47 protein-coding genes, 4 rRNA genes and 1 pseudogene (2 of these 52 only partly in view) are annotated in these 57,671 nt (G+C 70.3%); 21 read left to right on the top strand and 31 right to left on the bottom strand.

Annotated features, from left to right (window positions below; all coding sequences use genetic code 11):
* Positions 1 to 237, bottom strand: partial view of a chaplin family protein gene (locus HNR23_RS20920; RefSeq protein ID WP_449406845.1) — the 5' end (the start) only. The gene continues 912 nt to the left of window position 1, outside the view; only the first 237 of its 1,149 coding nucleotides appear in the window; the start codon lies at positions 235 to 237; its stop codon lies off the left edge, out of view.
* A gap of 900 nt (positions 238 to 1,137) precedes the next feature.
* On the opposite strand from HNR23_RS20920, the gene HNR23_RS20925 reads away from it, so the two are divergent.
* Entirely contained in the window at positions 1,138 to 2,268 is a 1,131-nt protein-coding gene (locus HNR23_RS20925; RefSeq protein WP_184077989.1) for a CapA family protein, read from the top strand.
* A gap of 35 nt (positions 2,269 to 2,303) precedes the next feature.
* Here HNR23_RS20925 and add read toward each other — a convergent pair whose 3' ends face one another.
* Together add and HNR23_RS20935 are read right to left on the bottom strand one after the other, a co-directional pair.
* Positions 2,304 to 3,335, bottom strand: a complete 1,032-nt coding sequence (gene add / locus HNR23_RS20930; protein ID WP_184077991.1) for an adenosine deaminase — start codon at positions 3,333 to 3,335, stop codon at positions 2,304 to 2,306.
* A 135-nt stretch (positions 3,336 to 3,470) separates the two neighbouring features.
* Positions 3,471 to 4,943, bottom strand: coding sequence for an aldehyde dehydrogenase (NADP(+)) (locus HNR23_RS20935; protein ID WP_184077993.1), 1,473 nt, complete (start codon positions 4,941 to 4,943; stop codon positions 3,471 to 3,473).
* Positions 4,944 to 5,390: 447 nt separating this feature from the next.
* Between HNR23_RS20935 and HNR23_RS20940 the strand changes: the two genes are divergently transcribed.
* The 3 genes from HNR23_RS20940 (at position 5,391) to HNR23_RS20950 (ending at position 8,025) form a co-directional block, all read left to right on the top strand.
* Entirely contained in the window at positions 5,391 to 5,957 is a 567-nt protein-coding gene (locus tag HNR23_RS20940) for a TetR/AcrR family transcriptional regulator (RefSeq protein WP_184080661.1), read from the top strand.
* A 101-nt stretch (positions 5,958 to 6,058) separates the two neighbouring features.
* Positions 6,059 to 6,937 carry an alpha/beta fold hydrolase gene (locus HNR23_RS20945; RefSeq protein WP_184077995.1) on the top strand — a complete coding sequence of 293 codons (879 nt, stop codon included), beginning with the start codon at positions 6,059 to 6,061 and terminating at the stop codon, positions 6,935 to 6,937.
* Between the two features lie 467 nt (positions 6,938 to 7,404).
* A complete protein-coding gene (locus HNR23_RS20950; protein ID WP_184077997.1) occupies positions 7,405 to 8,025 on the top strand; it encodes an HD domain-containing protein in 621 nt (206 codons plus the stop codon).
* A 103-nt stretch (positions 8,026 to 8,128) separates the two neighbouring features.
* Here HNR23_RS20950 and HNR23_RS20955 read toward each other — a convergent pair whose 3' ends face one another.
* The 3 genes from HNR23_RS20955 to HNR23_RS20965 all read right to left on the bottom strand — a co-directional run bounded on the left by HNR23_RS20955 (position 8,129) and on the right by HNR23_RS20965 (position 11,273).
* Positions 8,129 to 8,887 (bottom strand): sulfite exporter TauE/SafE family protein, encoded by a 759-nt coding sequence (locus HNR23_RS20955; protein ID WP_184077999.1) that lies wholly within the window; start codon positions 8,885 to 8,887, stop codon positions 8,129 to 8,131.
* Positions 8,888 to 9,247: 360 nt separating this feature from the next.
* On the bottom strand, positions 9,248 to 10,222 hold the full coding sequence (locus tag HNR23_RS20960; RefSeq protein ID WP_184078001.1) for an SPFH domain-containing protein: 975 nt from the start codon (positions 10,220 to 10,222) through the stop codon (positions 9,248 to 9,250).
* Between the two features lie 265 nt (positions 10,223 to 10,487).
* Positions 10,488 to 11,273, bottom strand: a complete 786-nt coding sequence (locus HNR23_RS20965) for an ABC transporter ATP-binding protein (protein ID WP_184078004.1) — start codon at positions 11,271 to 11,273, stop codon at positions 10,488 to 10,490.
* 199 nt (positions 11,274 to 11,472) lie between these two features.
* Between HNR23_RS20965 and HNR23_RS20970 the strand changes: the two genes are divergently transcribed.
* The 4 genes from HNR23_RS20970 to serB all read left to right on the top strand — a co-directional run bounded on the left by HNR23_RS20970 (position 11,473) and on the right by serB (position 15,211).
* Positions 11,473 to 12,312 carry a hypothetical protein gene (locus HNR23_RS20970; protein WP_184078006.1) on the top strand — a complete coding sequence of 280 codons (840 nt, stop codon included), beginning with the start codon at positions 11,473 to 11,475 and terminating at the stop codon, positions 12,310 to 12,312.
* Positions 12,313 to 12,533: 221 nt separating this feature from the next.
* Entirely contained in the window at positions 12,534 to 13,145 is a 612-nt protein-coding gene (locus HNR23_RS20975) for a DUF1707 SHOCT-like domain-containing protein (protein ID WP_184078008.1), read from the top strand.
* Between the two features lie 64 nt (positions 13,146 to 13,209).
* The gene (locus HNR23_RS20980; RefSeq protein ID WP_184078010.1) at positions 13,210 to 13,851 is read left to right on the top strand and encodes a DUF1707 SHOCT-like domain-containing protein; all 642 of its coding nucleotides are present in this window, start codon (positions 13,210 to 13,212) and stop codon (positions 13,849 to 13,851) included.
* 112 nt (positions 13,852 to 13,963) lie between these two features.
* Entirely contained in the window at positions 13,964 to 15,211 is a 1,248-nt protein-coding gene (serB, locus tag HNR23_RS20985) for a phosphoserine phosphatase SerB (protein WP_184078012.1), read from the top strand.
* Positions 15,212 to 15,384: 173 nt separating this feature from the next.
* Here the strand turns inward: serB and rrf (HNR23_RS20990) are convergent.
* A 5S ribosomal RNA gene (rrf, locus tag HNR23_RS20990) occupies positions 15,385 to 15,503 on the bottom strand.
* 319 nt (positions 15,504 to 15,822) lie between these two features.
* Between rrf (HNR23_RS20990) and HNR23_RS20995 the strand changes: the two genes are divergently transcribed.
* Entirely contained in the window at positions 15,823 to 17,127 is a 1,305-nt protein-coding gene (locus HNR23_RS20995) for a DUF418 domain-containing protein (protein WP_246421818.1), read from the top strand.
* Positions 17,128 to 17,348: 221 nt separating this feature from the next.
* On the opposite strand, the gene HNR23_RS21000 is transcribed toward HNR23_RS20995, so the two are convergent.
* From HNR23_RS21000 to acs, 10 genes are all read right to left on the bottom strand, one after another.
* Entirely contained in the window at positions 17,349 to 18,017 is a 669-nt protein-coding gene (locus HNR23_RS21000) for a methyltransferase domain-containing protein (RefSeq protein ID WP_184078014.1), read from the bottom strand.
* 290 nt (positions 18,018 to 18,307) lie between these two features.
* Positions 18,308 to 18,423, bottom strand: a 5S ribosomal RNA gene (gene rrf / locus HNR23_RS21005).
* Positions 18,424 to 18,583: 160 nt separating this feature from the next.
* Positions 18,584 to 21,687, bottom strand: a 23S ribosomal RNA gene (locus tag HNR23_RS21010).
* A 398-nt stretch (positions 21,688 to 22,085) separates the two neighbouring features.
* Positions 22,086 to 23,620 (bottom strand): 16S ribosomal RNA (locus HNR23_RS21015).
* The 16S, 23S and 5S rRNA genes sit together here, the layout of an rRNA operon.
* A 629-nt stretch (positions 23,621 to 24,249) precedes the next feature.
* Positions 24,250 to 24,726: a SixA phosphatase family protein gene (locus tag HNR23_RS21020; RefSeq protein ID WP_184078016.1), complete on the bottom strand. Its 477-nt coding sequence runs from the start codon at positions 24,724 to 24,726 to the stop codon at positions 24,250 to 24,252.
* 346 nt (positions 24,727 to 25,072) lie between these two features.
* On the bottom strand, positions 25,073 to 27,463 hold the full coding sequence (locus HNR23_RS21025; protein WP_246421819.1) for a sodium-translocating pyrophosphatase: 2,391 nt from the start codon (positions 27,461 to 27,463) through the stop codon (positions 25,073 to 25,075).
* Positions 27,464 to 28,035: 572 nt separating this feature from the next.
* Entirely contained in the window at positions 28,036 to 28,662 is a 627-nt protein-coding gene (locus tag HNR23_RS21030) for a DUF309 domain-containing protein (RefSeq protein ID WP_184078020.1), read from the bottom strand.
* A gap of 68 nt (positions 28,663 to 28,730) precedes the next feature.
* Entirely contained in the window at positions 28,731 to 29,642 is a 912-nt protein-coding gene (locus tag HNR23_RS21035; RefSeq protein WP_184078022.1) for an alpha/beta fold hydrolase, read from the bottom strand.
* 37 nt (positions 29,643 to 29,679) lie between these two features.
* Positions 29,680 to 30,114, bottom strand: coding sequence for a phage holin family protein (locus HNR23_RS21040; RefSeq protein ID WP_184078024.1), 435 nt, complete (start codon positions 30,112 to 30,114; stop codon positions 29,680 to 29,682).
* 200 nt (positions 30,115 to 30,314) lie between these two features.
* Positions 30,315 to 32,291: an acetate--CoA ligase gene (gene acs, locus HNR23_RS21045; protein WP_184078025.1), complete on the bottom strand. Its 1,977-nt coding sequence runs from the start codon at positions 32,289 to 32,291 to the stop codon at positions 30,315 to 30,317.
* 136 nt (positions 32,292 to 32,427) lie between these two features.
* Between acs and HNR23_RS21050 the strand changes: the two genes are divergently transcribed.
* The 5 genes from HNR23_RS21050 to HNR23_RS21070 all read left to right on the top strand — a co-directional run bounded on the left by HNR23_RS21050 (position 32,428) and on the right by HNR23_RS21070 (position 38,441).
* A complete protein-coding gene (locus HNR23_RS21050) occupies positions 32,428 to 33,264 on the top strand; it encodes a Fic family protein (protein WP_184078026.1) in 837 nt (278 codons plus the stop codon).
* 914 nt (positions 33,265 to 34,178) lie between these two features.
* Positions 34,179 to 35,312 (top strand): septum site-determining protein Ssd, encoded by a 1,134-nt coding sequence (ssd, locus tag HNR23_RS21055; RefSeq protein ID WP_184078027.1) that lies wholly within the window; start codon positions 34,179 to 34,181, stop codon positions 35,310 to 35,312.
* A complete protein-coding gene (locus HNR23_RS21060; protein WP_184078028.1) occupies positions 35,309 to 36,544 on the top strand; it encodes a TadA family conjugal transfer-associated ATPase in 1,236 nt (411 codons plus the stop codon). Before ssd ends, HNR23_RS21060 begins: the two co-directional genes overlap by 4 nt.
* A 275-nt stretch (positions 36,545 to 36,819) precedes the next feature.
* Positions 36,820 to 37,671, top strand: a complete 852-nt coding sequence (locus tag HNR23_RS21065; protein ID WP_184078029.1) for a type II secretion system F family protein — start codon at positions 36,820 to 36,822, stop codon at positions 37,669 to 37,671.
* The gene (locus HNR23_RS21070) at positions 37,668 to 38,441 is read left to right on the top strand and encodes a type II secretion system F family protein (protein WP_343070646.1); all 774 of its coding nucleotides are present in this window, start codon (positions 37,668 to 37,670) and stop codon (positions 38,439 to 38,441) included. The genes HNR23_RS21065 and HNR23_RS21070 overlap by 4 nt, the downstream gene beginning before the upstream one ends.
* A gap of 26 nt (positions 38,442 to 38,467) precedes the next feature.
* Here the strand turns inward: HNR23_RS21070 and HNR23_RS21075 are convergent, their stop codons facing one another.
* The 4 genes from HNR23_RS21075 to HNR23_RS21090 form a co-directional block, all read right to left on the bottom strand.
* Positions 38,468 to 38,830 carry an Rv3654c family TadE-like protein gene (locus HNR23_RS21075; protein WP_184078030.1) on the bottom strand — a complete coding sequence of 121 codons (363 nt, stop codon included), beginning with the start codon at positions 38,828 to 38,830 and terminating at the stop codon, positions 38,468 to 38,470.
* A gap of 278 nt (positions 38,831 to 39,108) precedes the next feature.
* The gene (locus HNR23_RS21080) at positions 39,109 to 39,477 is read right to left on the bottom strand and encodes a TadE family type IV pilus minor pilin (RefSeq protein ID WP_221308192.1); all 369 of its coding nucleotides are present in this window, start codon (positions 39,475 to 39,477) and stop codon (positions 39,109 to 39,111) included.
* The gene (locus HNR23_RS21085) at positions 39,455 to 39,706 is read right to left on the bottom strand and encodes a DUF4244 domain-containing protein (protein ID WP_394353793.1); all 252 of its coding nucleotides are present in this window, start codon (positions 39,704 to 39,706) and stop codon (positions 39,455 to 39,457) included. Before HNR23_RS21085 ends, HNR23_RS21080 begins: the two co-directional genes overlap by 23 nt.
* A 132-nt stretch (positions 39,707 to 39,838) precedes the next feature.
* Positions 39,839 to 42,145 (bottom strand): DEAD/DEAH box helicase, encoded by a 2,307-nt coding sequence (locus HNR23_RS21090; RefSeq protein ID WP_394353794.1) that lies wholly within the window; start codon positions 42,143 to 42,145, stop codon positions 39,839 to 39,841.
* A 236-nt stretch (positions 42,146 to 42,381) separates the two neighbouring features.
* On the opposite strand from HNR23_RS21090, the gene HNR23_RS21095 reads away from it, so the two are divergent.
* A complete protein-coding gene (locus HNR23_RS21095) occupies positions 42,382 to 42,729 on the top strand; it encodes an anti-sigma factor antagonist (RefSeq protein ID WP_184078032.1) in 348 nt (115 codons plus the stop codon).
* 24 nt (positions 42,730 to 42,753) lie between these two features.
* On the top strand, positions 42,754 to 43,311 hold the full coding sequence (locus HNR23_RS21100) for an ATP-binding protein (RefSeq protein WP_184078033.1): 558 nt from the start codon (positions 42,754 to 42,756) through the stop codon (positions 43,309 to 43,311).
* A gap of 123 nt (positions 43,312 to 43,434) precedes the next feature.
* Here the strand turns inward: HNR23_RS21100 and HNR23_RS21105 are convergent, their stop codons facing one another.
* From HNR23_RS21105 to nth, 4 genes are all read right to left on the bottom strand, one after another.
* Positions 43,435 to 43,893, bottom strand: coding sequence for an ASCH domain-containing protein (locus HNR23_RS21105; RefSeq protein ID WP_184078034.1), 459 nt, complete (start codon positions 43,891 to 43,893; stop codon positions 43,435 to 43,437).
* Between the two features lie 171 nt (positions 43,894 to 44,064).
* The gene (locus HNR23_RS21110) at positions 44,065 to 45,243 is read right to left on the bottom strand and encodes a MarP family serine protease (protein ID WP_184080671.1); all 1,179 of its coding nucleotides are present in this window, start codon (positions 45,241 to 45,243) and stop codon (positions 44,065 to 44,067) included.
* A gap of 16 nt (positions 45,244 to 45,259) precedes the next feature.
* The gene (locus HNR23_RS21115) at positions 45,260 to 45,940 is read right to left on the bottom strand and encodes an NUDIX hydrolase (protein WP_184078035.1); all 681 of its coding nucleotides are present in this window, start codon (positions 45,938 to 45,940) and stop codon (positions 45,260 to 45,262) included.
* Complete coding sequence (gene nth, locus HNR23_RS21120) at positions 45,937 to 46,698, bottom strand: endonuclease III (protein ID WP_343070647.1); 762 nt, start codon at positions 46,696 to 46,698, stop codon at positions 45,937 to 45,939. The genes HNR23_RS21115 and nth overlap by 4 nt, the downstream gene beginning before the upstream one ends.
* Before the next feature lie 289 nt (positions 46,699 to 46,987).
* On the opposite strand from nth, the gene HNR23_RS21125 reads away from it, so the two are divergent.
* Positions 46,988 to 47,674, top strand: coding sequence for a Crp/Fnr family transcriptional regulator (locus tag HNR23_RS21125; RefSeq protein WP_343070648.1), 687 nt, complete (start codon positions 46,988 to 46,990; stop codon positions 47,672 to 47,674).
* A gap of 98 nt (positions 47,675 to 47,772) precedes the next feature.
* Here the strand turns inward: HNR23_RS21125 and HNR23_RS21130 are convergent, their stop codons facing one another.
* The 4 genes from HNR23_RS21130 to HNR23_RS21145 all read right to left on the bottom strand — a co-directional run bounded on the left by HNR23_RS21130 (position 47,773) and on the right by HNR23_RS21145 (position 50,395).
* Positions 47,773 to 48,582 carry an MBL fold metallo-hydrolase gene (locus HNR23_RS21130; protein WP_184078037.1) on the bottom strand — a complete coding sequence of 270 codons (810 nt, stop codon included), beginning with the start codon at positions 48,580 to 48,582 and terminating at the stop codon, positions 47,773 to 47,775.
* A gap of 116 nt (positions 48,583 to 48,698) precedes the next feature.
* On the bottom strand, positions 48,699 to 49,544 hold the full coding sequence (locus tag HNR23_RS21135; RefSeq protein ID WP_184078038.1) for an NUDIX hydrolase: 846 nt from the start codon (positions 49,542 to 49,544) through the stop codon (positions 48,699 to 48,701).
* 216 nt (positions 49,545 to 49,760) lie between these two features.
* A complete protein-coding gene (locus HNR23_RS21140; protein ID WP_184078039.1) occupies positions 49,761 to 50,222 on the bottom strand; it encodes a RidA family protein in 462 nt (153 codons plus the stop codon).
* Complete coding sequence (locus HNR23_RS21145) at positions 50,222 to 50,395, bottom strand: DUF4177 domain-containing protein (RefSeq protein ID WP_184078040.1); 174 nt, start codon at positions 50,393 to 50,395, stop codon at positions 50,222 to 50,224. Before HNR23_RS21145 ends, HNR23_RS21140 begins: the two co-directional genes overlap by 1 nt.
* A 71-nt stretch (positions 50,396 to 50,466) precedes the next feature.
* Between HNR23_RS21145 and HNR23_RS21150 the strand changes: the two genes are divergently transcribed.
* Entirely contained in the window at positions 50,467 to 51,495 is a 1,029-nt protein-coding gene (locus HNR23_RS21150) for an ArsA-related P-loop ATPase (protein ID WP_184078041.1), read from the top strand.
* A gap of 438 nt (positions 51,496 to 51,933) precedes the next feature.
* On the top strand, positions 51,934 to 53,112 hold the full coding sequence (locus tag HNR23_RS21155) for an ArsA family ATPase (protein ID WP_184078042.1): 1,179 nt from the start codon (positions 51,934 to 51,936) through the stop codon (positions 53,110 to 53,112).
* 242 nt (positions 53,113 to 53,354) lie between these two features.
* Here HNR23_RS21155 and HNR23_RS26990 read toward each other — a convergent pair.
* Positions 53,355 to 53,639, bottom strand: a pseudogene (locus HNR23_RS26990) (WhiB family transcriptional regulator); the annotation flags it as partial.
* 476 nt (positions 53,640 to 54,115) lie between these two features.
* On the opposite strand from HNR23_RS26990, the gene HNR23_RS21165 reads away from it, so the two are divergent.
* Positions 54,116 to 56,530: a penicillin-binding protein gene (locus HNR23_RS21165; protein WP_184078046.1), complete on the top strand. Its 2,415-nt coding sequence runs from the start codon at positions 54,116 to 54,118 to the stop codon at positions 56,528 to 56,530.
* A 144-nt stretch (positions 56,531 to 56,674) separates the two neighbouring features.
* Here the strand turns inward: HNR23_RS21165 and HNR23_RS21170 are convergent, their stop codons facing one another.
* On the bottom strand, positions 56,675 to 57,130 hold the full coding sequence (locus HNR23_RS21170; RefSeq protein WP_184078048.1) for a GatB/YqeY domain-containing protein: 456 nt from the start codon (positions 57,128 to 57,130) through the stop codon (positions 56,675 to 56,677).
* 166 nt (positions 57,131 to 57,296) lie between these two features.
* On the opposite strand from HNR23_RS21170, the gene HNR23_RS21175 reads away from it, so the two are divergent.
* Positions 57,297 to 57,671, top strand: partial view of a metallophosphoesterase gene (locus HNR23_RS21175; protein WP_184078050.1) — the 5' portion only. It continues 534 nt past the right edge of the window; the window shows 375 of its 909 coding nt (coding positions 1-375); it begins with the start codon at positions 57,297 to 57,299; its stop codon lies off the right edge, out of view.

Consider the following 57,671-nt stretch of genomic DNA (forward strand, 5'->3'; position numbering starts at 1 on the left):
AGAGGACTGGTAGAGGTACTTGGCGACCTCCTTGCACTTGGCCTTGGAGACACCGAGGGCCGCGACGGAGTTCCCGCAGATCTGGGCCTCGATGTCCACCGGGACGCTGACCTGGTTGCCGCTGCCCACACCACCGGAGCCACTGGTCGTGTTGGCGGAGGCGGCGACGGGGGAGGCGAGGACGAGCCCGGCCGTGAGCAGGGTCGCGTAGGCGGTGGTGGAGAGCTTCTTACGCATCATGTTCAGGCATGACCTTTCGCAGACGCATTCGCAAGACGTGCATGGGTGACCCTGGCGCCACCGGAGAGCGGGTAGCAGTGGCCGCAGGTCCCGCTGAGATGCGGGGGGGATTTCTGCCCTGTGCCTTGGGTGGCGGCTATAGCCAGCCGAACCCCACACCTGGAGGGAAAGGCGGCGGGACGTTTCCCGAGCCGCCGATGTCCATAACCTAGCAGCTTTTCGAGGATCCGCGACCATTTCGCCGATTAATTCCCGGAAGAGCGAGAACTGTCCGCATTGCTCGCTTTGCTCTCTGTGATGAATGCTGGTCAAACGATCGATTTTTTTGGCCTCGGCGACGAATCGATCGCAAGAAACCCACGGAGGCCATCGAGCAAATCCGACATCTGATCTTCAAACAGACAATTCGAACAGCCTTGAAGGCGGAAACGAATACGCACAGCAACCACTGGCCGGGAAGACGAACATATTGCCCCATATCCGCATTCGTCACTATTTCGGCGATAACGTTGCGCACCGGGTTCCGGACACAAGGAGGCCCCAGGGGGCGGGTCCGTGGATCCGCAGCCGGGGCAGCTCGGCGCGCTCACATCCGCGCGCCGCGCCCGCGCCGACGGTGCGCGGTGGTGTGCGGCCCGACCGGGTAGCGGTCGTCGGCGTCGCCCCGGGGCGCCCCCGCGGACACGGATGGCCGGATCCGGACACCGTCCAGGTCAACTCCGCCGCGGAGCCCGCGCATCATCCCCTATGAGCCGTCCACCTGCCCGGGAGCCCCCATTGACCCCGAGAGTCCGCACGCCCGGCCCCGCCTTCCGCCGCACCCGCCCCGGTACCTCCGCCCGCCGCTCGGTCGGCCCCCCGCCCCCTGGCCGCGGCCCCCGGCGGCACCCGGTCGCGATGCGGACGGGATCGCTCCTGGCCGCCATCGCCGTCGCCACCGCCTGCACCACCGGTTCCGGGGACGTCCGGCAAGCGGCCGACACCGCCACGCCCGCCTCCGGCCAGGAACAGTCGACGCGATCCCCGACCGACCCCTTCACCATCGCCTTCGGCGGCGATGTCATGTTCGAGGGCATACTGCGCGCGCGACTCGACGATGACCCCGGCACCGCACTCGGCCCCATCGCCGACACCCTGTCCGCCGCCGACCTGGCCATGGTGAACCTGGAGACCGCCGTCACCCACGGCGGCACCCCCGTCCCCGGCAAGCAGTTCGTGTTCCGCGCACCGCCCGCGGCCTTCGAGGCGCTGGACGCCGCCGGTATCGACGTCGTGTCGATCGCCAACAACCACGGCATGGACTACGGGGAGGAGGGGCTGCTCGACACGCTCCGCTACGCGGAGGAGGCCGACTTCCCGGTGGTCGGGGCCGGCAGGGACATCGACGCGGCCTACGCCCCTCACATCACCGAGGTCAACGGCAGCACCGTCGCGATCATCGGCGCCACCGACGTGCTGGACGAAGAGCTCATCCCCACCTGGACGGCCGGCGAGGGACGTCCCGGGCTCGCATCGGCCAAGTACGAGATGCGCGAGACGCTGATCGCGGCGGTACGCTCCGCCTCCGAGGACACCGGAGCCGACACCGTCGTCGTCTTCCTGCACTGGGGCCTGGAGGGGTCGCACTGCCCCCTGCCACATGCCCCCGACCTCGCGCGCGACCTCATCGGCGCCGGAGCCGATGTCGTGGTCGGGGCACACGCGCACGTGCTCGCACCGGGCGGCTACTTGGGGGACGCCTATGTGCACTACGGTCTGGGCAACTTCGCGTTCTACAACTTCAGCGGGCCCACGGCGGAGAGCGGCGTGCTCACCCTGACCCTGCACGACGGCGCGGTCCTCGATGACGAGTGGCTGCCCGCCCGCATCGAGGGCGGGGTGCCGATCCCCTACGAAGGCGACTCCGCCGACCGCGCCCGCGCCGAGTGGGAGCGCCTTCGCACCGGCTGCGCCACCGACCTCGCGGCCGTCCCCTCCGACCCGGCGGCCGGGGCTCCCGGGGAGGGGTCCGCACGACCGACGCGCTGAGACCCGGGGCGCCCCGGGAGATCGGGCGTTCGCCGCTACATGGGGGCCGGACAGGCGTCGATCTCGCCGATCAGCTCGCGTTTGGCGGACTCCTCAAGGTAGGAGGCCGCCACGCCGTTGCGGGCCAGCTCGGCGAGCTCCGCCGTGCCCAGGCCCAGGGTGTGGGCCGTACGGTACTCGTTGAGCAGGTCGGTGCCGAACATCGGCGGGTCGTCGGAGTTGAGGGTGACCAGCAGGCCGGCCTCCATCATCCGCGGGAGCGGATGTTCGCCGATGGCCTCCACGGCCCGCGTCCGCAGGTTGGAGGTGGGAGAGACGTCGACGGGGATCCGATCGTCGCGAAGCCGCGCGACCAGGCGATCGTCCTGCAAGCTGTCGATACCGTGCCCGATGCGCTCGGCACGCAACAGGTCCAGCGCCTCCCGCACCCGTTCCGCGCCGCCGTTCTCCCCGGCGTGCGGCAGGCTGTGCAGCCCGGCGGCGCGCGCCCGCCCGAACAGGTCGGCGAACGGGGCCCGCGAGACCTCGATCCCGCCGACGCCGAACCCGATGACGCTGTCCGGCCCGTCCCGCAGCACCGCCTCCAGGGTCTCGGCCCCGGCCTCCACCCCGTAGTCCCCGGGGAAGTCGGGAATCCAGCGCAGCCGGATCCCGTGCTCACGCTCGGCCTCGCGGCGGGCGTGCTCGATGCCGTCGAACACCACCCGGGCCGGGATCCCGCGCATGAGGTGGCCGTACAGGCTGACGTGCAGCTCGGCGTAGCGCACATTCTGCGCCGCCAGGGTGGCCGCCACGTCGGCGGTCAGCAGCGCGAAGTCCTCCTCATCGCGCAGGGCCGCGACCGATGCCAGGTAGACGTCGATGAAGTGCGGGAAGTCGCGGAACTCGTACCAGTCGCGGATCTCCTCCGGGGTCCCGGGGATCCCCTCCACCCGATGCCGGGCGGCGAGCTCGATGAGCGTCGCGGGCCGCATCGAGCCTTCGAGGTGGACGTGGAGTTCGACCTTCGGCAGATCGCGGATGAAGGCCTCGATACCGGAGGCTGCGGCGGTAGGGGAGCGGTCCATGCCGCGACGCTACTCGGAGCCGAACCGCTCCTCCAAACACGAACCGGTCTTCTTACACCGGTTTGTCAGTATCGGTGCGCGCGGCAGCGGGCCTGGGCCCGCCGCATGCCGGGGACCCGGCGCCCGCTCCGCAGGTCAGCCCGCCTCCGGCCGACCGTTGACCCGGCGCGGGATGCCCAGCGGGTTCCCGTCGCGCAGCGCCTCGGGCAGCAGGGGGTCGGGGACGGACTGGTAGCTCACCGGGCGCAGGAATCTGCGGATGGCCGTGGCACCCACCGACGTGTGCAGCACCGATGTGGTCGCCGGGTAGGGGCCGCCATGCGTCATCGCGTGCGTCACCGACACCCCCGTGGGCCACTCGTTCCACAGCACCCGCCCGGCCCGCCCGCTCAGGAGCTCCAGCAGCCGCGGTGCGACGGCATCGCCCTCTTCGGCGTGAAGGGCCGACGTCAACTGGCCCTGCAGCAGCCCGGCCACCTCCGCCAGCCGGTCCTCCTCCCCGTAGCCGACGACCAGGGATGCCGGGCCGAAGCACTCCTCCAGGAGCACACCGGGATGCCGCAGCAGCGACTCGACTCCGGTGCGCAGCAGCGTAGGGGTCCATCCCGCCGGGGTGCGCACACCGCGCACCAGGACCTCGACCGCCGGGTGGTCGGCCAGTTCCCCGAGGCGGTGCTCGAACCCCTCCGCCACCCGCTCGTTGAGCAGAGGCGCCTGGGCCAGGTCGGCGACGGCGTGGGTGAGCGGCCCCAGGTCGCACTCCTCCGGCACCAGCAGCACGCCGGGCTTGGTGCAGAACTGCCCCGCGCCCAGTGTGAAGGAGCCGATGTAGCCGCTGAGGATCTCCGGCCCGCGCGCCTTCATGGCGGCGCGGGTGACGAAGACGGGGTTGACGCTGCCGAGCTCACCGTAGAACGGGATCGGCTCCGGACGGGAGGCCGCCAGATCGTGCAGGGCGCGGCCGCCCGGGATCGACCCGGTGAACCCGACGGCTCGGGTCGCCGGATGCAGTACCGCGCGCTGCCCGGTCTCCATCCCGTATACGACCGCGAAGACCCCCGCGGGCGCCCGGACGCCGGCGAGCGCCTCGGCGACCACCCGGCCGGTGAGCCGGGCCAGGTGCGGGTGGCCCGGGTGGGCCTTGACGACGACCGGGCAGCCGGCGGCGAGCGCGGAGGCGGTGTCGCCCCCGGCGGTGCTGAACGCGAACGGGAAGTTGCTCGCGCCGAAGACGACCACCGGCCCCAGGGGGACCAGCATCCGGCGCACGTCCGGGCGCGGCCCCATGCCCCACCCGGGGTCCGCGACGTCGATGGCGGCCTCCAGGTAGGTGCCCTCCTCGACCAGATCGGCGAAGAACCTCAGCTGGAATGTGGTGCGGCCGAGCTCGGACCGGCAGCGCGCCTCGGGCAGGTGGCTTTCGGCCATCGCCACCGGGACGAGCTCGTCGGCGGCGGCGTCGAGCGCGTCGGCCACGGCGCGCAGCATCACCGCGCGCCGTGCGGGCCGCAGTCCGCCCATCGCGGGGGCGGCCGCAGCCGCGGCCGCCATGACGTCGTCCAGCTCGGCCGGGCCGGTGTCGGGAATGGGGGTGGCGGTCTCGGTCATCGGTCGCCTCCGGATCGTGGACTGGGTCTGCTCCCGCTCCTACCCAACCGCCCTTCGCCGCCTGACGGAAGGGCGGATTCCCACCCTGTGGACAAGCGTCCGCCCCGACATGTCCGACTATTCCGTGCCGGAAACCGTTGGTGACCGCGACGGCCACCAGCGTGGCCAATCCCGGGCCGGATCAGGCCGGAACCGGCCATATCCCCGGTCAGAGTGAAGTCGGAACCGTAAAAGCGCGATATTACGGGGAACCATTCAGATCCGGAAAGGCATCATAGAGACGTGATGACTACTTCCCGCAGTTCCACATCCAGGCCACGGGAGGCCACGGATACCGGCAATGGCGCCGGAGCCCAACTCGGACCCACCTCATGGCCGCTGCTCGACAACGCGGGCCAGGCCCTGTCCCAAGCCCCCCTCCGCCGCCTCCCCGCCCAGCAGCGCAGCATGGTCCGGGTCCAGCGCATGCTGGACGCCTGCGCCGAGCTACTCGACGAGGTCGGCTACGACGAGCTCTCCACCACCCGCATCGCCGAACGCGCCAACGTCGCCATCGGGTCGGTCTACCAGTTCTTTCCGGACAAGAAGGCCATCACCCAGGCGCTCGGCCTGCGCTACCTGGACATGTTCAGCTCCCGGGTGACCGACCGACTCGCCCAGGGCGGCTTCTCCCACTGGTCCGAGGCCGTCGACGTGATCATCGACGAGTACCTCGACATGCACCGCAACGTGCCGGGCTTCCGCAGCCTGCACTTCGGCGACGCGGTGGACATCCGCCTGTTCGACCCGAACAACGACAACAACCAGGTGATCGCCGCCCGCCTTCGCGACCTGCTGATCTCCATCGCCGGGGCGGAGGAGAGCACGGAACTCGACCGCGCCATCACCGTGGCCGTCGAGTCCGCGGACGCGGTCCTCAAACTCGCCTTCCGCTGCGATCCCGAGGGCGACCGGCATCTCATCGACGAGACCAAACTGCTCCTGCGCAGCTACCTCGGCCGACATTTCGCCTGAATTAGGCTGCAAGTTGCCCGCCGCCCACGGATGACGCTCGCAATCCGCGACCGCCGCCGACGAAACCGGTGGACGGCGTTCGAACATGGGAGGATCCCCCAGTGGTAGCCGAAAGCACGCTCACCCGCCCGACGACCGGCACCGCGGCCGGTGTTCCCTTCGTGGCGATGCCTCCGGTCGTCGCCGCGAACGACGGCCCGGCTCCCATGATCGTCTCACTCCACGCGTTCGAGCCACCGCGCAGCGAAACCGCGCTGGCGGGCACACTCCCGATGGCCTCGCTGCCGGCATGGCGCTTCCACCTCGGCCTGCCGATGTTCGGCGCCCGCCTGCCCGAGGGCGGCATCGCCGAGGTCAACCGGCGCGGACAGACCGACTACCTGATCCAGCTCTACGGCCCGGTCGTCGAGCAGGCCGCGGCCGAACTCGCCCGTGTCGTCGCCGAGCTGCGGTCGCGCTTCGGTGTGCAGGACGGCCCCATCGGCCTGGCGGGGGTCGGCGCAGGAGGGGCGGCCGCCCTGCTCGCCCTCGCCGAGAGCGACCTCCCCATCGGCGCGATCGGCCTGGTCAACCCGATCATCGAACCGGGCCTGGTCCTCGGTGCCCGGGAGCGGCGGCTCGGCGTCGCCTACGAGTGGACCGAAGAGTCCCGCGACGTGGCCTCCTGGCTCGACTTCACCTCCCGCGTGGACGACCTCGCCCAGCGGCGCCCGCAGCCACCGCTGCTGATCGTCAACGGCGGCATGGACGAGGTCGTCCCACCGGAACGCGGCCAGGCCCTGCACGACGCCGTCGCTCCGCACTACCCGCCGGGGAGCCTGCGCCACATCGTGATTCCGGACCTTGCTCACACCATGGGCCCCGAGCCCGGCCTGGAGCCCGGTCCACCCGCGCCCGGCAACGTGCTGGCCGATCGCGCCCTCACCGAGTGGTTCCACCAGCACCTCCATGCCGATGCCGAGGCCACGCTGAGACTCTGACCGCGGCCCTCGACCCCTGAGGGAACGACGCCCGCAAGGCCCGACCGACCGAGCGATCGGGCGGGAAATAGCGGGGGCGCGGATGATTCGCACGCCGAAGCTCGATACGGTTCTACCCACCAGGCGAGGATCGCGGCGCGCCGGGTCCACTGTCCGCCGAGCGGCGCCGCTCGGCGCTCTCCCCCGATGCCGCGGCGCATCGGCACCGGCGGCAGCGGATCGGTCGGCCGCTTCGGAGCACACCGCCACGGGGACGCCGACGGACACGGGCAGGGAGCTGGACGGGACGATGGCAGCGACACCGGCCGCGCTCTCGCGCAGCCGCGCGTTCATCCCCCGCTCCCCACCGCCACTCCTCTCGGACGCTCCGGGGTCAACGGCTCCCCGTTCCATGGGATCATCCGTGTGGCGGCCGGGCATCCCCCTGGTTCTCGGTGATCATGCAGCGCGCTAGGAGGGCGACTTACGTGACAGAACCGGCACCGGTGTTTGCCAGCGGGGTCGATCACGAACGGCTCACGGCCCAGCTCCGGTTCATCCTGGAGACCGACAAGCTCAAGCGGATCCTCCGCCGGAACATGCTCGTCGACGGCTCTCGGCGGGAGAACGCCGCGGAACACTCCTGGCACCTCGCCCTGACCGCACGGGTCTTCGCCGAGTACGCTCCGGAGGGCACCGACATCGACCGCGTGGTCGAGATGCTGGTCCTGCACGACATCGTCGAGATCGACGCCGGGGACACGTTCATCTACGACGCCCGGGAGTCCGTCTCCCAGCCTGAGCGGGAACGCGCCGCCGCCGACAGGATCTTCGCCCTGCTCCCCGAGGACCAGGCGGAACACGCCCGCACCCGGTGGGAGGAGTTCGAGGAGCGCAAGACGCCCGAGGCACGCTTCGCGCGGGCGATCGACGGTCTCGCCCCCCTGCTCGCCAACTGGCACACCGAGGGCGGAACCTGGGTCCGCTACGGGATCACCGCGGCCCAGGTCCGCGAGCGGGTGAAGACCATCGCCGAGGGCTCCGAGGCGCTGGGCTCCTACGCCCTCGCCCTCACCGAGGACGCCGCCCGCCGCGGCTACCTACGCTGACCTGTCCCGCGTGTGGCGCTAAGGCGTGTGTGACGGATCATTCCCGGCTCGCGGCCGTCCGGGGCGGCCGCTCACTTACCGGAAAGCATCCGCCGAACACGCCCTAGAGGCGGCCCAGCACCAGCTGCACCATCGCGCTGAGCCCCACGGCCACGATGATCATCCGCAGCGCGAACGGGCGGAGCAGGCGGCCGAACCGGGCGCCTGCGTAGCCCCCGATGACCGACCCGGCCGCGATCAGGGCCACCACCGGCCACACCGGGGACGCGAAGACGATGAAGAAAACGGCGGCCGTCGTGTTCACGGCGAAGGTCAGCGCGTTCTTCAGGGCGTTGACCCGCTGCAGGTCCTCCTCCAAGGAGAGACCGAGGATACTGATCAGGACGATGCCCTGCGCGGCGGCGAAATAGCCCCCGTAGACTCCGGCGCCGTACACCCCCACCGGAAGCAGCGGTCCGCCCTCGGGGCGGGCCGCCCGGCGCCGCCGCATCCACGCACCGAGTCGGGGCTGCGCCATGATCAGCACGCAGGCCAGGCCGATGAGCACCGGCACGACGTACTCGAAGACGTCGGGGGGCAGGCTGATCAGCAGGATCCCGCCGGTGATCGCACCGAGACAGGACATGGCCCCGAGCCGGATCACCCTGCGGCCCTGACCGGCCAGTTCGCGCCGGTAGCCGATCGCTCCGGTGAGGGAGCCGGGCGCCAGGCCGATGCTGTTGGAGATCGTGGCGGTCACCGGCGGGTAGCCCAACGCGAGCAGCACCGGGAAGGTGAACAGCGTTCCGGAGCCGACGATCGCGTTGATTCCCCCGGCTCCGATCCCCGCCAGCAGGATGGCGAGCGCTTCCCACAGACTCAACTCTCCGGCCCCTCGGACATGGGTGGACGGCGCCGTCGCCACCACGGATTCCGACCGCCTCCGCCCCGGCACACAGAGCAGGGCGACGGCATGCTGTATACAGCCTACAATTCGACGATCGGTCGACTCCGTGGCACCCCCCGGGGATGATCCCCGCGCTGGCCCCGGCCATCGCGGGGCCGCCGACGGACGAGCCGCCGGCCGCGGCGTGTTCGGCGGATGCCCCCGGTGGGTCGGCGGCCGCCGGGGCGGCGCTCGCACGCCCCTGCTCTCGGTCGATCCCGGTCGACCTGACGAATGGAGCGGTGCGGCGAACGTCGGTGCGGTGGCCGCGCGCGGATGCGATCCGCGGAACAGGCGCTAAGACCGGTGGTCGCCCGCGCCTCCGCCGCCGTTCCGCTGGGCGTGGTTCGGCTGTCCGTTGCTCTCCCCGCGCACGCGCTCGAAGACGCCGCCGATGCCCTCCAAGGCCTTGCCCATCTCGGAGGGGACGATCCAGACCTTGTTGGAGTCGCCCTTGGCGATCTCCGGGAGCTTCTGCAGGTACTGGTAGGCCAGCACGTCCTGGCTCACGTCGCCCGAGTGCAGCGCCTTGAACACCATCGTGATCGCGTCCGCCTCACCCCGGGCGCGCAGCGTCATCGCGTCCGACTCGGCCTTCGCCCGGATCATCTCCGCGTCGGCGGCACCCTTGGCACTCAGGACGGCCGAGGACGACTCACCCTCGGCGCGCAGGATCGCCGACTGCTTCTGGCCCTCCGCGGTGAGGATCTCGGCGCGCTTGTCCCGGTCGGCGCGCATCTGCTTCTCCATCGCCTCCTGGACGGACTCCGGGGGCTCGATGGCCTTCAGCTCGACCCGGCTGACCTCGATCCCCCACTCCGCCGTGGCCTCGTCGAGGACCATGCGCAGTTCACGGTTGATCTGGTCGCGCGAGGTGAGCGTCTGCTCCAGGTCCATGCCGCCTATGACGTTGCGCAGCGTGGCCGAGACCAGCTGCTCGACGGCCTGTATGAAGTTCGCGATCTTGTAGACGGCGTTGTAGGGGTCGGTGACCTTGATGTAGACGGCCGTGTCGACGTTGACCGAGAGGTTGTCCTGGGTGATGGCGGTCTGGGAGGGAAAGCTGACCACTTGGACCCGCATGTCGATACGTTCGCGGACGTGGTCGACGAACGGGACGACGATGTTGAATCCCGACTTCAGCGTGCGGTGGTAGCTGCCGAAGCGCTCGACGACATCGGCCATGGCCTGGGGGACGATGCGGATGCTGCGCCAGCCGATCACGGCCAGGATCAGCACGAACAGCAGCAGGATGATGATGATGGTGCTCATCGAGACGGCTCCGGCTCTCCTGTCGGGGGTGGAACAGGCTGCGAATGGACGCGGACGGTTCCGGAAGGCGCGGGCGACGATTCCGACACGCGTCCACGCAGCGATCGTAAAACGCAAAGGAGCACGCGTACGCACGGAGTACCCGAAACTCCACGTCGAACCAGCACCACGCGCTCGAAATCGGACAGAAAGGCGGGTTACGGCCACGCCCTTATGCCGATTTCCCTGGGAGTGATATTCGCGGTTCGTGCGCCGACCGCCGACGCTATGCGGCGCGCGCGGTCCACCGGTCGCCGACACGCTCCACGTGCAACGGCAGACCATAGGTCTTACTCAGGTTCTCGCTGGTCATCACGTCCTCCAGCGGCCCGGAGACGACGACCCGCCCCTCCCGCAGCAGCAGACCATGGGTGAACCCCGGGGGGATCTCCTCCACATGGTGCGACACGATCACCAGCGCCGGCGCCTCGAAGTCGACGGCCAGCGCGCCGAGCCGACGCACCAGATCCTCCCGGCCGCCGAGGTCCAGGCCGGCCGCCGGCTCGTCGAGCAGCAGCAGCTCCGGATCGGCCATCAGGGAGCGGGCGATCAGCACCCGCTTGCGCTCACCCTCCGACAGGGTGCCGTACGTGCGGTCCTCCAGGTGCAGCACACCCCACTGGTTGAGCAGCACGCGTGCCCGGCCGTAGTCGGGCGTGGAATACCGCTCGCCGAACCGGCCCAGGTATCCGTAAGCCGCGCTGATGACCAGGTCGAGCACCGTGCTGGAGTCGGGCACCCGGTTGGCCACCGCCGCACCGGCGAAGCCGACGAGCGGACGCAACTCGAACACGTCGGTCTCGCCCAGGCGTTCTTCGAGGATCTCCACCTCGCCTTCGGTCGGGAACAGCTGCGTCGCGGCGATACTCAGCAGGGTGGTCTTGCCCGCGCCGTTCGGGCCGATCACGACCCAGCGCTCATCCTCCTCGACGATCCACTCCACACCGCGCACCAGCTCCGCGTCGTCGCGGCGCACGCTCACACCGCTCATACGCAGTACATGACCGTTCATCGTTCTCCCTGCCGTTCACCTTGTGCGCACTCGACCCGGCGCCCCACCGCGCGGTGTCCCCACCGCATGGTGTCCCCGTCGCGTACCGACCCGGACGACGGAGAGGCCCGCGCCGTCGAAGCCGCTCGTGCCGTCGACGGCACGGTGTGAACCTACTCGACGCGTCCGCTCCCCGGGTCACCGATCTAGGCTGGAGGACATGGTGCGAGAACTGTCATCCCCGTCACTGGTCGCCTGGGGCAACGCGTGGCTGGCCGGCCAGGCCGGGTTGGACGACGCCGTCGACGCCGTGGAGCGACGCACCGGACCGAACACGATCGGCGCCCCGATGAGCGCTCCGCGGCCCGGCGGGGCCGCCGGGACGCACGACCCGCGGTCCGCCGCCCCCGCCGGGCCGCCCTTCACTCGCGGAGACACGCTCCGGTCCGCGCTGGCACGGCTGCGGCCGCTGGGGCTGAGCGCCTTCCGGCTGTGCCTGCCGGTCCCCGGAGACCCGCTGGGGCTCGTAGGCACGGCCGACCTCAACGCCGCGGCCATCGACGCCCGCGAGGCGGTGCTGATCCGGCTCAGAGACCGGCAGATCGGGCTGGTCCCGGGTGAGGACCGGCGCGGCTCGTCCTACGTCGGCGTCGTCTGGACGCCCTACCCTGCCGCAGACGCCGAACCCGAACCCGTCGGGCTGGCCGAGGCCGAGTACCGGTTGACGCTCGCCATGCGCGAGTCCACCGACCTGTTCGGCCGTATCGACGACATCACCGGCTGGGGCTCCGAGGTCGAAAGCGCCCTGGACGCCCTGCGCGACCCCGCCCGCTCCCCCGGCGACGGGTTGGCCCCCGGCTACCCGCAGCGGGCACACCGGCTGGCCGCCCAGGCCGACCGACTGGCGGTCGTGGTCCGGCTCGCCGAGGGGGACCGGAGCGACAGCGGGCGGGGGCTGTCCGCAGCCCAGGTGGCCGCACGGCGCGAGGCGCTGCGCGTTCTCGACAGCGCGGTCCGCCGCGCCCGGGTCGCCGCCTACGGGGCGGCCTGCACCGGCTGAGGCCCCTCCCCTCGCGCCCGTAGCGAGCCGGGGCAGGGGTCAGGGTCGTCCCGGTACCGAATCAGGGGAACCCCAGGGTCGTCTCCGGATACCGTTCGCGTCCGCCGAGGCGAATACTCGGAGTCATGAACGACACAGCAGACCGCGGTCCCGGAACCGCGCCGGGCCCCGCGACCACGTCTCCCCCGCAGTCGCAACCGTCGTCACAACCGTCGCCGCCGATGCGCGCGTCCGACGCCGACCGCGACCGGGCCGCACAGGTCCTCGCCCAGGCGATGACCGAAGGGCGCCTCGGCCACGAGGAACACGGCGAGCGGCTCGACGCCGTCTACCGCGCCAAGACCATGGCCGAGCTGACCCCGATCACCGCCGACCTGCCGGGCGGAACCGCCGCCGCGGCTCCGACCCCCGCCTCGGCTCCACCGCGACCGGCGAGCCAGGCGGACGCCGATCTCATCGCGTCGGCCACCGGATCGGAGAACATCGTGGCCGTGCTCAGCAGCGCCGAGCGCAAGGGACGCTGGCTCGTGGAGCCGCGCACCAACGTCTCCGTCCTCCTCGGTTCCGTCGAACTGGACATGCGCACGGCCCTTCTGTCCCGGAACAGGGTCGTCGTGCAGTGCTCCACGACCCTCGGCGGGGTGACGCTGATCGTCCCGCACGGCGTCGCGATCGAGAACCACGTCAACGGCACACTCGGCGGCGTCGGCGTCGAGAAGGGCCGGCCGGAGCCCGCCGAGGGCGCGCCCACGGTGGTCGTCACCGGGCATGTGCTGCTGGGCGGCATCGAAATCAAGTCGTCGCCCGAAGCGGACGTCGGCTACGGCTGCTGAACGGGGATAATCCGGTGAAGACAGCGACCGGGGCCGCGGCGAAGAACCGAAGACGAGGACAGTGATGGAGCCCGACCACATCCGCGCATCCGACGCCGATCGCGACCGCGTCGCCGAGCGGCTGCGGGAGGCCCTGGCAGAGGGCCGACTCACCCACGAGGAGCACGAAGAGCGGCTGGACGCCGTGTACCGCGCCAAGACCGTGGGCGAACTGGCTCCGATCACCGCCGACCTGCCCTCCGCCTCGGAACGCAATGGCGCCTCGGACAGCGGCGCCATGTCCGTGGCGTCGTCGCTCTCCTCGGAGGCCGCGCGGCGGCTGGCGGCCGAGAGCACGGGCCAGGAGAACATCGTGGCCGTGCTGAGCGGCACCGAGCGCAAGGGACGCTGGCTCGTGGAGCCGCGCACCAACGTCTCGTCCCTGCTCGGGACGGTCGAGCTGGACTTCCGCGAAGCCGTGTTGGCGCAGCGCGAGGTGAGCGTGCAGTGCGCGGTGTTCCTCGGGACACTGGAGATCATCGTCCCGCACGGCGTACGTGTGGTGAACAACACGACGGCGGTCCTCGGCACCTCCGAGATCACCGGGACCGACGCTGTGACCGACCCCAACGCGCCGACCATCAGACTGTCGGGGACCTGCATACTCGGCACGATCGAGGTCAAGGCCAAGGGTCCCAGGGGTTCGTGGTTCAAGCGCAGGAAGTGATCGCCCTGCGTACACGATCCGTCGCCCAGGTGACACAGGGGTGAACTGCGGGCACATGTTCACCCCCCGGACCTACACCCCCATGAACTGGCCGAGTACCGTAGTTCACGTCATGAATGATGATTCGACGCTCTTGGTGACGGTTACCGGACGCGACAGGCCCGGGGTCAGCGCGCGCCTCTTGAGCACCCTATCGGTGTTCCCGGTGACACTGGCCGACCTGGAACAGGTCGTCATCGGCGGCCGGCTCGTACTCGGAGCGCTGCTCAGCGTCGACGACACCGTCGCCCCCGGCGTCAGCAAGACTCGGCTCTTCGACGAACTCCGCAACGCCGTCGAGAAGACCGCCATCGACCTCGATATGGACGTGGAGTTCTCGGAAGGCGACGCTCGAGTCAGCGCCTCGGGCGAGGGCCGACTGCACGTGACCGTTCTGGCGGACCCGCTGCGCCCCGGCGCACTCGGAGCGATCGCCTCGTGCGTCGCCCGGGCGGGATCCAACATCGACCGCATCGATCGGCTGTCGAGCTACCCGGTCACCTCCATCGAACTCGACATCTCCGGCACCGACCTGGACCGGCTCCGCGGCGACCTTGCCATGGAGGCCGCCACCCAGTCCATCGACGTCGCGGTACAGCGCAGCGGGCTGCACCGGAGGGCCAAGCACCTGATCGTGATGGACGTCGACTCCACCCTCATCCAGGGCGAGGTCATCGAACTCCTCGCCGCGCACGCCGGGTGCGCCGAGGAGGTCGCCCGGGTCACCGAGGAGGCGATGCGCGGAAACCTCGACTTCGAGGAGTCGCTGCGCCGCCGCGTCGCCCTGCTCAAGGACCTGGACGCCTCCGCCATCGACGCGGTTCGCGAAGAACTCGTCCTGACACCCGGCGCCCGCACGCTCGTCCGGACACTGCAGCGCCTCCACTACGAGACCGCGATCGTCAGCGGCGGCTTCACCCAGATCACCGATTCGCTCGTGGAGCGCCTCGGCATCGACTACTCGGCGGCCAACACCCTGGAGATCGTCGACGGAAAACTCACGGGTGGGCTCGTCGGGCCGGTCATCGACCGCCGGGGGAAGGCGGACGCCCTGCGCCGGTTCGCCAGGGAGGCCGGGGTCTCGCTGACCCAGACCGTGGCCATCGGGGACGGTGCCAACGACCTCGACATGCTGCGCACGGCCGGGCTCGGCGTGGCCTTCAACGCCAAGCCGGTCGTGCGCGAACAGGCCCACACGTCGGTCAACGTCCCCTACCTGGACGCGATCGTCTTCCTCCTCGGTATCTCCCGCGAGGAGGTCGAGGCCGCCGACAGCGCGGAGGATGAGGAAACGGCGGGCGCGGCAGAGACCGTGAAGTAGGAAAAGTCAGCCCCCGGCGGCCGATGGCCGCCGGGGGCTGTGGCGGTCAGGGGCTGTGGCGGTCGCGGTGGCCGCATCCGCACGACCAGGTCCGCACGACCAGGTCCGCACACCCAGGAACGAAACGCGGCGAGGGCCCCTGACCATGTCAGGGGCCCTCGCCGATGAAGTATGCGCGGCGGCGACCTACTCTCCCACCCCGCACCATGGGGGCAGTACCATCGGCGCTGGGAGGCTTAACGACCGGGTTCGGAATGAGACCGGGTGTTTCCCTCCCGCTATGACCGCCGCAACCCTAGCCCACCACTCCCGGAAACCGGGAGCGTGGAAACCTGTGGGTCACGCCGGAGCGCGACAACGGTATTGAGTATAGACCATCCGCGGGCCTGCCGTGACCACCTCCGGCGACCATGTCGACGGCGGCGAGTCCGGACACGCGCTCTCCGCCCCGGGCCGACTGCAGCCGAGACACCCCCTCCTCCCCCGGAACCGTGGTCATCGGCACCGCGACTTTCGGCGGAGCGGGACGCATGAGGAGCGGACTCCGGATACCTGGGGTCACGCCGATCGGGCGATGCGGCACGGCATCGACCCTCCGTAGCGTCACCCGCATGCGCCGATCCACCGACCCTGCCGACCAGCGTCGCCACCCGGCACGCGGCCCCGCACGCGGCAGCGTCCGCGCCGGAGAACGGGCACTCGCCCCCGATCTCGGCCGCGGAACCATGCTCCTGCTGATCGCCCTGTCCAACACCGCGTTCCATCTCTGGGCGGCCGAGCACGGGCCGTCGGGCTGGCACCCGATCGACGGATCGGCGGTCGACCGCGCCGTCCAGTTCGCCATGATCACGGCGCTGGACCTGCGCACCTATCCGCTTTTCGCGTTCCTCTTCGGCTACGGCATGATGAGCCTCTACATGCGCCAGACCGAGGCGGGCGCGTCGCCGCGGGCAGGGGTGGCGCTGCTCCGGCGTCGCAGCCTCCTGCTCCTCGCTTTCGGACTCGCGCACGCCGCGCTGCTGATGGCCGGCGACATCATCGGCGCCTACGGGCTGTCGAGCCTCATCCTCGGCTGGCTCTTCCTCCGGCGCGGTCAGCGCACACTGCTGGCGTGGAGCGGGGTGGGCGCAGCGATACTCCTGTGGTCGGCGGTGCCAGCATTCACCGCTCTGGCCACCGGAGACCTCGGCCGCATCGGCGCACCCGCCACCGAGGCCGCCACCGCGGCGTACGCGGCCGGGGAGACCGACCCCGTCGCAGCGGCTGCGACCCGCCTGCAGACGTGGGCCTTCGTCACGCTCGGAGGAGGCCTACTGGCCTTCGGGTCGCACGCACTGATGCTGCTCGGATTCTGGGCGGCACGGCGCAGGATCCTGGAAGAGCCGCACCGGCACCTGCGACTGATCGGGTGGACGGCGGCGATCGGCCTCACCATCGGCTGGTCCGGCGGCCTGCTGTCGGCGCTGGCCCACGTCGGTGCGATCGACGTGCCGCCCAACGCGGTCGGAGAGGAAGGGGCCCTGTCTCGGATCCAGGAGGTGACCGGCGTCCCCGGCGGACTCGGCTACGTCGCAGTGTTCGCGCTCCTGGCGCACTGGCTTCGCACGCGCAGCCGCGGCGGCGGACACGGGGTCGCCGTCCAGGCGGTCGCAGCCGTGGGCAAACGGTCGCTGTCGAGCTACATGGCCCACTCGCTGATGTTCTCCCCACTGCTCGCCGCCTGGGGCCTGGGTTTGGGCGCGACGATGGGGAGCGCGGGCATGGCGGCGTTCGCCATCGGCGTCTGGCTGGTCACCGTGGTCGGCGCCTACGCCCTGGAGCGGCAGGGGCGGCCCGGTCCCGCCGAAGCGCTCCTACGACGCCTGATGTACGGCCGGCCCCCGGAACAGCGGCAGTCGCGAGGAGAATCGCAATGAGCGAGAGCACGAGCGGGCCCGGCTGCAACCGGATGGGCACAGGTCGGCCCCGGGCCGGCCTCCGGACCAACGGGCGTACGGAACAACGGGCGTACGGAACAACGGGCGTACGGAACAACGGGCGTACGGAACAACGGGCGTACGGAACAACGGGCGTACGGAACAACGGGCGTACGGAACAACGGGCGTACGAACAGACCCGCTATCCGACCGCCTCAACCTCATGAACCACTACTCGCCGGATTCACTGCGTCAGCCAGCAGAAACGCCTGCGGAACCCGCTCAGTCGAATCCGGTTCACGGAGTAGTCGAGCATTCACCTTGAACCCGGCCCGGCCCAGCATCCCGACGATACGGTCGGGCGACCACCGGCGGAAGTCAAGGGACACCGCGTGGCCGAAGGGCTCCGCAATCCGCAGCGGCTCGTCGCCCACCTGAAACGCGAGCAGCAGCTGCCCGCCGGAGGCCAGCAGACGACGGAACTCGGCCAGCACCGCCGACAGCACCCCGGGAGGGGTGTGAATGATCGAGTACCAGGCCACGATCCCCCCGAGGGAGCCGTCGGGCCTGTCCAGCGACGCCATCGAGCCCTCGTCGAACCGCAGCTCCGGGTACACCCTCCGCGCGATCGCGACCATCTGCGACGACAGGTCGACACCGAACACGTCCGTCACGCCGAGCGAGTGCAGATACGCCGTGACATGACCTGGCCCGCAACCGAGGTCGGCCACCGGACCGACTCCGGCACAACGGACACGCTCCGCAAACGCTGCGAGGATCCCCCGATCCAGCGGCTTGCCCGAGAGCTCGTCACGGGCAAGTTCGGCGTAGTCGCCAGCCACAGCGTCATAGAACGCCCGGGTGGTGGAAATGGAGTTCGCTTCGATCACGAGCGCCAACTGTACCCGTTCCCACCCGTTGCGCTTCCCACCCTCGGGCGGCGCCTCCCCGCGTTGATCTCGGAGATATCGGGGTATCCCACACGGTTTTCACCCCGATATCCCCGAGATCAACGAAAGAAGACCCAGCCCTTCAGCACGGCCCCAGGACCGGGCAACGGAGACCGCCCCACACCACCGAGAAGGCCACCCACGGGTTCACACAATCACAAACACAAACAACAAAAAAGTGGAGGGCCACCCCCACAAAAAAAAGGGGGCAACCCTCCACCTCAAAGAATGCGCGGCGGCGACCTACTCTCCCACCCCACCACAGGGCAGTACCATCAGCGCAGGAGGGCTTAACGACCGGGTTCGGAATGAGACCGGGTGTTTCCCCTCCGCCAAAACCACCGCAACCCTCAACCACCACCGGACAAAACCGGCGTGGAAAACCAGGGCCGCAACAGCGGCACAATATGAAAAAACAAACGATTCGTGTGCGATCTTCGCCGACCACCCCACCACCCACAAGCGGTGAAAGAAGTCGATAGTGTGCGCGAGCACCCAGCATCTGCGGTGGACAAGCCCTCGGCCGATTAGTACCGGTCAGCTCCACCCCTCACAAGGCTTCCACACCCGGCCTATCAACCCAGTCGTCTACTGGGAGCCTTACCCCCACCGAAGTGGGGCAGGAGACCTCATCTCGAAGCAGGCTTCCCACTTAGATGCTTTCAGCGGTTATCCCTCCCGAACGTAGCCAACCAGCCATGCTCCTGGCGGAACAACTGGCACACCAGAGGTTCGTCCGTCCCGGTCCTCTCGTACTAGGGACAGCCCTTCACAAGTCTCCAACGCGCACAGCGGATAGGGACCGAACTGTCTCACGACGTTCTAAACCCAGCTCGCGTGCCGCTTTAATGGGCGAACAGCCCAACCCTTGGGACCAACTCCAGCCCCAGGATGCGACGAGCCGACATCGAGGTGCCAAACCATCCCGTCGATACGGACTCTTGGGGAAGATCAGCCTGTTATCCCCGGGGTACCTTTTAGCCGTTGAGCGACACCGCTTCCACACGCCGGTGCCGGATCACTAGTCCCTGCTTTCGCACCTGCTCGACACGTCCGTCTCACAGTCAAGCTCCCTTGTGCACTTACACTCAACACCTGATTGCCAACCAGGCCGAGGGAACCTTTGGGCGCCTCCGTTACCCTTTAGGAGGCAACCGCCCCAGTTAAACTACCCACCAGACACTGTCCCCCACCCGGATCACGGGTGCGGGTTAGATGCCCGAAACAGCCAGAGTGGTATTTCACCAACGCCTCCACCACCACTAGCGTAGCGGCCTCACAGGCTCCCACCTATCCTACACAAACCATCCCAAACACCAATGTCAAGCTATAGTGAAGGTCCCGGGGTCTTTCCGTCCTGCTGCGCGAAACGAGCATCTTTACTCGTAGTGCAATTTCACCGGGCCCATGGTTGAGACAGCGGGGAAGTCGTTACGCCATTCGTGCAGGTCGGAACTTACCCGACAAGGAATTTCGCTACCTTAGGATGGTTATAGTTACCACCGCCGTTTACTGGCGCTTAGATTCCCAGCCTCGACCCCCCGAAAGGAATCTAACCGGTCCTCTTAACGTTCCAGCACCGGGCAGGCGTCAGTCCGTATACAGCGTCTTACGACTTCGCACGGACCTGTGTTTTTAATAAACAGTCGCTTCCCCCTGCTATCTGCGACCCCACCCAGCTCCAGAGGAAAACTCCTTCACCAGACAGGGCTCCCCTTCTCCCAAAGTTACGGGGACAATTTGCCGAGTTCCTTAACCATGGTTCACCCGAACGCCTCGGTATTCTCTACCTGACCACCTGCGTCGGTTTAGGGTACGGGCCGCCCACACACTCGCTAGAGGCTTTTCTCGACAGCACGGGATCACTCACTTCACCAAAAACGGCTCGACATCACGCCTCACCCTAATATGGAGCACGGATTTGCCTATGCTCCGGGCTACACGCTTATCCCGGGACAACCACCGCCCGGTAGAGCTACCCCACTGCGTCACCCCATCACTTACCTACTACCCTCCTGGGTCCCACGCCTCCACGGAAAAACACCCGAAGGTGAAAAACCGCTTCAGTGGTGGTTAGCATCAAAGGATTCGATACTGGACGCGTGCGAACGGGTACGGGAATATCAACCCGTTATCCATCGACTACGCCTGTCGGCCTCGCCTTAGGCCCCGACTCACCCTGGGCGGATTAACCTGCCCCAGGAACCCTTAGTCAATCGGCGCACACGTTTCTCACGTGTGTCTCGCTACTCATGCCTGCATTCTCACTCGCACACCCTCCACCACACGATCACTCGGCAGCTTCACCGGATGCACGACGCTCCCCTACCAACCAGCACCCTAGGTGCCGGCTCCACAGCTTCGGCGGTGTGCTTAAGCCCCGCTACATTATCGGCGCAGAACCACTTGACCAGTGAGCTATTACGCACTCTTTAAAGGATGGCTGCTTCTAAGCCAACCTCCTGGTTGTCTCAGCAACTCCACAACCTTTCCCACTTAGCACACGCTTAGGGGCCTTAGCTGATGATCTGGGCTGTTTCCCTCTCGACTACGAAGCTTATCCCCCGCAGTCTCACTGCCACGCTCAACTTAACCGGCATTCGGAGTTTAGCTGACCTCAGTAACCTTGTCGGGCCCATCAGCCAACCAGTCGCTCTACCTCCGGCAAGCAACACGCAACGCTGCACCTAAATGCATTTCGGGGAGAACCAGCTATCACGGAGTTTGATTGGCCTTTCACCCCTACCCACAGCTCATCCCCCAGGTTTTCAACCCTGGTGGGTTCGGGCCTCCACGACCTCTTACAGCCGCTTCACCCTGGCCATGGGTAGATCACTCCGCTTCGGGTCTACAGCATGCGACTCAAACGCCCTATTCAGACTCGCTTTCGCTACGGCTACCCCACCCGGGTTAACCTCGCCACACACCATAACTCGCAGGCTCATTCTTCAAAAGGCACGCCATCACCCACACAAAAGCACAGGCTCTGACGGCTTGACAGCACACGGTTTCAGGTACTATTTCACGACCCCTCACCGGGGCACTTTTCACCTTTCCCTCACGGTACTAGTGCACTATCGGTCACCAGGACGTATTCAGGCTTAGCAGGTGGTCCTGCCAGATTCACACGGAATTTCACGGGCTCCGCGCTACTCGGGAGCATGCCCAGCAGCCAGTGCTCTGCCTTCACCTACGGGACTCTCACCCACTCCGGTACCGCTTCCCAACGGATTCAGCTAACAGAACACACAACCACCCCAGGCCGGCAGACCTGAACAGGCACATCCCACAACCCCGCACACGCAACAACTGCCGTCTATCACACGCGCACGGTTTAGCCAACATCCCCTTTCGCTCACCACTACTCAGGGAATCACATATTGTTTTCTCTTCCTGCGGGTACTGAGATGTTTCACTTCCCCGCGTTACCACCAACCGCCCTATACATTCAGGCGGCGGCAACCCGACACAACTCGGGCTAGGTTTCCCCATTCGGACACCCGCGGATCAACGCTCGGTTGACAGCTCCCCGCGGCCTATCGCGGCCTCCCACGTCCTTCATCGGCGCCTGGTGCCAAGGCATCCACCGTATGCCACACATACTTGGCCACCACAGATACAAGATGCTCGCGCACACTATCCACGAATCAAAAAACCAGCCACACACCCAACCACAACACCGCACAACCAAGCAGCCAGACCAAGAACCAGACCCCACCACACAGGCAGAACCCAGAACCACCGACCGCTCCCGCAGGTCTTCATCGGGGTGGCAGCGGGAAGACAACCACACGGTCGCTCCCTCAGACACCCAACAGCGCGCCCACACCCCTCTTCCAGGAAAGGCATGAGACGTTTGCTTCCCACAATCCAGCCATCCCGACACACAGCCACCACCCCCGCGAACGGGGACACCGACCAACCTGTGCCAGATCCACTTCCGAGCCCGCCGACCAATCGGAAAAACCCTGCGAACGCAGGAACCGTCGGCTATCAAAGACTCCTTAGAAAGGAGGTGATCCAGCCGCACCTTCCGGTACGGCTACCTTGTTACGACTTCGTCCCAATCGCCAGCCCCACCTTCACCCACTCCCTCCCACAAGGGGTTAGGCCACAGGTTTCGGGTGTTGCCGACTTTCATGACGTGACGGGCGGTGTGTACAAGGCCCGGGAACGTATTCACCGCGGCAATGCTGATCCGCGATTACTAGCGACTCCACCTTCATGGGGTCGAGTTGCAGACCCCAATCCGAACTGAGACCGGCTTTTAGGGATTCGCTCCGCCTCACGGCATCGCACGCCCACTGTACCGGCCATTGTAGCATGTTTGCAGCCCAAGACATAAGGGGCATGATGACTTGACGTCATCCCCACCTTCCTCCGAGTTGACCCCGGCAGTCTCCCATGAGTCCCCACCACTACGTGCTGGCAACATGGAACAAGGGTTGCGCTCGTTGCGGGACTTAACCCAACATCTCACGACACGAGCTGACGACAGCCATGCACCACCTGTCACCGATCCCCGAAGGACCCGCTATCTCTAACGGATTACCGGTGATGTCAAACCTTGGTAAGGTTCTTCGCGTTGCGTCGAATTAAGCAACATGCTCCGCCGCTTGTGCGGGCCCCCGTCAATTCCTTTGAGTTTTAGCCTTGCGGCCGTACTCCCCAGGCGGGGCGCTTAATGCGTTAGCTACGGCACGGGAACCGTGGAAAGCCCCCACACCTAGCGCCCAACGTTTACGGCGTGGACTACCAGGGTATCTAATCCTGTTCGCTCCCCACGCTTTCGCTCCTCAGCGTCAGGTAAGGCCCAGAGACCCGCCTTCGCCACCGGTGTTCCTCCTGATATCTGCGCATTTCACCGCTACACCAGGAATTCCAGTCTCCCCTACCTACCTCTAGCATGCCCGTATCCACTGCAAAACCAGGGTTGAGCCCCAGCCTTTCACAGCAGACGCGACACACCGCCTACGAGCTCTTTACGCCCAATAATTCCGGACAACGCTCGGACCCTACGTATTACCGCGGCTGCTGGCACGTAGTTAGCCGGTCCTTATTCCCCACCTACCGTCAACCCGAAGAAAACCCCGGGCCTGCGTGAGTGGTAAAAGAGGTTTACAACCCGAAGGCCGTCATCCCCCACGCGGCGTCGCTGCGTCAGGCTTCCGCCCATTGCGCAATATTCCCCACTGCTGCCTCCCGCAGGAGTCTGGGCCGTGTCTCAGTCCCAGTGTGGCCGGTCGCCCTCTCAGGCCGGCTACCCGTAATCGCCTTGGTAGGCCGTTACCCCACCAACAAGCTGATAGGCCGCGAGTCCATCCCCAACCGAAACAACTTTCCACACCCCACCATGCGGAGGGGCGTCGTATCCGGTATTAGACCGCGTTTCCACGGCTTATCCCGGAGTCAGGGGCAGGTTACTCACGTGTTACTCACCCGTTCGCCGCTCGTGTACCCCCGAAAGGGCCTTACCGCTCGACTTGCATGTGTTAAGCACGCCGCCAGCGTTCGTCCTGAGCCAGGATCAAACTCTCCATCAAAGGTCAAACAACCGCACGCACCCGAGGGCGCGGCGGTAAACCTGGAAGAGATAACCCTGACCGACCAGGTATCACCCTGGCCAATCAAAGGAACCCCGAGCACCAACCGGACACCGCAAGGCATCCGTGTGCTCTAAGGGGCCAAAACAAACTTGGCTGAAAGAAAAACAAACACGCGCTGTTGAGTTCTCAAGAAACAACCGCTCATCCCATACAAGCCGACCCGAACCAACGGACCTGATCAGGCTTTTCTGTAGAGGCGGTGCTTTCTGCTTTGTTGTGTCTTCACTTTATCAGGTGGGCCCGGAACCGCCAAACCGGCGGGCTTTCCGCATCCCGACCCCGATAAACCGCCCCCGAGGGATTTCCCCGCAGAAGACCACCGGGCACACAGAAGTATGCCGGTCGGATCTTGTGCTTCGAACCCTGCGGACGCGGCCGCCACCACCAGGCCAGGGGCCCAGGAGCGACCGGAGAGAAGACCGCCGCCCCGGGGCGGCGGGAGAACCCGACCGCTTCAAGGCGACTCGGGGAACTATACCCGCGGACCGCCGATGCGCCAACTCGGGCAGGAGGCGCGAAAACCGGCGTCGTTCACGTGCGGATCTTCCGCAACAGCGGGGCCGGGGTCATGTCAGGATGCGGGCGGTTCCTGTGTCCGGTGCCGCGTACAGCCAGTCGACCTCCAGGTCGACGACCGCGACGCTCGCCGTCGGGAACGCCATCAGGGGCTCGTCGCCAAGGAACGCTGCTGCCAGCTGGGCCATGGTCGGGTTGTGGCCCACGACCATGAGTGTGTCGATATCCGCGTCGACCGCGTTGATCAGCTCGAAGATGGTGTCGATCCCCGCCATGTAGGCGACACTCTCGTAGGCCACCGTCGGCTGGCCCGGCATCTCCTGCAGCGCGAGCTCCAGCGTCCGGCGCGTGCGCGCCGCAGTGGAGCAGATGACGTGGTCGGGGATCAGCTCCGACTCGGCCAGCAGTTTTCCCACGTTCGCCGCCTGCTTGCGGCCCTTGTCCGTCAGCTCCCGCTCGTGGTCTGTGCCGACGTAGCCGTGTTCGGCCTTGGCATGCCGCAGGATGATCAGTCGCTTGTCCGTCATGGCGACGCCAGAGTGGCGATGATCGCCATCACGACCATGAACCCGACCATCGCTCCCAGGACGATGGCAAGCCCCTTTGCTCCGGACACCAGCCGCCCCTCCCTCCGTGTCTCACTTACTCCAGCGTCAGGTTTCTCCAGCCTATGAGGCCGGACCTGTCACTCGGCCGCTGCCCCTCCGCCGTTGGCTCCGCTCTTCCCTCCCGCCGCGTTCCGGACACACAGGTATGGCCCTGGAGATAGGGAAAGGTGGCCGCCCGCAGCCGTTCGTCGGCTGCGGGCGGCCACCTTGCGGCACTGCGGGCCTCCGCGGAGGAGAGGAGAGGTGTCGGCCCCTCGGCGAGGGCCTAGTCCTTGAGTCCCGCGTCGGATGCGCGGGCCTCGGCCTTGCTGCCGCCGGTTCCGCTATCGCCGTCGTCCGAGTCGGCCGCGGTCTTCTTCCCGTTGAGGGAGGTCGCCGCCGGGTCGACCTCCTCACCGGGGGACTCCACCTGCGGTGCGTCCCCCCGGGCCTCGACCGTGCTCTCGGCCGGGCCGCCGTCGTGACGGCGCTTGGACCAGATGATCGCGCCGACGATGACGGCGACCGCGACCGCCGCGACACCGATGCGCAGGCCGGTGTTGGGCCAGTAGAGGACCACACTCGGCGCGATGATGAGCGCGACCAGGTTCATCACCTTCAGCAGCGGGTTGATGGCCGGACCGGCGGTGTCCTTGAACGGGTCGCCCACCGTGTCGCCGATCACCGTGGCCTCGTGCGCCTCGGAGCCCTTGCCTCCGTAGTGGCCGTCTTCCACGAGCTTCTTGGCGTTGTCCCAGGCGCCACCGGAGTTGGCCAGGAAGACCGCCATCAGTGCGCCCGCCGCGATCGCACCGCCGAGGAAGGCGCCCAGCGGGGCGTAGCCCAGGGCGAAGCCGACGGCGATCGGGGTGAGCACCGCCAGCAGCCCGGGTGTCACCAGTTCGCGCAGGGAGTCGCGGGTGCAGATGTCGACGACCCGCGCGTACTGCGGCTTCTCGGTGCCGTCCATGATCCCCGGGCGGGTGCGGAACTGCTCGCGCACCTCCAGCACCACGCGTCCCGCCGCCCGGCCGACCGCCATCACGGCGAGGCCGGAGAAGAGGAAGACGACCGCGGCGCCGATGATCACGCCGACGAGGACGTTCGGCTGGTCGATGGAGAGGCTGAAGGTGTCGGCCTGTGCCCCGAGCGCCGCTTCCACCGAGGTTCGGAACGCACCGAAGAGCGCGGTCGCGGCGAGCACCGCCGTGGCGATGGCGATGCCCTTGGTGATCGCCTTCGTCGTGTTGCCGACGGCGTCGAGGCTGGTGAGGATGTCGGCGCCCTTGCCTTCGACGTCTCCGGACATCTCGGCGATGCCCTGGGCGTTGTCGGAGACCGGGCCGAAGGTGTCCATGGCCACGATGACGCCGACGGTGGTGAGCAGCCCGGTGCCGGCCAGGGCGACCGCGAACAGGCTGATCGTGATGGACGAGCCGCCGATCAGGAATGCCGCGTAGACCGCGCCGGCGATGAGCAGCGCGGAGTAGACGGCGGATTCCAGGCCGACCGAGATCCCGGAGAGGATCACCGTGGCCGCCCCCGTCTGCGAGCTCTCGCCGATGTCCTTGACGGGGCGACGGTCGGTCTCGGTGAAGTATCCGGTCAGCAGCTGGATGGCCGCGGCCAGGACGAGGCCGACGAGCACCGCTCCGATGGCGATGTACTGGGGGTTGCCGTCGTGGGCGGCGATCTCCTCGCTGACCCCGCTCAGCTCGGCGAAGGAGGTCGGCAGGTAGACGACCGCGGTGATGGCGACGAGCACGGCGGAGATGACCGCCGAGATGAAGAAGCCCCGGTTGATCGCGGCCATCGCACTCTTGTCCTTGGCGCGCGGCGCGACGATGAAGATGCCGATCATGGCGGTGATGACACCGATCATCGGCACCAGCAGCGGGAAGACCAGGCCTTCCACACCGAACGCGACCCGACCGAGGATGAGCGAGGCGACGAGCACGACCGCGTATGACTCGAAGAGGTCGGCCGCCATGCCCGCGCAGTCGCCGACGTTGTCGCCGACGTTGTCGGCGATGGTGGCGGCGTTACGCGGGTCGTCCTCCGGGATGCCCTGCTCGACCTTGCCGACGAGGTCGGCACCGACGTCGGCCGCCTTGGTGAAGATCCCGCCGCCGACACGCATGAACATCGCGAGCAGCGCGGCGCCGAAGCCGAAGCCCTCCAGCACCACAGGGGCGTCGCCCTGGTAGATGAGGACGACGAGCGCGGCGCCGAGGAGTCCCAGGCCGACCGTGATCATGCCCGCGACGCCACCGGTGCGGAACGCGATGCGCATCGCCGTGCGTCCGCCGGTCTCGCCGCCCTCACGCGCGGCCGCCGCAACGCGGACGTTGCCGCGCACCGCCAGCCACATTCCGATGAATCCGGTCAGTGCGGAAAGGACCGCACCCAGGGCGAAGAAGAGCGATCGCCCGTAGCGGACCGCTTCACTGTCGGCCGGCAGCAGGAGGAGAAGCAGGGGAATGGCGACGACGAAAATGATCAGGGTGCGGAACTGGCGTTTGAGATACGCCGCCGCACCCTCCTGTACCGCGAGCGCGATGTTCTGCATCCGCTCTGTGCCCTGGCCCGCGGCGAGAACTTCACGCACGAGCATCGCGGCGAAGGCGAGCGCGAGAAGCGCCACCACCAGCACGACGATGACCAGCGTGAAATTCATGCCTTCCAGAGCCAGGCCGTTGCCGCCTACGGCAGCGAGGCTAAGCCCAGACAAACCGTCCTCCTATGAGACGGGCACGTTCCGGACCCGCGCCTGTGCGCACCGCCGTCCGGAGTCCGAACAGAAGGGTCATCGGCACGCTCAGCAGGGTCGTGCGGGGTGCCATCACTGATGTATTGAATTCATCGATTCCGCCGATCCAACGGGAACGATGCTCGGGGATTCTACGCACCGCCGCCGCGAAAAGTGAGAGCGGGGCGCAATCTTCCGCACACCGCTCTGGATATGTGATCACACAGTGATCTCCAAAGTAGGATATTTACCTTTATGTGCGGACAGAATTCTCATACACAATCAGAAAAGAACCTACGCGACATCGGTGATAAAGGGCCCATGTTGCCACAAATGCGGAATGCGTAACTTCCGTAACACGCAGAAATCCGCGACGGCTCGACGCGCGCGGACGATGACCCCCGGTTCGCTTCCTTAGCCAACCGGACTTCGGTGTCATCCGCCAGCGATTCGGCGGGGATTCGGTAGGGATGTGACCCACCGCACGCGGGGCCGGAACCCTACTCTTCGGCGGACGAACCCGGAGTGCCCGTCCGGCGCAGGCGGAGGGCGGAGGTGTCGATCGGGATCGCGGTTGCGTCGGCGAGGCCGGCGAGGCCGGCGAGGCCGGCGAGGCCGGCGGCGGCATGGTCGGAGCCGCCACCCTCGGCCAGGTCGTCGGCCACCATCCGGCCGAGGGCCGCCGCCCCCGGCGCGTCGACGCCGTGCGGCGCGCGGGGGCCATAGGCGGCCACACGGTCGGCGCCGCGGCGCAGCAGACGCTCGGCCCCGACGCGATTGCCCCGTTGGGCGTGCGTCAGCCCCACGGCGATCTGGGCGAGCCCGCGCCACAGCTCCCGTTCCGGCTCGGGCGCCGACTTCCACACCGCCTCCAGAACCTCGTGGGCGTGGAAGGCGTAGCCCTCGTCGAGCAGCCGCTGGGCCTCGGTCAGGCCCTCCTCCGGAGTGAAGACCGCGTCGTCGGGTACGCGGGGCACGCCCGGCGAGCCGTAGGGGAGGGGGCGGCCGAACCTGTCGCGGGGGCGCTGGTTCTGGGCGCGGCCCGCGGGGTCGCGGTCCCGGGTGGCCGGTGCCGTCCCTCGGCCGTGCGGGCCGCCTGTTCGGCCCGTGCCACTCGCGTCGCCCATGACCGCTGTACTCCTCTCCCCCGCTCCCGCCGGTCGCGGTCCCACCCGGGGTTCCGGCTCGGGGTCGCTCACGTGTCGGGTCCGGTCTCGTCCAACCAGCCTATGAGAGTGGAGTTGACCCGCTCCGGCTGCTCCTGGTGCGGGAAATGCCCGGCGCCGGTGATGAGCCGCCAGAGGTAGGGGGCGCCGACGTAGCGCCCGGACCCGCGCGCCGCCGCGGGGAGCAGGTAGGTGTCCATGGCCCCGTGGACGTGCAGGGTGGGCACGCCGATGGGGCGGCGCATGCGCCGCATATAGCGCCTTCCGTCCGGGCGTACTTGGGAGCGGAACAGCCAGCGGTGGAACTCCAGGGCGCTGTGCGCCACGCCGGGGATCTGGAAGGCGTCCCGGACGTGGCGCTCCGTGGCGGGGTCCGGCCAGCCAGGGCGCGACCACGTGTGCAGCATCTCGGCCACGCGCGCGGCGTCGTCCGCGACGAGGCGCCGCTCGGGCAGCATCGGCACCTGGAAGCCGAGGAGGTGCCGCCCCGCCCAGGCCTGTCCGGAGGTCGCCAGCGCGCCGCGGAGCCGCAGGGGATGGGGCATGGACAGGACCACGAGGCGCCGCACCGACTTCGGGAAGTAGGTCGCCATCGTCCAGGCGAGCAGTCCGCCGGAGGAGTGCCCGGCGACGATGGCATCGCCCTCGCCGAGGGCGCGGATGAGTCCGGCGGCGTCCGAGGCGAGAGTGATGAGGTCGTAGCCGCGCGGCGGCTTGTCGCTGGCCCCGTAGCCGCGCAGGTCGACCGCGACCGCCCGGTACCCCGCGGCGGCGAGTGCCACCAGTTGCCCGTGCCAGGACCACCAGAACTGCGGAAAGCCGTGCAGCAGGAGGACCAGGGGCCCCTCGCCGGCCTCGGCGACGTGGAACCGGGTGCCGGCGGCGCTGACCGTCCTGTGTGTCCAGGGCCCGTCGATCAGGACGGCGGATTCCTCAGTCATGGCTCATGGCCGGTCCGCCTCTCGCGCCGCGCGCGGGTCAGAGGTCGGCCGGGTGCTCGCGCCGAAGCACCGCCATGGTCGTGGCCATGGTGGAGCTGGTGCGGGGCATTCCGTGCAGTCGCTGCAGTTTGCGCTGGCCGACGAAGATCAGCAGCCCGGCGATCAGCAGGTAGAAGACGGTCACGATGAGGAAGGCCAGCCAGGGGGCGAGGCCCAGGGCGAACAGGCCGAGGCCGGCGGTGATCGACGCCAGGATGAGCACCATGTGGCCCATGACGGCGGCGATGATGAACAGGCCGGAGCTCTTGGCGACCTGCCGCGCGTCCCGGGCGATCTCCAGCTTGGCGAGCTCCAGCTCCAGGCGCAGGAGCCGGGAGAGGTTCTCGCTGGCCTCGGAGACGAGTTCGCCCAGTGAGCGCTCATCGGTGTCGGGCGCCTCGGGCCCCTGGCCACCCGATCGGGTCTCGGGCATCGAGGTGGCTCCCTTCGTTCCGGCAAACGTCAAACGCATCCTTCCACATGTCGCGCCACGTTCACCTCACGAGGCACGCTCAAGGTGCGTGTGACCGCGGCCGCGGGAGCCTGTGTCGCGGCGCCGGGGCCGGGGCACAGGCCGCGCTCTTCCGGCGGGCGGTGGCCGCCGCCCGCCGGAAGAGCGGGTGTCCGCCGCGACTACTCGTCGCCCTTGGCCTCGGGCAGCTTCGCCGCGATGACGTCCATGACGGCGGAGTCGGTGAGGGTGGTGACGTCGCCGAGCCGGCGGTTCTCCGCGACGTCGCGCAGGAGGCGGCGCATGATCTTGCCGGAGCGGGTCTTGGGCAGCTCCGGGACGACCATGATCTGGCGCGGCTTGGCGATCGGACCGAGGGAGGCGCTGACATGGTCGCGCAGCTCCTTGACGAGGCCGTCGCCGCCGTCCCCGGCCTCGCCGCGGAGGATGACGAACGCGACGATCCCCTGCCCGGTGACGGGGTCGCTGGCGCCCACCACCGCCGCCTCGGCGACCTTGGGGTGGGAGACCAGCGCGGACTCCACCTCGGTGGTGGAGATGTTGTGGCCGGAGACGAGCATGACGTCGTCGACGCGGCCGAGCAGCCAGATGTCGCCGTCCTCGTCGCGTTTGGCGCCGTCCCCGGGGAAGTACAGCCCCTCGAAACGCGACCAGTAGGTGTCCTGATAGCGCTGCGGGTCGCCCCAGATACCGCGCAGCATGGACGGCCACGGTTCGCGGACGACGATGAACCCGCCGCCCCCGTCGGGGACGGATTTGGCCTCCTCGTCCACGACATCGGCGACGATACCGGGGATCGGGCGCATGGCGGCGCCCGGTTTGCCGGCGGTGACGCCGGGCAGCGGAGAGACCATGATCGCGCCGGTCTCGGTCTGCCACCAGGTGTCGACGACGGGGGTGCGGTCGCCGCCGATGTTCTTGCGGTACCACGTGTAGGCCTCGGGGTTGATCGGCTCGCCGACCGACCCGAGGACCCGCAGGGAGGACATGTCGAACCCGGCGGGGATGTCCTCGCCCCACTTCATGAAGGTGCGGATGGCCGTGGGCGCCATGTAGGCGATGGAGACCCGGTACTTCTCCACGATCTCCCAGAAGCGGCCCTTGTGCGGGGTGTCGGGCGTGCCCTCGTACATCACCGAGGTGGCGCCGTTGCACAGCGGGCCGTAGACGATGTAGGAGTGGCCGGTCACCCAGCCGATGTCGGCCGCCGTCCAGAAGATGTCCGTCTCGGGCTTGAGGTCGAACACCGCCCAGTGGGTGAAGGCGACCTGGGTGAGGTACCCGCCGGTGGTGTGCAGGATGCCCTTGGGCTTGGCCGTGGTGCCGCTCGTGTACATGATGTACAGCGGGTGCTCGGCGTCGTGCGCCTCGGCCGCGTGCTCGGTGCTCTGTCGGCCGACGGTGTCGTGCCACCAGACGTCGCGGCCGTCGGTCCAGTCGACGGCCTGGCCGGTGCGGCGGACGACGAGGACGTGCTCGATCGCGGGGCGGTCGGCGACGGCCTCGTCGACGGCGGGCTTGAGGGAGCTGGCCTTGCCACGCCGGTATCCGCCGTCGGCGGTGATGACGACCTTGGCCTCGCTGTCGTCGAGCCGGGTGCCGAGCGCGTCTGCGGAGAAGCCGCCGAAGACGACCATGTGCACGGCGCCGATGCGGGCACAGGCGAGCATGGCGACGACGGTCTCGGGGATCATCGGCATGTAGATGGCGACGCGGTCGCCCTTGGCCACACCGAGTTCGATCAGCGCGTTGGACGCCTTGCACACCTCGTCGGTGAGCTGGGCATAGGTGATGGTGCGGGTGTCGCCCGGCTCACCCTCCCAGTAGTAGGCGACCCGGTCCCCGCGCCCCGCCTCCACGTGCCGGTCGAGGCAGTTGACGGCGGCGTTGAGGGTGCCGCCGGTGAACCACTTCGCGAAGGGCGGGTTCCACTCCAGCACCGTGTCCCAGGGCCGGTCCCACGTCAGGCGGCGCGCCTGCTCCTCCCAGAACCCCAGGCGGTCGGTGTCGGCGGCCTCGTAGGTCCCGGCGGTGGCGTTGGCGTGCGCGGCGAGGTCCGCAGGCGGCGGGAACCTCCGCGACTCCTGAAGAAGGTTCGACAGCGTCTCGTGCCCCTGCCCCTGGGGAGTCTCAGCCACTGTTGGGTCTCCTCACTGGTGTGTTGTACGGATCAATAAACCATGTGGTCGAGGACACTTCATCAAGTGGGTGGTGTGCCCCACAAGAGGAGGCTGGGGAGCACCCAGGTATTACTCGCGCGTAGGGTTTGGGTTTGTGAGTGCATCGTCAGTGGATCCCCTGCAGCGGATCGCGGAGCTTCCCGGCGTCGACGCGGCCGTCGAGCAGGCGCGGACCGTCGTCGACCGGCTGCTCGGCCATCGGGTGCTGCGCCGCCGCAGTGCCGACGTCTCCATGGAGTCCGCGCTGCGCGGGGCGCGCGCGTCCGCCGTCCTGGAGGGAGCGGACGCGGACGTGGAGACCCTGGAGCACGTGCGGTCCGGCGCGAGTGGGGATCCTCGGGTCAAGGGCGCGCTGCGGGTCTCCGGCGAGCTGGGGATCCTGGTGGAGACGTGGCCGAAGGCCCCGCTGCAGGCGCTGGCGCGGCTGCACACGTTGGCCGCCGCCGACGCCGTTCCCGCGGATCGCCTGGGGCGGCCGCGCGCGGGCGGGGAGAACGGGCAGGGCCGGGAGGGCGGCGAATCCGCGGTGGACCCGCTGGGGCTCGGCGCGGCACCCGCCCCCGCCGAGGTGTCGGCGCGATTGGGCGCGCTGAACTCGTTGCTGGCCACGCGGTCGTCGGTTCCGGCGCTGGTGGTGGGCGCCATCGTGCACGGTGAGCTGGCCGCGCTCCGGCCCTTCGGGTGGGGCGACGGGATCATCGCGCGCGCCGCCGAGCGACTCACGCTGATCGAGCGGGGGCTGGACCCGAAGTCCCTGGTTCCGCCGGAGCTGGGGCACCTCGAATCGGGGGCGGAGTACGGAGCCGCGCTGCGCGGCTACCTGGCGGCGACGCCGGAGGGCGTGGGTACATGGGTCGTGTACTGCTGCCGCGCCGTGGAGGCCGGCGCCCGGGACTCGCTGGCGACGTGTGAGGCGCTGAAACGCGGCTGATATCCGGGTGCACGGAAAACCGAACCCGGAAGATGTCGAACCGTCATTCATGGACGGCCCCGCGCCGGGGCGATGGCGCCTCTCCGCAGGTCTCGGTTGGATTACTTTTCCGGCGGCGAGAACGGCCGTACGCCATTCCGACGGGGTTGCTCGGAGCACGCGAGCGGCGCCCCGACGACCTCCAGGGCCGTTTCAGAGCGCCGCCGCCGACACGTCTCGTCGAGTTAACATGCGTGCAAGTTATATCGTCCGACCAGGCGATACGCCTGGCCTGGACATGCCTCCCGCGGCTTGGTGACGCGTGGGTACCCGGGAGCCGTGCCCGGTGGCTCATGTCCACCGTCAATTCCTTTGTAACGCCTGATCAGGCACTTTGAAAAGCCCCCGTCCGGGCAATTCCCAGCCACCCCCGGCCGCCCCTATCCGCGCCCGACCCCGCCACAGGCACCGTGGTAACGTTACGTGTCAGGCCTGTCACTTGGATGGAAATCGTGTCCGAGCATCCGTTAAGGCGCAGATCCCCTGGCTCTTCGCGGATTCCGGACCACTGCGGGGCATCCCTGGTTTCCCCGAGTCATGGCCTGCACACCTAGCGCATCTTTCGAACTCGTGTGACGATGTGGTCACCGGCCCGGGAAGCGAGGCCTCCCGGCCGGGCACCGTTAAGCCTCCCTGGAATGCGGAGCCGGCTCTACCCCCCCGGAGCCGGACCGTACGACGGCCCCCGTCATCCCCCCGGCGGGGGCCGTCGCCATTTCCGCCACCTCGTCGGCCCGCGCTGCGGCCACCCCCTGTGCACGCGGCGGCCCCGGCGCCCCGCGCGACTTTTCCACAGCCTGTGGATCGGACTTTCGGCGGCGGCCGACCAGCGGTGATCGTGGAACTCCCGACCGCCACGCAGGGAGACGACCACGATGCACGCCCCGCCCGCCTCCGGCACCCCGGACCCCCCGCGCCCCCTGGTCGTCACCGACGACCCCGAGCTCCTCGACGATCTGCTGCGGCTCTCCGCGGCCGCCGCCGTCGAGGTCACCGTCGCGCACACTCCCGCCCACGCCGGGCGCGACTGGTCCCGAGCACCGCTCGTCGTCGCCGGGTCCGACCTGCTTCCCGCGATCGCCGACCTCGAACCCCGACCACACCGGAACGTCGTCGCCGCCGGCCGCGACGGCATACGGTACGCCGCACCCGACCACCCGGCGGGCGCCGCCGCACGCCGCATCGGTGCCCGCGCGGTCTTCTCCCTGCCCGAGGACGAGGCCGCGCTCGCCGAACTGTTCGCCGAGTCCACACGGCCGCGGTCCGGGCACGCGCCCGTCCTGTCGGTCGTCGGAAGCCGGGGTGGCGCCGGCGCGAGCCTGCTCGCGGTCGCGCTGGCGCTGGGCGGGGCGCGGGCGGGGCTGTCCACCGCCCTCATCGACGCCGACCCGCTCGGGGTCGGACTCGACGTCCTGCTGGGCGAGGAGCACGCGCCGGGCACGCGGTGGGGCGGCCTCCTCGGCCGCCAGGGGCGGATGGACTGGGCGGCGGTGCGGAGCGCACTTCCGGTCGTGCGCGGCGTCGCGCTGCTCACCTGGGAGCGGGGGCCGACGCGCGCGGTCCCCACCCCGGCCATGCGGGCCGTGCTCACCTCCGCCGCCCACGGCGCCGACCTGGTGGTGGCCGATCTGCCCCGCGCGCTCGACGCCGGAGCACAGGAGGCGCTGCAGCGCACCACGACGGCCCTCCTCGTGGTTCCCGCGGCCCTGCACGCGGTGGTGGCGGCGCGGCGCATCACGCCGCGGCTGCGCGACCATGTGGCCGATCTTCGGGTCGTGACCCGCGGCGCCGACGCCGACCTGCCCGCCTCCGACATCGCCCGCGCGCTGCGGCTGCCGCTCGCCGGTGACATCGCCGACGAGCGCGGGCTCCCGTCCGCCCTCGACCGCGGCGACACCCCCGCCGATCACCGGGGCTCCCCGCTGGCCGGGTTCGCCGACGGGTTCCTCGCCCGGTTGCGTGCGGAGGCCGCCGCGGAGGCGGAGCCGGGGGCGGAGGCCGACCGGTGAACGCCGCCGATCCCCGCGCCGCCCCGCAGTCCGGGCCGCCCGCACCGGACCCGGCGCTCCTCTCCGCCGTGCGGGCCCGTCTGGTACGTGAGGGCGCCGAGGCGACCCCCGCCCGCGTCGCCGCCGCCCTGCGGGCGGAGGGGGATGTGCTCGGCGACGCCGAGGTGCTGTCGATCGTCCGGCGGCTCCGCGCCGACCTGGCCGGGGCGGGACCGCTCGACCCGCTGCTCGCCGACCCCGAGATCACCGACATCCTGGTCAACGGCCCGGGTGAGGTGTGGGTCGACGACGGTGGCGGGCTGCGCCGGGTCCACGACGTCCGCTTTCCCGACGACGGCGCGGTCCGGCGGCTGGCCCGGCGCCTGGCCGCCCAGGCCGGTCGCCGCCTGGATTCGGCCGCGCCGTGGTGCGACGCACGGCTGCCGTCGGGCGCGCGGTTCCACGCCGTGCTGCCGCCGGTGGCCCCGGAGGGGGCCTGCCTCTCGCTGCGGCTTCCGCGCCGCCGCGTGTTCTCGCTGGCCGAACTGGTGGGTGACGGCACCGTCCCCGCCGCGGGTGCCCGGCTCCTCCTGAACCTGGTGGCCGCTAGGGCCGCGTTCCTCGTCTGCGGCGGCACCGGCACAGGCAAGACCACGCTGCTGTCCGCCCTTCTGTCCCTGGTCGATCCGGAGGAGCGCATCGTGCTGGTCGAGGACTCCGCAGAGCTCGCCCCCGAGCACCCGCACGTCGTCCGCCTGCAGTCCCGGCCACCCAACATCGAAGGGAGCGGGGAGGTGAGTATGCCCCAGCTGGTCCGCCAAGCGCTGCGGATGCGCCCCGACCGCCTCGTGGTGGGCGAGGTGCGCGGCGCCGAGGTGGTCGGCCTGCTGGCCGCGCTCAACACCGGGCACGAGGGAGGCGCCTGCACACTGCACGCCAACACCGCCGCCGATCTTCCCGCACGCGTCGAGGCGCTGGGCTGCGCCGCAGGGCTCGGACGCGAGGCCGTGCACAGCCAGCTCGCCGCCACGCGGGTGCTCGTCATCCACCTGGTCCGCGACCCCGGCGGGAGGCGGCGCGTGGCCGACGTCCGCGTCCTGCGCCGTGCCTCCTCCGGGTCGGTGCGGACGGTGCCCGCCGTCACCTTCACCGCCGACGGGTCCATCACCGAACACGAGGGCGCCCCCGAACTCGCCGACCGCATCGGCGCCACGTGGCGCCGCCCGCGCCGAGGGGCCGGTGATCGGCCCTGATGCGTCGGCCACAGCACGCACCGGGCCGCAGCGGCACCACGGCGGCTCGGCTTGGGATACACGTGTGGGGCGGCCGCCGCGTCAGGGCTGTCGGCCGGGCGGGGGGCGGAGTGCCCCCCGCCGTGGGGCAGGGTCCGGTCAGGCGCGCCGCCCCTTCCCGCGCGCGCCACCCTGCAGCCGATCGCGCCGGCGGCTCCGTCGGCGTCCGGCGTCCGAGCGCTCCCGGGGCCGTCGGCCGCACCCTCCCCGTGATGAGGTGTCCGGGGATCGATCGCATGTGGGTGCCCGCCCCGCTCCTGCTGCCCATCGGTGGGTCCTTCCACGCGGGGGACCCCCCGGCCGGGTGGGCGGCGGTCCTGCTCCTTGCCGGGGCCGCCGGGTACGTGGTGGTCCGGCTGCTCCCCGGCACGGCGCTGGCCCGCCTGCGCGCTCTGGACCGGTCCGCTCCGCTGGAAGGCCCGGACGACCGGGGACCGGCGGCACCGGCGCCCGGGAGGGGCGCCCGGGGCCGGGTGTCCGCTCTCGTACGGGGCCGACGGCTCCCGTTCCTCGACCGCGATGCGGAGCGCCGGCGCCGCGCCGTCATCGAGCTCGCTCGGGGCCTCGCCGCCGAACTGCGCGCGGGCCGGGCTCCGGCCGCCGCATTGGCGTCGGCGATCGCCGACACGCACCCGAGCGCGGCCACCGAGCTCGCCCCCGTGGCAGCGGCCGCCCGCTCGGGCGAGGACCCCGCATCGGCGCTGCGCGCGGCCGCCGTGCTGCCGGGCGCCGCCGGGCTGCGCCATCTCGCGGCGTGCTGGCAGGTGAGCGCCGGGACCGGCGCCGGGCTCGCGGATGTCGTCGACCGCCTCGCCGAGACCATGAGCCAGGAGGAGGACCGGCGCCGACAGCTCGCCGCGCACCTCGCCGGCCCGCGGACCACCGCGCTCCTCCTGAGCGTGCTTCCGATCGCGGGGCTGGTCATGGCCTCGCTGCTGGGCGGCCGGCCGCTGGCGTTCCTCTTCGGCACCCCCTTGGGGCTGGCCTGCCTGGCCGCGGGTGTCGCACTGGACCTCCTCGGGCTGTACTGGACCGACCGCATGGTGCGCGGGGCAGTCGCGTCCGTCGAGCCCGGGGACGGCCGGTGACGGCGCTGGACGCCGGGCTCTCCGGCCTGACCGGTGTCGTCGCCGTCGCGGTTCTCGGGCTCACAGCCGTCGGACTCCTCGTCCGCCCCTCCCCGCGGTCGATCGCGCGCCGCCGTCTACTCGCATCGAGCCGGGATCCGGCGGATACGGCGCGTGCACGCCGTGCGGGTCGCCGGGCCACGCGAGCCGCCGTGCCGGTTCTGGTCGGGGTGGTGGCACTCGTCCTCGCCGGACCCGTGGCCGGGGTCGGCGCCGGGGTGCTGGCCGGGTGTGCGGCCTGGTGGCGGCGACGTCGAGCGGCCGGCCGACCCCGGCGGCTGGAGAGGGCGCGTATCACCGCCGAGCTCCCGGTGACCGTCGACCTGGTCGTCGCGGCGCTGCGCGCGGGCTGCACGGTCGACGAAGCCCTCGCCGCCGTCGCCACGGCGGTGGGCGGTCCGCTCGGGCGGCTGCTGGGCGAGGCCACCGAGCGGCTCCGGCTCGGTGCGGACCCCGTGTCGGTCTGGCGCGGCCTCGGCGCCACTCCGGAGCTGGCGCCGATGGGCCGGGTCCTGGCCCGCGCCGCGGAGACCGGCGCACCCGTCGCCGAGATCCTGGAGCGGCACGCCGTCGAAATCCGGCGCGGCGCACAGGCCGCGGCGCTCGCCCGCTCCCAGCGGCTCGGCGTGCTGGTGGTCGCACCGCTGGGCCTGTGCTTCCTTCCGGCCTTCGTCCTCATCGGTGTGGTGCCGCTCGCCGCCGGGCTCCTCTCCGACCTCATGCTCCGGTGACCGGCCCTCACGCGCACCGGGGCGGGTCATGGGGCCGACACCGGACCGGCCCGCGCCCGGGCGGGCACGGCGCCCGGCCACATCCGGGCGGGGATCTCGACCTCCACATGCAGGATGAGGCCCCTCAGGGTGCAGCCGACGAGGCGGGCGCCGTTGGCCGCCGCCGTGGCGTCCGCGACCGCGCACGCACGCCGCGGACCGTGGGCGGACTGTGCGGCGCCGGCCAGCGCGGCGAGATCGGCGGCGGTGGCGGCACGGTGCCGATCGATGCGCACGCTCGCCACCAGGACCGCGGTGAACGCGCTGAACCAGATGACGGCGCCCAGGGCCAGCACCCAGACCGTCGCCGACCCGAGGTCGGCGGGACGGAATGTCGACGTGGCGCGCATGGATACGGCCCCTCTCGCGTAGCGTGCTCCCCCTGGGGCGCCGCTTCGTCGGCCTCGACGACCTGCGCCCGACACCGCCGACTCGGGTTTCGGGAGCACGCATCCGCACCGGCCTCGCCCCTCGACGACGGCGCTGCACCGGTCGGCGCGTTCCCCCTTCCGGGGGCGATCACGATGCCGGGAGCCGATTCCATCCGTTTCACGCTGCCGTTCGCCATGGCCACCCCGGACGTGGCGGCTCCAGCGCCGGGCCGGTCGTTCGGTGCGCGTCACGGACGTCATCGGGGAGGCCTGGGGCCGGGTTCGACGGGGGTGGCGGCCTCACCGACGGCGAGGACCGGCAGGTCGGTCACGGGCCCGAGCCGGATCGGCGCGGTGACCACGACGCGGGCGAACCCGCCGTCCGCGGAGAGGGCGACGTCGGCGGCCTCCGGGGCCGCGCCCGTGACCAGGGCGAGCACCGTGCTCTCGGACTCCCCCTTGGCGAGGGCGCGTGCTCCGAGGCGCGCGGCATCGACACACTCCAGCTGCACGGTGGCCGCCTGGACGGCCGTGATCCCCGCGCCCAGGACGAGCAGCAGCGAGGGCAGGGCCACCGCCGTCTCGGCGGTGACCGTGCCCCGGTCACCCGCCCGACTGCAGGGCATCGGTCACCATCCGCGTGAGGACGTCGCGCACTTCGGCGCTGGTGAGGATCGCGAACAGCACGGCCGCGAAGGCACAGGCCGCCACCGTCCCCAGGGCGTACTCGGCCGTCGACATGCCGTGGTCGGCCCGGTGGCGGCGGACACGGGCGGCGGTGCGGGCACAGGCACAGGTGCAGCGGCTCAGGATGAGAGCGGCGAGGTGGTCGAGACGGGTGGTGAAGTGGAACACGGCTGCCTCCCTACGGGTGGACGGGCCGCCCGCGCCACAGGTTAGGGACGCGGCGGCCGTGATCCAGCCTGCGCAGCCCGGTCCGGCCGGGGAAAGGCGGAATCTCCCGGCTGTGGACAACCGCTCGGGCTCTCACCCCGCACCGCGCCCGGTGCCCTCGGCGAGCACCTCGTCCAGTAGCCGCAGTGCGCCGGGCTTGCTCAGCGGCTCGTTGCCGCTGCCGCACTTCGGCGACTGGATGCACGAGGGGCAGCCCTCCGCGCACTCGCAGTCCGCGATGGCCGCGCGGGTGGCCGCCAGCCAGGCGCGGGCGGCGGTGAAGCCGCGTTCGGCGAATCCGGCGCCGCCCTCGTGCCCGTCGTAGACGAACACCGTGAGCAGCCCGGTGTCGGCGTGCAGGGCGGTCGAGACGCCGCCGATGTCCCAGCGGTCGCACGTGGCGAACAGCGGGAGCAGGCCGATGGCGGCGTGCTCGGCCGCGTGGGCGGCGCCGCGCAGGTCGACGTCGGCCTTGCGCAGGCGGTCGGCGGCGTCGGTGTCCAGCGTCCACCAGACCGCACGCGAGTTGAGGGTGCGCTCCGGCAGGTCGAGGGGCTGCTCCCCGAGGACCGAACCGGTGCGGACGTCGCGCTTGAGGTAGCCGACCACCTGGCGGGTGACCTCGACCTCGCCGAAGTGGACGGTGGCCGACGGCCCCCACTCCTCCTCCCGCAGCGTGCGCAGGATCTGGATCTCGGTGACGTCGCGCGCCCAGGTGCTGTACTCGGGCATCTCCCCGTGCACGAGGGCGACACCCTCCTCCAGGTCGAGTTCGTCGACCACGTAGCTCAAGCCCTGGTGCAGGTAGACCGCCCCGTCGTGGACGGTGCCGTGCGCCGCCGCCTGGTCGACGGTTCCCAGCAGCTGCCCGCTCTCGGAGTCGACGATCTGCACCGGCGGCCCGCCCGCGCCCCGCAGGTCGGCGAGGTCGCTCGCCCGGTCGCGCCGCGCCCAGAACCAGCCGCGGGGGCGCCGCCGGAGCAGCCTCCGGTCCACCAGGTCGGCGAGCACCGCTTCCGCCTCGGGGCCGAACACCGGCAGGTCGTCGGCGGTGAGCGGGATCTCGGACGCCGCCGCGCACAGGTGCGGCCCCAGCACGTAGGGGTTGTCCGGGTCGATGACGGCGGCTTCCACCGGGCGGCCGAAGATCGCCTCCGGGTGGTGAACGAGGTAGGTGTCGAGCGGGTCGTCGCGGGCGATGAACACCGCCAGCGCGTCCTCGCCGCGTCGTCCGGCCCGCCCGGCCTGCTGCCACAGTGATGCCAGGGTGCCCGGCCAGCCGGTGACCAGCACGGCGTCCAGGCCGGTGATGTCGACGCCGAGTTCCAGGGCGCTCGTGGTGGCCAGCCCGAGCAGTTCCCCGCTGCGCAGCGACGCCTCCAGTTCCCGGCGGTCGTCCGCCAGGTACCCGGCCCGGTAGGCGGCCACACGCCGGGCCAGGCCCCGGGTGCGGGAGTCGCTCAGGGCCCGCTGTGCGGCCATGGCGACGGTCTCGGCCGCCTGCCGGGAGCGGACGAACGCGAGCGTACGCACACCCTCCTCGACGAGCCCGGCGAGGATGTCGGCGGCCTCGGCGGTGGCGGTGCGGCGCACGGGTGCACCGTGCTCGCCCTCCTGGTCGGTGAGCTCCGGTTCGACCAGCGCGACGCTGAGCGCGGCGCGCGGCGAGGCGTCCTCGGTGACCGCGCGCACGGGCAGGCCGATCAGCCGGCTCGCGCTCTCCGCAGGCGTGCCGGTGGTGGCCGAGGCCAGGATGAAGGTGGGTTCGGCCCGGTAGCGTGCGCAGACCCGGCGCAGCCGCCGGATGACCTGCGCCACGTGCGACCCGAAGACGCCGCGGTAGCGGTGGGCCTCGTCGATCACGATGTAGCGCAGCCGCCGCAGGAAACCCGCCCACGCCGCGTGCCGCCCGAGGATCGCATGGTGCAGCATGTCGGGGTTGGTCAGCACGTAGTCGGCGTGGGCGCGGATCCAGGCGCGCTCCTCGCCGGGGGTGTCGCCGTCGTAGGTGGCGGCGCGCAGTCCCGGTGCGTCGAGTTCGCTGAGAAAGCGGCGCTGATCCGCGGCGAGGGCCTTGGTCGGGGACAGGTACAGCACGGTGCCGCCCTGCTCGGTGGCCTCCGCGCACGGCAGCAGGAAGCCCAGCGTCTTCCCCGACGCCGTACCCGTGGCTATGATCACATTGCTACCGGAGCGCGCGAGGTTCGCGGCGGCGACCTGGTGCGTCCACGGGGCCGGGACTCCCATCTCGGCGAGGCGTTCCAGCACGGAGGAGGGTGCCCATTCTGGCCAGTCTTCACTTACTCCGTCGCTACGTGCCAGTCGCTCCACATGTGTCACCTGCGAGTTCCGGGTATGGACTCGCCACAGCCGGTGGAGGGTCGACTCCCACTGATTCACCCCGAGCCCTTCCTCGGTGAGCACTGCATGTGGGTGAGCACTGTGCCCCCCACATGGACGGTGGCTGACGGACGGACGGTTTCAGTGTGGCATCTGAGGGAAGAGACGCGCGGTGTCGTGGTTTTCTTGTGCATAACAGGAAGACGCGATGCGCGCGCGTGGTTGAATGCCGCCGTGTGGGGTAACGCCCGGCAGAGATCATTCGCGGTTTTTCGCGGTTCGGCGCTGGAGGACTAGTGGACTTGAAGCTTGATCACTACACGAAGGACGACACCGAAGTCGTCGTCGTCGAGGGTGAGATCGATGTCTATACCGCGCCCAGGCTGCGTGAGCTCCTGATCGATCTGGTCAACAAGGGCAACTTCCACCTCGTGGTGAACATGGAGAAGGTGGAGTTCCTCGACTCGACGGGGCTCGGCGTGCTCGTGGGCGGCCTGAAGCGCGTGCGCGCCCACGACGGCACGCTCGACCTGGTCTGCACCCAGGAGCGCATCCTGAAGATCTTCCGGATCACCGGACTGACCAAGGTCTTCGGCATCTATGAGTCGGTGCAGGAAGCCATCGACAAACGCAAGACGAACTAGTCGCAGTCACGTAACGAGCAAACGATGGCACTCGTCCAGCTCACGATCAGCGCGCTGCCCGCACACGTGCGCACGGCCCGGCTCATGGCCACGGCCGTCGCACGTCGGGCCGGCATCGCCGAAACCGCCCTCGACGAGATTCGGCTGGCGGTCGGCGAAGCGTGCTCGCGTGCGGTGGAGGCACACCGTGCGCACTGCCCCGACCAACCGATCCGGCTCGAACTGATCGACAGCGCCGTGCCCCGGCCCGAGGGCCCCCAGGGCGGCGCTCCGGCCGCGATCCCGCACAACGGGAACGGGCGCTCCGCCCAGCGTTTCGAGGTCGTGGTCGCCGACCGGGCACCGGTCTCCGATCCCGGCTCGACGGTGAACCACCACGCGGCCGGTGGCACCGGGATCTTCCTGGGCGAGCAGCAGACTCCGGCCGGCGGCGTCTCGGGGCTCTCCCCCGACGTCGGGCTCGCGGTGATCGTCGGCCTCGCCGACGAGGTCAGCATCGAGCCCAACGATGACGGCACCGTCGTCCGGATGAGCTGGCCGCTGGGGCAGAGCGAGCCGGAGAACACGGAACTCGTCGACTGACGGCCCTGTGACGTGCACGGCGGGCGTCCACTCCGGCGGAGTGGACGCCCGCCGTGCTCACCCCACCCACCGCGCCACAGCGCCGCTCCGGGGCTCTGAGCGCCCACTGCGCGCTCCGGGACGTCAGTCCCCACTCCGCAGCACCGCCTGCACCCGGAAGCGCTCCAGGACCACCTGGGTGGCGTCATCGAGGGTGACGCCGTGCGGCGGGGGCGGCTCCACCCGTGCCGCCTCCCGGCGCCAGAACTCCTCGTGCGCCGCGCGCCACTCCGCCACCGTGCGGTGGCCTTCACCCTCGGCGGCCGCGTGCGCTTCGTCGACCTCGCCGAGCGGCACCACGCACATGTCGATCGTCTCGATGACGGCGACCGGGTGCCCCGCGGAGTCGACCAGGAGCGCCTGGTCCCCGGTTTGGGGCAGCGGCTCCCCTGCCGCCTCGTAGTCGGCGAGCAGACTCGCCGTGGCGGTCTTGCGGCCGTCCAGGATCGCGGCGACGAGCCCGTCGCGCATCGGTCCGGGGGCGCCGAACTCGGCCCTGGGGAGCGTGGCGAGCGCGAACCGCATGGTGCTGGCGAACGTCATGCGGCAACCCTAAGCCGCCCTACTCGCGCGTAACCGCGCCCTGCGAGGCAGGTCACACCGCAGCCCCCGCGGGAACGGGCGTCCGCGGCCCCGGGAGACCTCGCTCACAGTTCAACCCGAGGCCGCCTCGGACGGCCGCTCCCCGACCGGAGCGCATCCGAGCGGCCCGTCCTAGTCGCACTCCTGCGGCGACACCGGCTGGGTGGCGGTGGCTCCGGTGCGGGCGTTCTCCGCGACCTCGTCGGCGGTGAGCACGTAACCCGTCTCGCCCTCGTTGGTCGCGGCGGCGAACACGACACCGTAGACCGTCCCCTGCGGCGAGAGCAGCGGGCCGCCCGAGTTGCCCGGTCGGACCACCGCACGCACCTGATAGATCTCCCGGCTGACCTGCTGCGAGTGGTAGAAGTCGGGCCCCTGCGCGGTCTGCTGGGCGCGGATGCGTGCCGGGACGGCGGTGAATCCGTTGTTCCGCGGGAAACCGGCGACGACGGCGTCGTCGCCCTTCTCCGCCTCGTGTTCGAAGGCCAGCGGGTCGAGGCCGACACCGGGAACGTCGAGCACCGCGATGTCCTGCTGCGGGTCGTACAGCACGATCGTGGCCGGCACCTGGCGTCCGGTACGGGTGACCACCCGCAGGTCCTGGGTGACCCCGGCGACGACGTGCGCGTTGGTCATGATGCGGTCCTGGCCGTAGGCGAACCCGGTGCCCTCGACGCGCCGCTGGCACGACGGCGCGGTGCCCAGCACCTTGACGACGCTCTTGGAGGCCTCGCGCAGCTCGGGGGTGTTGAGCACGTCGGGGTCGGGCGGCTCCACCTCGGCCGGCTCTCCCGACCCCAGGCCGCTGAAGACCTGCGGGAACGCGCTCTGGTCGACGATTCTGCGGAAGGTGGAGAACCACATGTAGGCCGTGTCGGGCATGACCTGGTCCACGGCCTGCAGGACACGGGAGCGCTGCACCTCGTTGTTGAGGACGGGGATCGCGGAGTTGGCCACCGCGCTGCCCACCAGCCACGCCACCAGCAGCACCGAGACGGTGCTGACCAGTGCCCCGCCCATGGCGTCCAGGACGCGGGCGGAGTCCCAGGTGACGCGGTTGCGCACGACCGTGCCGAGGTAGGAGGCGAGGAACTGGCCCATGGCGGCGGACAGGAAGACGACGGCGATCGCCAGCAGCGCCTGGCGCCCCGGCTCGGCGACGAACGACTGGATCAGCGAGGGCGCCCCGAGCGCGGCGAGCACGCCGCCGCCGATGAACCCGGCGAAGCTCAGAATGCCGACGATGAAGCCCTGCCGGTAGCCCGAGACCGCGAAGAGCAGCACCAGGACGACCAGCACCAGATCCAGCACGATGCCCTCCATCACGTCACGCCGTCCCGCCGTCCGGGCGCACCAGGTCACCAATAGGCACGATCGGCCCGCTGCCGCGGTTCGGCATCGGGGTCTCCCATCCACCCAGGACCAGCAGGCGGTGGAGGATCCCGGCGGTGAAGCCCCACACCAGCATTCCGCGCACACGGAACGCCGGGCCGATGGTCCCATCCGGGTGGCGGACCCGCACCCGGTTCGCGGGATCGGCGAGCTCGGAGACGGGGACGCGACAGACGGCCGCGACCTCCCCGCTGTCGGCCGGATGCACCGCCGAAGGCGTGTGCCACCAGGCCAGGACCGGAGCGACGCGGAAGCCGCTGCGCTCGATGTACAACTCGGGGAGCAGGCCCAGCGTCGCGATCCCGGCCGGGTCCAGCCCGGTCTCCTCCTCGGCCTCGCGCAGCGCGGCCTCCTCGGGGCCGGTGTCGGACGGCTCGATCCGGCCGCCGGGGAAGGCCGGCTGGCCGGAGTGGCGGCGCAGCCCGTTGTTGCGCTGGATCAGCAGCACGTCGGGGCCGCCGTCGCCCTCGGCGAAGAGGATGAGCACGGCGGAGGGGCGCCCGCCGGACTCCGGTGGGCGCATCACGGCCGGAACCGGCATCCGCCGCGCGGCGTCGGCCAGCCGCGCCAGCCACTCGGGGGCGGCGCCCGGTTCCCGGCTCGGCCGCCCGCTCATGAGAACGGGCCGTTCCGGACGAGTGCGCGCGCGGTCGCCTCGTCGGTCGGCCCCTCGCCGAAAGCGGGGCACAGGGGAGCCAGCGCGCAGGCCCCGCACGCGGGTCGGCGGGCGTGGCAGACACGGCGGCCGTGCCAGATGAGCCGGTGGGACAGCATGGTCCAGTCCTTGGGCGGGAACAGTGCGGCGATCTCGTGCTCGACCTTGACGGGGTCGGTGGCTGCGGTCCAGCCGAGACGGCGGACCAGCCGCCCGAAGTGGGTGTCCACGGTCAGTCCGGGGACGCCGAAGGCGTTGCCGAGCACCACGTTTGCCGTCTTTCTCCCAACACCGGGTAGTCTCACCAGGGCATTCAGTGTTCCGGGGACCTCGCCGCCGTGCCGTTCGCACAGCTGCTGCCCCAGCCCGATGATGCTGTTCGCCTTGGCCCGGAAGAAGCCGGTGGAGCGGATGATCCCCTCCAGCTCCTCCCGGTCGGCGGCCGCGTAGTCGGCTGCGGTGCGGTAGCGCGCGAAGAGCGTCGGCGTCACCGCGTTGACCCGCTTGTCGGTGCACTGCGCCGACAGGATCGTGGCGACCAGCAGTTCGAGGGGGTCGGTGAAGTCCAGTTCGCAGTGCGCGTCCGGGTACAGCCGGGTCAGCTCCCGGTTGATGCGGCGGGCACGGCGCACCAGGGCGAGCCGCGTCTCGCCCGTCGGGGTCGCGGGGGCTTGGGACGTCTCGCCTGGCGTAGGGATAGTGGAAGGGTCACCGGACACACCCAAAGACTACGTACCTCACGGCCGTTCGGCGGGCCGGGGAACGTAACAAGCCGACGACCACCGACACGGGTGACGCATCGCCCGCGCTCGGTGACGGAGATTATGTCGGCAATATCAGGAGATCGGCAGGGTGAGCACCGTCCGGGGCGCTAATGCATCTAAGATCGGAATCGCCGACGTCGGCTGTGGCGGGTTGTCACCCAGGCGACAAGCCGAGGTAACCACCTGGTTTCACACTGGGGTGCGATATACGTCACACTGTTGACGGTCAGGTTGCAAGGAGGACGTGGTGGACGAGACCAATGAGGTGCTGCGGAAGGCGCCTCTTTTCGAAGCACTCGACGAGGAGGGCGCTGCCGCTCTGCGCGCCTCGGTGAGCGAGGTGCGCCTCGGCCGGGGGCAGACGCTCTTCTCCGAAGGGGATGAGGGCGACCGTCTCTACGTGATCCTCAGCGGAAAGGTCAAGCTGACCCGCACCGCCGTCGACGGCCGGGAGAACCTGCTGAGCGTGCTCGGCCCGGGTGAGATGTTCGGCGAGCTCTCGCTGTTCGACCCGCGCCCGCGGACGGCCAGCGCCGTCGCCGTGACCGACGCCGTGCTCGCCGGCCTGGGCCACGACGACCTGCGCCCGTTCATCGCGGGCCAGCCCCAGGTGTCCGTGGAACTGCTCAAGGCCCTGGCGAACCGGCTGCGTCGCACCAACGACGCCATGTCGGACCTCGTCTTCACCGACGTTCCGGGGCGCGTCGCCAAGGCCCTGCTCGACCTTGCCGACCGGTTCGGTAAGGAGGGCGAGGACGGCCTGCACGTGCACCACGACCTCACCCAGGAAGAGCTGGCCCAGCTCGTGGGCGCTTCGCGAGAGACCGTCAACAAGGCACTCGCCGAGTTCGCCCTGCGCGGCTGGCTGCGGATCGAGGCCAAGGCCGTCGTGCTGCTCGACATCGAGCGGATGCGCCGCCGCGCGCGGTGAGCATCATCGACCGTTCTACGACCGAGCCCGGCCCAGTGCCGGGCTCGTCGTGTATCCGGCGGCCGCACAGGCGCCCGTGACGCGTGGCCGCACGCGGCTCAGACGTCGCCGAGCTCCTGCGGCACGTCGCCGCGCTTGGCCAGGTAGCGCAGCTGAGCCCGGACCGACGCCTCCGCGGCCAGGGTCAGCGTCGGCTCGATGTCGGTGTACACCCGTGTGACGACCTCCCGCGGCGTCCGGGCGCCCGCCCGCACCGCCGCCGTGACCTGCTCCAGCCGCTCCTCCCGGTGCGCGATGTACTCGTCCAGCCGATCGAGCGCCTCGGCGCAGATCGGACCGTGGCCGGGGAGCAGCGCCCGCACCTCCGTCCGGCGGGCCAGATCCCGCAGCCGGTGCAGCGACTCCATGTAGGCGGCCAGTCCGCCGTTGCCGCCGAGCACCGTGCTGCCGCGGCCGAGCACCGTGTCGCCGGTGAGCACGACGCCGTCGGCGGGGAGGTGGAAGGACACCGAGTCCGCGGTGTGCCCCGGTGTCGCGATCACGTGCAGCCGCAGCCGGTCCACGACGATCTCCTCGCCGTCGGCCAGGGGCTCCCCGCCGATGCACAGCGCGGGGTCCACGGCACGCACCGGGGCCCCGGTGAGCTCCGCGAAGTAGCGGGCGCCGTCCGTGTGGTCGCCGTGGTGGTGGGTGAGCAGTGCGACGGTGACCTGTGCCCCCTGCTCCTGCACGGTGCGCGCCACCCGCTCCAGGTGCCGTTCGTCGTCGGGTCCGGGGTCGACCACGACCACGCCGCGGGCGCCGGGTTCGCGCAGCAGCCACGTGTTGGTCCCGTCGAGCGTCATGGGGCCGGGGTTGGGGCACAGCACGCAGCTCGCGCGCAGGGTGCCGGAGCCGTCGATCCTCATCGCACCTCGTCTCTCGCTGGGAGGCCACCGGGCCGGGCCGCGGCGGGCCCGGTGACGGGGGATCGTCAGAGCAGATCGTCAGGGCAGAACTTCGGGCCGGGCTTCGGCGCGGCCTGTCACAGCGGGTAGTCGACGCCGTCGGGGACGACCAGGCGGTACTCTCCGCCGATCTCGCGCAGCTCGGGCTCGACCGGCCGCACCTCGCCGCGGTCGGCCGACAGCACCGCCGCGAGTGTGCCGCAGGCGGCTAGGTCCTTGCAGGTGGAGACGGTCGGCGGGAGCATGGGCAGCTCGCCGCGCTCCCACCCGGCCACGGCGTCGGCCGGGCGCATCCACGTGACGCGGTCGGCCTCGCCGCCGACGTCCCGTGTCTGCTGGCCCACGGGCAGCGCCGCGGCGAAGAAGCGGGTGTCGTAGCGGCGGCGCTCCACCTTCGGGGTGATCCACTGCGACCAGAGCCGCAGCAGGTCGGAGCGGATCACCAGCCGCCGCTTGTCGAGGAACTCCGCGAACGACAGGGAGCGGTCGAGGAGGGCCCGGCGATCGGCCTCCCAGCCCGCGCCACGGGTGTCAGCGACGATATCGGCGTCGTCCGGTGAGGAACCCGCCAGGAGCACCCCCGACTCCTCGAAGGTCTCCCGCACCGCCGCGCACACCAGGGCACGCGCCAACCCCTCGGTCGTGCCGAGCCGCTCGGCCCACTCGCGCGGGGCCGGCCCGGCCCAGCCCACCTCGCGGTCGGCGTCGCGCTCGTCCACGCCGCCGCCGGGGAACACGTAGGCGCCCGGGGCGAACGGCATGGAGGAGTTCCGCCGCAGCAGGTAGACCTGCAGCTCACCGCGGCCGACCGCGGAGGGGGCGGCGTGCTCGCGCAGCAGCATGACCGTTGCCGCCGGGCGGGGCTCGGCGGGCGCGACGCGCCCGCCGAGGATGTCGCGGACCCGCGACTGGTCGCTCGTCATGGTCGTCCTCCTGGGGTGCGGTGAACAGCCATCGTGTCGGCCGGCCGCCGGGCCCGCGGGGGATCGGCCCCGCGCCGACGAACCGGCCTTTCCGCCGCGGGATTCCGCCCCCGAACACCGACGCCGGCCCCGGGTGCACGACCACACGCGCTCTCATCATCATCTCGCGTGCACTCTTCCCGAGACCGGCGCGGGTACGCAATGCGCTCGGGCGCCTCAGGCGACCTCGACGATCAGTTCGACCTCGACCGGGACGTCCATCGGCAGTACGGCCACGCCGACCGCGCTGCGGGCGTGCACCCCGGCGTCGCCGAAGACCTCGCCGATGAGCTCGCTGGCCCCGTTGATGACCTGCGGCTGGCCGGTGAAGGACGGGTCGCTGGCCACGAACCCGACCAGTTTGACCACGCGCTTCACCTTGGACAGCTCGCCGATCTCCGCCTTCACCGCGGCGAGCGCGTTCAGCGCGCAGATGCCCGCGAGCTCCTTCGCGCGCTCCGGGGTGACGTCGGCGCCGACCTTGCCGGTGGCGGCGGGCGCGCCCTGCACCATCGGCACCTGGCCGGAGATGTAGACGTGGTCGCCCGTCCGCACCGCCGGTGTGTAGGCGGCGAGCGGCTTGACCACCTCGGGCATCGTGTGCCCGAGCTTCTCGATGCGCTCCTCGGGCGTCGCCATCAGGCCTTCACCCGCTTCATGTAGGCGACCAACTGCTGGTTGCGCGGGTCGGCGTCCACGGTCGGCGCCGGAATGACGGCCACCAGCTCCCAGCCGTCCTCCCCCCAGTTGTCCAGGATCTGCTTCGTCGCGTGCGACAGCAGGGGCACCGTCGCGTATTCCCACTTCGTCATGGGCGCCACCTTACTCACCACACGCCGCCGTTGATCGTCGCGCCCACCGCCGCCCGAATAAACTCCCAGGGATGAGTGCGCGCGATCGGGACTGGGATGGCGTCCGGCTGCACGTCGTGACCGGAAAGGGAGGTACCGGCAAGACGACCCTGGCCGCCGCCCTTGCGCTGGCGCTGGCCTCCGGCGGCGGGAAGGTGCTACTGGTCGAGGTCGAGGGGCGCCAGGGCATCGCCCAGCTCTTCGACTGCCCGCCACTGCCGTACGAGGAGCGGAAGGTCGCCGTCGCGCCGCGGGGCGGAGACGTGTACGCGCTGGCCGTCGACGCCGAAGCCGCCCTGCTCGACTACCTGGAGATGTTCTACGGCATGCGCCGCGCCGGGCAGGCGCTCAGCCGGTTCGGCGCGGTGGACTTCGCCGCCACCATCGCGCCGGGGATGCGCGACGTGCTGCTCACCGGCAAGGCGACGGAGGCGGTACGCCGCCGGGTGGGAGCCGACCGCAGGCGCGGAAGCGGGCGCGAGGGCTCCCAGGAGCCGTTCGTGTACGACGCCGTGGTGATGGACGCGCCACCCACCGGCCGGATCGCCCAGTTCCTCAACGTCAATGCCGAGGTGGCCGGGCTGGCCCGGGTCGGTCCCATCCGCAACCACGCCGACAAGGTGATGGAGACGATGCGGTCGCCGGAGACCGTGGTGCACTTCGCGACCCTGCTGGAGGAGATGCCGGCCCAGGAGGCCGTGGACGGCGCAGCGGAGATCCGGGAGGTGGGGCTCAACGTCGGCGCCGTCATGGTCAACATGGTGCGCGACCCGCTGTTCGACGCGGAGTCGCTGGCGGCGGCCGCGGCCGGGCGGCTCGACGTCGACGCCCTGGCCTGCGGTTTGAAGGCCGCCCGTTTGGAGCACCCCGAGCAGAGGGCGCGCGAACTCGCCGAGGAGATCACCGACCACGCCCTGCGGATGCGCGTGGAGTCCGCCATCCGCGACCGACTCGCCGACCTGGAACAGCCCCGCTACGAGCTCCCCTTCCTCAACGACGGCATCGACCTCGGGGGGTTGTACATGCTGGCGGATGGACTCAGGGAACAGGGCGCCGCGTGAGGGTGAACGAGTGCGCGAAGCCGGCGGCGCCCGACCGCCGCAGGCCCCACCGCGCCACCGGCGCAGCAAACGAGGAACCCGAACGCGGCCGAGCACACCCCGTGAGGGTGAACGAGTGCGCGAAGCCGGCGGCGCCCGACCGCCGCAGGCCCCACCGCGCCACCGGCGCAGCAAACGAGGAACCCGAACGCGGCCGAGCACACCCCGTGAGGGTGAACGAGTGCGCGAAGCCGGCGGCGCCCAACCGCCACAGGCCCCACCGCGCCACCGGCGCAGCAAACGAGGAACCCGAACGCGGCCGAGCACACCCCGTGAGGGTGAACGAGTGCGCGAAGCCGGCGGCGCCCAACCGCCACAGGCCCCACCGCGCCACCGGCGCAGCAAACGAGGAACCCGAACGCGGCAGGAATGCAGACCGCATGACGTGTAGGGGGAACGATGACGGACGCGCGTGAGGCGCCGCGGCTGGACGTGGACGCGCTGCTGACCGACCGGCGTACGCAGATCGTCGTGTGCTGTGGCTCGGGCGGGGTCGGTAAGACCACCACGGCTGCGGCGCTCGGCCTGCGCGCGGCCGAGCACGGGCGCAACGTCGTCGTCATCACGGTGGACCCGGCGCGGCGGCTGGCCCAGTCGATGGGGTTGACCGAGCTCGACAACGTCCCGCGCCGCGTACCGCTGCCGCCGGGCGCCGGCGGCACCGGCCGACCGGGGACGTTGCACGCGATGATGCTCGACATGAAGCGGACGTTCGACGAGATCGTCGAGTCGCACGCCGATCCCGAGCGGGCGCGGCTGATCCTGTCGAACCCCTTCTACCAGTCGCTGTCCTCCAGCTTCTCCGGGACGCAGGAGTACATGGCGATGGAGAAGCTGGGGCAGCTGCGCCAGTCGGGCGACTGGGACCTGATCATCGTCGACACCCCGCCGAGCCGGTCGGCGCTGGACTTTCTGGATGCGCCCGAGCGGCTGGGCCGGTTCCTCGACGGGCGGCTGATCAAGTTCCTCAGCGCTCCGGCGAAGACGGGCGCGTTCCGCCTGCTGGGCGCCGGGTTCGGGATGGTCACCGGCGTGATCGGCAAGATCGTCGGGGCGCAGGTGCTCAAGGACGTGCAGACGTTCGTCACCGCTTTCGACGCCGTGTTCGGCGGGTTCCAGGAGCGCGCCGAGCAGACCTACCGGCTGCTGCAGGCCCCGGGCACGGCGTTCCTCGTCGTGGCCGCGCCGGAGAGCGACGCACTGCGCGAGGCGTCGTACTTCATCGAGCGGCTCGACCAGGACCGTATGCCGCTGGCCGGGGTGATCATCAACCGGACGCACCGGACGTCGGTTCGGGGCCTGTCGGCGGCGCGCGCGGCGGCTGCGGTGGAGGCGCTGGAGGAAGCCGGGAACCACCGGCTCGCCGCCGCGGCCCTGCGGTTGCACGCCGAGCGGGCGCGGCTGCAGGACCGGGAGGAGCGGCTCAGCGCGCATCTCACCTCGGCTCACCCCGCGGTCCCCCTCACCGAGGTGCCGGCGCGGCCGGAGGATGTGCACGACCTGGAGGGGCTGCGCGAGATCGGCGCGGCGATCGCGGATACGGGGGACCGTGCGGGACCTGCGGCCCCTCCGGGGTGAGGTGGGCGAGGGCGGCGCCGGTCTCCCGGCGGCCGGTCTCAGTGCGTGAGCGCGCCGCCGCGGACCCGGTCACGGTGCTCGGCAGGGCCGGCGTCACGGTCGATGGGGGCGGCTCCGTGCGGGGCGAGGGCGGCGCGCGCGGTACCGGCGGCTCCCGTCGGGGCGGTGTGCCCGGCCTGGCTGCGGTGCAGTGAGGCGGCGAAGCCGTCGCGCGCGGACCGCTTACGCGGGATGGGGCCGCGCTCGGCGCCTTCGCGTTCGTAGGCGTCGCGTGCGGTCTCCAACAGGGCGCGCCAGGAGGTGACGTCGGGGCGGCGGCGCAGCAGCGCGCGCCGCTCGCGCTCGGTCATCCCGCCCCAGACGCCGAACTCGATCCGGTTGTCGAGGGCGTCGGCCAGGCACTCGGCCCGCACTGGGCAGCCTCGGCAGATGAGCTTGGCCCGGTTCTGTGCGGCCCCCTGCACGAAGAGCGCGTCGGGGTCGGTCTCCCGGCACATGGCCTTCGTGCTCCAGTCCGTGATCCACATCGGTGTCCCACTCCCAAGATCAACGTGTGAGGTTCTGGTGTACGGCCGACGGGCGCGGTCGTCGGCCGGGGCGGGAGGGGTCGGCGGCCGGTGCCGCTCGCGCTTGTCCGGCAGGGGCCGGGAAGGCCCGGGGCACCGAGTTTCGGACCGTCGCGTCCCCCCTCGCCATTGGGGTCGAAACTACGGACCAGGGGGCGTGAGCGACAGGCCCTTGGGGACCCATTTCCGATATGACACGGACGTGCCATTGCGACTCGCGCGAGTCATGGATTCGGCCCGCACACGGGCGATTCGCCGGTCAACCGCATCCCCTTGCCAAGCGTCGTCTATGCGAGGATTGAGCTGGGGTCTGACGGTTCGGGTGGGTGTGGTTCGCGTGGATGAGCGTGGTCGTCGGGGATGGCCCGAGATGCCCCCTCTCACACGTTCGACACGTTCCCGGCCGCACATAGTCTGATGGGGTGGGTCAGGGGACATTGCTGCAGAAAATCGGTCAGCTCGTAGGCGTTGGGGTCATCGCCGGTGTGCTCGTCGCGGCGCTCGCGCTGCCCGCGGTCGGAGGTCTCGGCATCACCGCGCGCAACGTCGCCACCGGGTTCCTCAACATGCCGAGCGAACTGGAAACGCCGCCGCCTCCGCAACGGTCGGTGATCTACGACCGCAACGGCGAGACCATCGCCGAGATCTTCGACCAGAACCGGGAGCTGGTCGAGCTCGACGACATGGCCCCGGTCATGCGCGAGGCCATGATCGCCATCGAGGACTCGCGCTTCTACGAGCACGGCGGCATCGACATCTCGGGCACCTTCCGGGCCGCGCTGCGCACACTCAGCGGCAGCACGCAGGGCGGCTCCTCACTGACTCAGCAGTACGTCAAGAACGTGCTGATCGAGAGCGCCACCTCGCAGGCCGAGCAGGAGGCGGCCCGCGAGACCTCGATCGCCCGCAAGGTGCGCGAGCTGCGCTTCGCCATCGCCCTGGAGCAGCGGGTCGGCAAGGACGACATCCTGGAGGGCTACCTCAACATCGCCTACTTCGGCGACGGCGCCTACGGCGTGGAGTCGGCCGCACAGCACTTCTTCGGGGTCAGCGCCGCCGAGCTGAACCTGGAGCAGTCCGCCGCGCTCGCCGGCGCCGTGCGCTACCCCTACCTGTACAACCTCCGCCTCAACCCCGATGACGGCAAGGAGCGCCGCGACGTCGTGCTGGACCGCATGGCGCAGACGGGGGCGATCAGCGAGGAGGAGGCCGAGGAGGCCAAGGCCAAGGACCTGGAGCTGGACGTCAGCACGCCGAGCAACGGGTGCATGCCCAGCGACCAGCCGTACTTCTGCGACTACGTGGTCCAGGAGATCGAGAAGAACGAGCAGTTCGGCAAGAACGAGACCGAGCGCGCCCGGTGGCTGCGCACGGCCGGCCTGAAGATCCACACGACGCTCGACGTCGACATGCAGGAGGCGGCCCAGGACGCCGTCGACAAGTGGGTCCCGCGCAAGAACGAGTCGCGCAAGGTGGCGGCTGAGGTCCTGATCGAGCCGGGCACCGGCGAGATCCGCGGCATGGCGCAGAGCCGGAACTACGGCCCTGACGAGTCCAAGCTCGGTGAGACGTCGATCAACTTCTCCACCGACTCCGACCGCGGCGGCAGCACCGGCTTCCAGGCGGGGTCGACCTTCAAGGCGATCACCCTGGCCGCTGCGCTGGAGCAGGGCAAGGGCTTCGGCACCTCGTTCAGCTCCGGCAACAGCACCACCATCACCGGGCAGCGCAACTGCGACGGCGGCGTGCTCGCCCCCTGGCCGGTGAAGAACGCCGGGGATACCAAGGGCGGCACCAGCAACAACATGATCTCCGGCACCAAGGGGTCGGTGAACACCTACTTCGCGCAGCTGCAGAAGAGCGTGGGGCTGTGCAACGTCATCGAGATGGCGGAGAAGCTGGGGATCCAGCGCGCCGACGGCCAGAGCTTCGACAACCCGCGGACCCAGGGGAACAACTCCTTCACCCTGGGCAGTGAGGAGGTCTCGCCGATGGCCGTGGCCAACGCCTACGCCACGTTCGCCTCCGGCGGCGTCTACTGCAAGCCGCAGGCCATCACGAGCATCGAGGACCAGCAGTCCGGCAAGACCATCGAGCTGGACAGCGACTGCGAGCGGGTCATCGACGAAGACGTCGCCAACGGCGTGAGCTACCTGCTGTCGCAGACCTTCAAGGGCGGGACCACCACCGGCCTGGAGATCGGCCGCCCGGCGGCGGCCAAGACCGGTACCACCGACGGTTCGGCAGCCGCGTGGTTCGCCGGGTACACCCCGAACCTGGCCAGCGCCGTCTTCGTCGGCGACCCGCGCGGGCCGCAGAACTACCCGCTGCGCAACGTCACCATCGGCGACCGCTCCTACGGTGCGGTCTACGGGGCCACCATCCCCGGGCCGATCTGGAAAGAGACCATGAGCAAGGCGGTGAAGGACCTCCCCGAGGAGAAGTTCCCCGCACCGCCGGGCAAGTTCGGCTCCAGGTCCGAGCCGTCGCCCTCGCGGGATGACGATGACGCCGACACGACTCCGGCGAGCAACGCCACGGGTGAGGGCGGCGTGCCCAACGTCCTGGGGCAGCAGGAGTCCGCGGCGGTGCGGGCGCTGGAGGACGCCGGATACAGCGTCAGCGTCTCCAACACGCGGATCCGCTCCACCCACCCTGAGGGCACCGTGGCCGCGGTCAACCCCGACCCGGGCACGTCACTGCCGCCGGGCGCGACGGTCAACGTGTTCCTCAGCAACGGCGGCGGCGCGGGCCGCGCCACGACCGTCCCCGACGGACACGTGTGGCGTCCCGGCACGGGACCGGTCCTGGCCCCGGCCATGACACGCTTCACAGGCCACGACGCCCCCTGACGGCCGACGGCGGCGAAAGGGGTGGGTGGTCCCGGATCCGGGACCACCCACCCCTTTCGCGCTTCATCACCCGTGCCCGGGCGTCACCGCGCTGCCCACCGCATCACCGCAGGCAGGGCGGACGGATCGCCCGGCACGACCGCGTCACGCGGAGAGCTGCCGCTTGACCTCCGCAGCGACCCGGCCGCCCTCGGCGCGCCCGGCGACCTTCGGGTTGACGACCTTCATCACCTGGCCCATGGCCTTGACGTCGCCCGCCCCCGCCTCCGCGATCGCGGCGCTGACAAGGTCGGCCAGCTCGGCGTCGGTGAGCTGCGCGGGAAGGTACTCGGCGAGGACCTCGCCCTCCTCGCGCTCGGCCCGCGCCTGCTCGGGGCGGTCACCCTTGTCGAACGCGTCCGCGGCCTCACGGCGCTTCTTGGCCTCGCGCGTGAGGAGCTTGACGACCTCGTCGTCGCCGAGTTCGCGCGCGGAGCCGCCGGCCACCTCCTCGGTGGTGAGGGCGGTCAGCACCATGCGCAGCGTCCGGGTCCGCAACTCGTCGCGCGCCTTCATCGCGGCGGTGAGGTCGGCTTTCAGGCGGTCTTTGATTTCGGCCATGCAAGAGATCATAGAGTCCGATCCGCGCAGCACCCACGACTTTTCCACCGGTGCCGGGCCGGACCCGCGGCCGCACAGCCGCCGCGGACTGGGGACGAAGCCGCAGAAGGCCCATCCGGGTCGCGGCATCTGGCACCATCACATAAGCGGACATGGGGAGGTGCGGGTGAAACACCTGGGGAGAACGATCGGCCGGGCTGCGGCCGTCACCGCGGCGGTGGGCGTCGCAGGGCTCGGCTACGCGTCGTTGATCGAGCGCAACTGGTTCCGGCTGCGCCACTACGAGATTCCGCTGCTTGAGGAGGGGGCGCGGCGGCTACGCGTGCTCCACCTCTCCGACGCGCACCTGACACCCGGGCGCCGGATGCTCATGGACTGGGTCCGCGGGCTCGACGACTACCGGCCCGACCTGGTCGTCAACACCGGCGACTCGCTGGCGCACCCCGATGCCGTCGGCCCGTTCATCGACGCGCTGGGGCCGCTGCTGGACCGGCCGGGCGCGTTCGTGTTCGGGTCCAACGACCTGTACTCACCGACGTTC

It is taken from the genome of Nocardiopsis mwathae (assembly GCF_014201195.1).
In the GTDB taxonomy this organism is placed as follows: Bacteria; Actinomycetota; Actinomycetes; order Streptosporangiales; family Streptosporangiaceae; genus Nocardiopsis_C; species Nocardiopsis_C mwathae.

Excerpts from the sequence above, each read along its gene's own strand:
- HNR23_RS20925 (WP_184077989.1), top strand. The coding sequence starts at position 1,138 with ATGCGGACGGGATCGCTCCTGGCCGCCATCGCCGTCGCCACCGCCTGC.
- add (WP_184077991.1), bottom strand. The coding sequence starts at position 3,335 with ATGGACCGCTCCCCTACCGCCGCAGCCTCCGGTATCGAGGCCTTCATC.
- HNR23_RS20935 (WP_184077993.1), bottom strand. The coding sequence starts at position 4,943 with ATGACCGAGACCGCCACCCCCATTCCCGACACCGGCCCGGCCGAGCTG.
- HNR23_RS20940 (WP_184080661.1), top strand. The coding sequence starts at position 5,391 with ATGGTCCGGGTCCAGCGCATGCTGGACGCCTGCGCCGAGCTACTCGAC.
- HNR23_RS20960 (WP_184078001.1), bottom strand. The coding sequence starts at position 10,222 with ATGAGCACCATCATCATCATCCTGCTGCTGTTCGTGCTGATCCTGGCC.
- HNR23_RS20965 (WP_184078004.1), bottom strand. The coding sequence starts at position 11,273 with ATGAACGGTCATGTACTGCGTATGAGCGGTGTGAGCGTGCGCCGCGAC.
- HNR23_RS20970 (WP_184078006.1), top strand. The coding sequence starts at position 11,473 with ATGGTGCGAGAACTGTCATCCCCGTCACTGGTCGCCTGGGGCAACGCG.
- HNR23_RS20975 (WP_184078008.1), top strand. The coding sequence starts at position 12,534 with ATGCGCGCGTCCGACGCCGACCGCGACCGGGCCGCACAGGTCCTCGCC.
- HNR23_RS20980 (WP_184078010.1), top strand. The coding sequence starts at position 13,210 with ATGGAGCCCGACCACATCCGCGCATCCGACGCCGATCGCGACCGCGTC.
- serB (WP_184078012.1), top strand. The coding sequence starts at position 13,964 with ATGAATGATGATTCGACGCTCTTGGTGACGGTTACCGGACGCGACAGG.
- HNR23_RS20995 (WP_246421818.1), top strand. The coding sequence starts at position 15,823 with ATGCGCCGATCCACCGACCCTGCCGACCAGCGTCGCCACCCGGCACGC.
- HNR23_RS21020 (WP_184078016.1), bottom strand. The coding sequence starts at position 24,726 with ATGACGGACAAGCGACTGATCATCCTGCGGCATGCCAAGGCCGAACAC.
- HNR23_RS21025 (WP_246421819.1), bottom strand. The coding sequence starts at position 27,463 with ATGAATTTCACGCTGGTCATCGTCGTGCTGGTGGTGGCGCTTCTCGCG.
- HNR23_RS21030 (WP_184078020.1), bottom strand. The coding sequence starts at position 28,662 with ATGGGCGACGCGAGTGGCACGGGCCGAACAGGCGGCCCGCACGGCCGA.
- HNR23_RS21035 (WP_184078022.1), bottom strand. The coding sequence starts at position 29,642 with ATGACTGAGGAATCCGCCGTCCTGATCGACGGGCCCTGGACACACAGG.
- HNR23_RS21040 (WP_184078024.1), bottom strand. The coding sequence starts at position 30,114 with ATGCCCGAGACCCGATCGGGTGGCCAGGGGCCCGAGGCGCCCGACACC.
- ssd (WP_184078027.1), top strand. The coding sequence starts at position 34,179 with ATGCACGCCCCGCCCGCCTCCGGCACCCCGGACCCCCCGCGCCCCCTG.
- HNR23_RS21065 (WP_184078029.1), top strand. The coding sequence starts at position 36,820 with ATGTGGGTGCCCGCCCCGCTCCTGCTGCCCATCGGTGGGTCCTTCCAC.
- HNR23_RS21075 (WP_184078030.1), bottom strand. The coding sequence starts at position 38,830 with ATGCGCGCCACGTCGACATTCCGTCCCGCCGACCTCGGGTCGGCGACG.
- HNR23_RS21080 (WP_221308192.1), bottom strand. The coding sequence starts at position 39,477 with ATGCCCTGCAGTCGGGCGGGTGACCGGGGCACGGTCACCGCCGAGACG.
- HNR23_RS21100 (WP_184078033.1), top strand. The coding sequence starts at position 42,754 with ATGGCACTCGTCCAGCTCACGATCAGCGCGCTGCCCGCACACGTGCGC.
- HNR23_RS21105 (WP_184078034.1), bottom strand. The coding sequence starts at position 43,893 with ATGACGTTCGCCAGCACCATGCGGTTCGCGCTCGCCACGCTCCCCAGG.
- HNR23_RS21115 (WP_184078035.1), bottom strand. The coding sequence starts at position 45,940 with ATGAGCGGGCGGCCGAGCCGGGAACCGGGCGCCGCCCCCGAGTGGCTG.
- HNR23_RS21130 (WP_184078037.1), bottom strand. The coding sequence starts at position 48,582 with ATGAGGATCGACGGCTCCGGCACCCTGCGCGCGAGCTGCGTGCTGTGC.
- HNR23_RS21135 (WP_184078038.1), bottom strand. The coding sequence starts at position 49,544 with ATGACGAGCGACCAGTCGCGGGTCCGCGACATCCTCGGCGGGCGCGTC.
- HNR23_RS21140 (WP_184078039.1), bottom strand. The coding sequence starts at position 50,222 with ATGGCGACGCCCGAGGAGCGCATCGAGAAGCTCGGGCACACGATGCCC.
- HNR23_RS21145 (WP_184078040.1), bottom strand. The coding sequence starts at position 50,395 with ATGACGAAGTGGGAATACGCGACGGTGCCCCTGCTGTCGCACGCGACG.
- HNR23_RS21150 (WP_184078041.1), top strand. The coding sequence starts at position 50,467 with ATGAGTGCGCGCGATCGGGACTGGGATGGCGTCCGGCTGCACGTCGTG.
- HNR23_RS21155 (WP_184078042.1), top strand. The coding sequence starts at position 51,934 with ATGACGGACGCGCGTGAGGCGCCGCGGCTGGACGTGGACGCGCTGCTG.
- HNR23_RS21170 (WP_184078048.1), bottom strand. The coding sequence starts at position 57,130 with ATGGCCGAAATCAAAGACCGCCTGAAAGCCGACCTCACCGCCGCGATG.